The 52705-nt window shown below is 71.1% G+C and carries 44 protein-coding genes, 1 rRNA gene and 1 pseudogene; 22 read left to right on the plus strand and 24 right to left on the minus strand.

Translation table 11 applies throughout. From position 1 onward, the window contains the following. Nucleotides 1–102: ribosomal RNA gene (rrf, locus tag EF387_RS41025) — 5S ribosomal RNA — on the plus strand; the annotation flags it as partial. A 116-nt stretch (nt 103–218) separates the two neighbouring features. Here the strand turns inward: rrf and EF387_RS41030 are convergent. Genes EF387_RS41030 through EF387_RS41045 form a run of 4 tightly spaced genes read right to left on the minus strand, consistent with a single transcriptional unit; the run spans nt 219 to nt 4091 of the window. Further along, nucleotides 219–914 carry a response regulator gene (locus tag EF387_RS41030; protein WP_128381707.1) on the minus strand — a complete coding sequence of 232 codons (696 nt, stop codon included), beginning with the start codon at nt 912–914 and terminating at the stop codon, nt 219–221. Then, nucleotides 911–2341, minus strand: coding sequence for a sensor histidine kinase (locus tag EF387_RS41035; RefSeq protein WP_128381708.1), 1431 nt, complete (start codon nt 2339–2341; stop codon nt 911–913). The genes EF387_RS41030 and EF387_RS41035 overlap by 4 nt, the downstream gene beginning before the upstream one ends. 17 nt (nt 2342–2358) lie before the next feature. Continuing rightward, complete coding sequence (locus EF387_RS41040) at nt 2359–3174, minus strand: ABC transporter permease (protein WP_238431984.1); 816 nt, start codon at nt 3172–3174, stop codon at nt 2359–2361. Continuing rightward, nucleotides 3171–4091, minus strand: coding sequence for an ATP-binding cassette domain-containing protein (locus EF387_RS41045; protein ID WP_128381709.1), 921 nt, complete (start codon nt 4089–4091; stop codon nt 3171–3173). Before EF387_RS41045 ends, EF387_RS41040 begins: the two co-directional genes overlap by 4 nt. 95 nt (nt 4092–4186) lie before the next feature. On the opposite strand from EF387_RS41045, the gene EF387_RS41050 reads away from it, so the two are divergent. Beyond that, nucleotides 4187–4735, plus strand: coding sequence for a GNAT family N-acetyltransferase (locus tag EF387_RS41050; RefSeq protein ID WP_128381710.1), 549 nt, complete (start codon nt 4187–4189; stop codon nt 4733–4735). 188 nt (nt 4736–4923) lie between these two features. Here the strand turns inward: EF387_RS41050 and EF387_RS41055 are convergent, their stop codons facing one another. The 12 genes from EF387_RS41055 to EF387_RS41105 form a co-directional block, all read right to left on the minus strand. Further along, nucleotides 4924–6534 (minus strand): type IV secretory system conjugative DNA transfer family protein, encoded by a 1611-nt coding sequence (locus EF387_RS41055; protein WP_128381711.1) that lies wholly within the window; start codon nt 6532–6534, stop codon nt 4924–4926. A 2-nt stretch (nt 6535–6536) separates the two neighbouring features. Then, on the minus strand, nt 6537–7961 hold the full coding sequence (locus tag EF387_RS41060; protein WP_128381712.1) for an ATP-binding protein: 1425 nt from the start codon (nt 7959–7961) through the stop codon (nt 6537–6539). A gap of 18 nt (nt 7962–7979) precedes the next feature. Next, nucleotides 7980–9539, minus strand: coding sequence for an SCO6880 family protein (locus tag EF387_RS41065; RefSeq protein ID WP_128381713.1), 1560 nt, complete (start codon nt 9537–9539; stop codon nt 7980–7982). Beyond that, complete coding sequence (locus EF387_RS41070) at nt 9536–10852, minus strand: energy-coupling factor transporter transmembrane component T family protein (protein WP_128381714.1); 1317 nt, start codon at nt 10850–10852, stop codon at nt 9536–9538. Before EF387_RS41070 ends, EF387_RS41065 begins: the two co-directional genes overlap by 4 nt. Then, nucleotides 10842–11681, minus strand: coding sequence for a DUF8175 domain-containg protein (locus tag EF387_RS41075; protein ID WP_128381743.1), 840 nt, complete (start codon nt 11679–11681; stop codon nt 10842–10844). The genes EF387_RS41070 and EF387_RS41075 overlap by 11 nt, the downstream gene beginning before the upstream one ends. Before the next feature lie 194 nt (nt 11682–11875). Beyond that, nucleotides 11876–12184: a hypothetical protein gene (locus tag EF387_RS41080; RefSeq protein WP_128381715.1), complete on the minus strand. Its 309-nt coding sequence runs from the start codon at nt 12182–12184 to the stop codon at nt 11876–11878. Between the two features lie 194 nt (nt 12185–12378). After that, on the minus strand, nt 12379–12708 hold the full coding sequence (locus EF387_RS48915) for a hypothetical protein (RefSeq protein WP_238431985.1): 330 nt from the start codon (nt 12706–12708) through the stop codon (nt 12379–12381). Next, a complete protein-coding gene (locus EF387_RS48920; protein ID WP_238431986.1) occupies nt 12699–14774 on the minus strand; it encodes a hypothetical protein in 2076 nt (691 codons plus the stop codon). The genes EF387_RS48915 and EF387_RS48920 overlap by 10 nt, the downstream gene beginning before the upstream one ends. 124 nt (nt 14775–14898) lie before the next feature. Further along, nucleotides 14899–16467 carry a PstS family phosphate ABC transporter substrate-binding protein gene (locus tag EF387_RS41090; protein ID WP_128381716.1) on the minus strand — a complete coding sequence of 523 codons (1569 nt, stop codon included), beginning with the start codon at nt 16465–16467 and terminating at the stop codon, nt 14899–14901. Nucleotides 16468–16659: 192 nt separating this feature from the next. Then, nucleotides 16660–19026, minus strand: coding sequence for a serine/threonine-protein kinase (locus tag EF387_RS41095; protein ID WP_128381717.1), 2367 nt, complete (start codon nt 19024–19026; stop codon nt 16660–16662). Between the two features lie 98 nt (nt 19027–19124). Further along, entirely contained in the window at nt 19125–19634 is a 510-nt protein-coding gene (locus EF387_RS41100) for a MarR family winged helix-turn-helix transcriptional regulator (protein WP_238431987.1), read from the minus strand. Nucleotides 19635–19717: 83 nt separating this feature from the next. Next, on the minus strand, nt 19718–20326 hold the full coding sequence (locus EF387_RS41105; RefSeq protein WP_128381719.1) for a DJ-1/PfpI family protein: 609 nt from the start codon (nt 20324–20326) through the stop codon (nt 19718–19720). Between the two features lie 171 nt (nt 20327–20497). Here EF387_RS41105 and EF387_RS41110 point away from each other — a divergent pair, with 171 nt between their 5' ends. The 3 genes from EF387_RS41110 (at nt 20498) to EF387_RS41120 (ending at nt 23989) form a co-directional block, all read left to right on the plus strand. After that, a complete protein-coding gene (locus tag EF387_RS41110; protein ID WP_420802692.1) occupies nt 20498–21850 on the plus strand; it encodes an aspartate aminotransferase family protein in 1353 nt (450 codons plus the stop codon). Between the two features lie 70 nt (nt 21851–21920). Then, entirely contained in the window at nt 21921–22850 is a 930-nt protein-coding gene (locus EF387_RS41115) for a GntR family transcriptional regulator (RefSeq protein WP_128381721.1), read from the plus strand. A 488-nt stretch (nt 22851–23338) separates the two neighbouring features. Continuing rightward, nucleotides 23339–23989, plus strand: coding sequence for a hypothetical protein (locus tag EF387_RS41120; RefSeq protein ID WP_128381722.1), 651 nt, complete (start codon nt 23339–23341; stop codon nt 23987–23989). Between the two features lie 78 nt (nt 23990–24067). Here EF387_RS41120 and EF387_RS41125 read toward each other — a convergent pair whose 3' ends face one another. Continuing rightward, complete coding sequence (locus EF387_RS41125) at nt 24068–24796, minus strand: SLATT domain-containing protein (RefSeq protein WP_128381723.1); 729 nt, start codon at nt 24794–24796, stop codon at nt 24068–24070. 260 nt (nt 24797–25056) lie between these two features. Between EF387_RS41125 and EF387_RS41130 the strand changes: the two genes are divergently transcribed. The 3 genes from EF387_RS41130 (at nt 25057) to EF387_RS41140 (ending at nt 26944) form a co-directional block, all read left to right on the plus strand. Further along, nucleotides 25057–25395 (plus strand): YbaB/EbfC family nucleoid-associated protein, encoded by a 339-nt coding sequence (locus EF387_RS41130; protein WP_128381724.1) that lies wholly within the window; start codon nt 25057–25059, stop codon nt 25393–25395. Between the two features lie 255 nt (nt 25396–25650). Beyond that, entirely contained in the window at nt 25651–26250 is a 600-nt protein-coding gene (recR, locus tag EF387_RS41135) for a recombination mediator RecR (RefSeq protein WP_128381725.1), read from the plus strand. Nucleotides 26251–26281: 31 nt separating this feature from the next. Continuing rightward, on the plus strand, nt 26282–26944 hold the full coding sequence (locus EF387_RS41140; protein WP_128381744.1) for a DUF5063 domain-containing protein: 663 nt from the start codon (nt 26282–26284) through the stop codon (nt 26942–26944). Between the two features lie 229 nt (nt 26945–27173). Here EF387_RS41140 and EF387_RS41145 read toward each other — a convergent pair. Beyond that, a pseudogene (locus EF387_RS41145) lies at nt 27174–27881 on the minus strand (TSUP family transporter). A 348-nt stretch (nt 27882–28229) separates the two neighbouring features. On the opposite strand from EF387_RS41145, the gene EF387_RS41150 reads away from it, so the two are divergent. Next, nucleotides 28230–28739: an SgcJ/EcaC family oxidoreductase gene (locus tag EF387_RS41150; RefSeq protein ID WP_128381726.1), complete on the plus strand. Its 510-nt coding sequence runs from the start codon at nt 28230–28232 to the stop codon at nt 28737–28739. On the opposite strand, the gene EF387_RS41155 is transcribed toward EF387_RS41150, so the two are convergent. Together EF387_RS41155 and EF387_RS41160 are read right to left on the minus strand one after the other, a co-directional pair. Then, nucleotides 28702–30096: a sensor histidine kinase gene (locus EF387_RS41155; protein WP_128381727.1), complete on the minus strand. Its 1395-nt coding sequence runs from the start codon at nt 30094–30096 to the stop codon at nt 28702–28704. The genes EF387_RS41150 and EF387_RS41155 overlap by 38 nt on opposite strands. Then, nucleotides 30093–30929: a response regulator transcription factor gene (locus tag EF387_RS41160; RefSeq protein ID WP_128381728.1), complete on the minus strand. Its 837-nt coding sequence runs from the start codon at nt 30927–30929 to the stop codon at nt 30093–30095. Before EF387_RS41160 ends, EF387_RS41155 begins: the two co-directional genes overlap by 4 nt. A 391-nt stretch (nt 30930–31320) precedes the next feature. Here EF387_RS41160 and EF387_RS41170 point away from each other — a divergent pair, with 391 nt between their 5' ends. The 4 genes from EF387_RS41170 to EF387_RS41185 all read left to right on the plus strand — a co-directional run bounded on the left by EF387_RS41170 (nt 31321) and on the right by EF387_RS41185 (nt 36588). After that, nucleotides 31321–32604 carry an aspartate kinase gene (locus tag EF387_RS41170; RefSeq protein WP_128381730.1) on the plus strand — a complete coding sequence of 428 codons (1284 nt, stop codon included), beginning with the start codon at nt 31321–31323 and terminating at the stop codon, nt 32602–32604. Nucleotides 32605–32635: 31 nt separating this feature from the next. Continuing rightward, nucleotides 32636–33706, plus strand: a complete 1071-nt coding sequence (locus tag EF387_RS41175; RefSeq protein WP_128381731.1) for an aspartate-semialdehyde dehydrogenase — start codon at nt 32636–32638, stop codon at nt 33704–33706. 597 nt (nt 33707–34303) lie between these two features. Beyond that, the gene (locus tag EF387_RS41180; protein ID WP_420802690.1) at nt 34304–35002 is read left to right on the plus strand and encodes a SigE family RNA polymerase sigma factor; all 699 of its coding nucleotides are present in this window, start codon (nt 34304–34306) and stop codon (nt 35000–35002) included. Nucleotides 35003–35517: 515 nt separating this feature from the next. Beyond that, nucleotides 35518–36588, plus strand: a complete 1071-nt coding sequence (locus EF387_RS41185) for a hypothetical protein (protein WP_128381733.1) — start codon at nt 35518–35520, stop codon at nt 36586–36588. A 93-nt stretch (nt 36589–36681) separates the two neighbouring features. Here EF387_RS41185 and EF387_RS41190 read toward each other — a convergent pair whose 3' ends face one another. Further along, nucleotides 36682–37638: an SURF1 family protein gene (locus EF387_RS41190; protein ID WP_128381734.1), complete on the minus strand. Its 957-nt coding sequence runs from the start codon at nt 37636–37638 to the stop codon at nt 36682–36684. 107 nt (nt 37639–37745) lie between these two features. After that, nucleotides 37746–39713, minus strand: a complete 1968-nt coding sequence (locus tag EF387_RS41195; RefSeq protein ID WP_420802691.1) for a S9 family peptidase — start codon at nt 39711–39713, stop codon at nt 37746–37748. A 139-nt stretch (nt 39714–39852) separates the two neighbouring features. Here EF387_RS41195 and EF387_RS41200 point away from each other — a divergent pair, with 139 nt between their 5' ends. After that, nucleotides 39853–40230, plus strand: coding sequence for a nuclear transport factor 2 family protein (locus tag EF387_RS41200; protein WP_128381735.1), 378 nt, complete (start codon nt 39853–39855; stop codon nt 40228–40230). 162 nt (nt 40231–40392) lie between these two features. Here EF387_RS41200 and EF387_RS41205 read toward each other — a convergent pair whose 3' ends face one another. Continuing rightward, the gene (locus EF387_RS41205; RefSeq protein WP_128381746.1) at nt 40393–42306 is read right to left on the minus strand and encodes an NAD-binding protein; all 1914 of its coding nucleotides are present in this window, start codon (nt 42304–42306) and stop codon (nt 40393–40395) included. 295 nt (nt 42307–42601) lie between these two features. On the opposite strand from EF387_RS41205, the gene EF387_RS41210 reads away from it, so the two are divergent. Then, on the plus strand, nt 42602–43135 hold the full coding sequence (locus EF387_RS41210; protein WP_128381736.1) for a SigE family RNA polymerase sigma factor: 534 nt from the start codon (nt 42602–42604) through the stop codon (nt 43133–43135). Nucleotides 43136–43155: 20 nt separating this feature from the next. After that, nucleotides 43156–44019: a hypothetical protein gene (locus tag EF387_RS41215; RefSeq protein WP_128381737.1), complete on the plus strand. Its 864-nt coding sequence runs from the start codon at nt 43156–43158 to the stop codon at nt 44017–44019. Nucleotides 44020–44472: 453 nt separating this feature from the next. Here the strand turns inward: EF387_RS41215 and EF387_RS41225 are convergent, their stop codons facing one another. Then, nucleotides 44473–45675 (minus strand): L,D-transpeptidase, encoded by a 1203-nt coding sequence (locus EF387_RS41225; RefSeq protein WP_128381738.1) that lies wholly within the window; start codon nt 45673–45675, stop codon nt 44473–44475. 218 nt (nt 45676–45893) lie between these two features. On the opposite strand from EF387_RS41225, the gene EF387_RS41230 reads away from it, so the two are divergent. The 6 genes from EF387_RS41230 to EF387_RS41255 form a co-directional block, all read left to right on the plus strand. Then, nucleotides 45894–47090 (plus strand): lipid II:glycine glycyltransferase FemX, encoded by a 1197-nt coding sequence (locus tag EF387_RS41230; RefSeq protein WP_128381739.1) that lies wholly within the window; start codon nt 45894–45896, stop codon nt 47088–47090. Then, nucleotides 47087–48745, plus strand: coding sequence for a murein biosynthesis integral membrane protein MurJ (gene murJ / locus EF387_RS41235; RefSeq protein ID WP_274388984.1), 1659 nt, complete (start codon nt 47087–47089; stop codon nt 48743–48745). The genes EF387_RS41230 and murJ overlap by 4 nt, the downstream gene beginning before the upstream one ends. A gap of 23 nt (nt 48746–48768) precedes the next feature. Beyond that, the gene (locus EF387_RS41240; RefSeq protein ID WP_128381740.1) at nt 48769–49449 is read left to right on the plus strand and encodes a response regulator transcription factor; all 681 of its coding nucleotides are present in this window, start codon (nt 48769–48771) and stop codon (nt 49447–49449) included. 116 nt (nt 49450–49565) lie between these two features. Continuing rightward, a complete protein-coding gene (locus EF387_RS41245) occupies nt 49566–51086 on the plus strand; it encodes an ATP-binding protein (protein WP_128381748.1) in 1521 nt (506 codons plus the stop codon). Then, nucleotides 51083–51733 (plus strand): hypothetical protein, encoded by a 651-nt coding sequence (locus EF387_RS41250; RefSeq protein WP_128381741.1) that lies wholly within the window; start codon nt 51083–51085, stop codon nt 51731–51733. Before EF387_RS41245 ends, EF387_RS41250 begins: the two co-directional genes overlap by 4 nt. An 828-nt stretch (nt 51734–52561) precedes the next feature. Then, on the plus strand, nt 52562–52705 hold a 144-nt coding region (locus EF387_RS41255), incomplete at its 3' end, for a MerR family transcriptional regulator (RefSeq protein WP_155589818.1).

The following is a 52705-nucleotide window of genomic DNA, read 5'->3' on the forward strand; positions in this document are numbered from 1 at the left end:
GTGAGGGAAACGCCCGGTTACATTCCGAACCCGGAAGCTAAGCCTTACAGCGCCGATGGTACTGCAGGGGGGACCCTGTGGGAGAGTAGGACGCCGCCGAACAAATATTGAGAGAAAGCCCCACACCACACGGTGTGGGGCTTTCTTGCGTTCCCCGCCAGTTCCCCCCTTCCCTCGGTACTCTCCATTCCCTCCGTTTTTTCCGGTCCTTTTATTTCTCACTCCCGGGGTCGTACCAGGCCCGCGTCGTACGCCACTATCACCGCCTGGATGCGGTCCCTGGAGCCGGTTTTGGCGAGAATGCGGCCCACATGCGTCTTCACCGTCGATTCGGCGAGATGGAAGTGGGCGGATATCTCCGCGTTGGTCCAGCCCCGGCCGATGACCGTCAGGATCTCGCGTTCGCGGTCCGTCAGGGTGGTGACCCGGGGGTCCGGCTCCGGGGCCGGGGGCTCACCGTCGGGGGTTCCCTGGCAGATGGGGGAGGCCGGGAGATGTTGTACGTACGCGTCCAGCAGCCGGCGGGTCAGGCTTGGGGCCACCACCGCGTCGCCGGAAGCCACCGCGCGGATGCCCGACAGGAGGTCCTCGGGCTCGGCGTCCTTGATGAGGAATCCGGAGGCGCCCGCCCGCAGGCCCGCGTACGCGTATTCGTCCAGGTCGAAGGTGGTGAGGATGAGGACCCGTGTGCGGTCGCCGGCGGCGACGATCCGGCGCGTGGCCTCTATGCCGTCCAGGCCGGGCATACGGATGTCCATCAGGACGACATCGGGGTGGAGCTCGGCCGTCAGACGGACCGCTTCGGCGCCGTTGCCCGCTTCTCCGACGACGGCCAAGTCGTCCTGGCTCTCCAACAGCATGCGGAAGCCGAAGCGCTGTAAGGCGTGGTCGTCGACGATGAGCACGGTGGTCACTGGGGTCTTTCCTCCGGCAGGTGCTGAATGTGGGGAATCGGTTGGGGAGCTTTTTTGGGGGTTGGCTGGGGGGATTCCTCGGGCAGGTGCAGTCGGACGCGCCAACCCCGGTCCGGGGCGGGCAGGGGGCCGGCGTCGAGGGTGCCCCCGTAGAGGGCGGTCCGTTCGAGCATGCCGGGTAGACCCCGGCCGCCGGTCGCGGGCTTGTTGCTTCCCCCGCCGCTCCCTTTGCTTCCGCCGCTCCCTCTGCCTCCGGCTCCCACGCCGCCCTTCTCGTCCTCGTGGCCTGCGAAGCCTGTGGTGACTCCTCGGCCGGTGTCGGTCACCGTGAGCGTCACCGCGCCACCGCTCTCGTAGGAGAGTTCGATCTGCGATGTCGCCCCGGGGCCACCGTGTTTGAGGGTGTTGGTGAGTGCTTCCTGGATGACTCGGTAGACGGTGAGCTGGCGGCCGGGGGAGAGGGAGGGCCGGCCGTGGACGGTGGTGCGGACGGGGAGGCCGGCGGAGCGCACACCGTCGATGAGCTGGTCGAGGTCCGTGAGCGTGGGCTGCGGGCTCCTGTCGGCGGTGCGGCGGTCCTCCTCGCGCAGGACGTCCAGCAGTCGGCGCAGTTCGTCCAGGGCCTGGCGGCTGGTGGTGGCTATGGCGTGCAGGGCCTGGGCGGAGTGTTCGGGGGACTTGGCCGCCGCGTACCGGCCGCCGTCCGCCAGGCCCGTGATGACGGACAGGTTGTGGCCGATGATGTCGTGCATCTCGCGTGCGATACGGGCGCGCTCGGCCGCGGCGGCGAGCCGGGCCTGCTGGTCGCGTTCGACCTCGAGCTGGCGGGCGCGTTCCACGAGAGAGGCGAGGTACTCCTTGCGGGTGCGGACGGCGATGCCGCCCACGGCCGACAGGGCGAGGCTCATCGCGGCCGGGGCCACGTTCTGCCCCGCGCCGTATTCCGCGGGATAGCGGAACTCGGTCACCACGAACGGCGCCAGGATCAGGGCGTACGCCCACAGCAGGGGGCGCAGCCGGGCACGCAGGGCGATGTTGAACAGGACGACCAGGAGGATGAGGGACGCCTGGAGGACGGCGCCGGTCCAGGCGTTGACGAAGGCGAGGGGCACCATCGTCAGCAGCACCGCGAAGGGGTGGGTGCGGCGCCACCACAGGGGAACCGAGAAACCCAGCGAGAGGGCGAGGATCAGCCGGCCGGGCAGGGTCGGGTCCTCGGCGACGCTCTTCCAGCCGCCGCTCGTGTAGTCGACCAGCGCGGCCGTGACGAAGAAGCCGGTGACGAGTAAGTCCCACAGCATCGGCCGGCGGCGGTCGAGGGCGCGCGCCTGTTGGGTGATGCGCTGGAACAGGCGGGTGAGCGGCTGTTCGTGCGGCGGCCCTTGGTGGCTGCGCCGTCCTCTGCCGCCCCGAATCACGTGTCCCATCCTCCTACTGACGACCTTCATACGTCCCGGCGCTTCAGCAGCAAGGCCGCCGTGGCGAGCGTGGCCGCGGCCCACAGGACCAGGGAGAGCAGCGCGGAGCCGGGAGAGGCGATGTCCGGAGCGGGCTGGGCGTGGGTGAGGGACATCAGGGCCTGGGCGGGGAGGTGGCGGACGACGGCGTCGGTCACCTCGTACGGAAGGATCGCGAGGACTTCCGGGAGGATCATGACGGCGCCGATCAGGACGCCGATGCTGCCGGGGACCGAGCGGATCAGGGAGCCGATGCCGAGGGCGAGCACTCCCAGGAGCGCCAGGCCGGCCGCATTGCCGACGAGGGCACGGACGACGCCCGGGTCGCCCAGAGAGGCCGACTGGTCGGTGTCGGAGAGGAAGGCCTGGGCCAGCGGGAAGGTGACGAAGTTGGTGGCCAGGACGACCGTGAAGGCGACCGCGCCCAAAACCGCGGCCTTGGACCACAGCACGGGCAGCCGGCGCGGGACGACCGTCAGGCTGGACCGGATCATGCCGGTCGAGTACTCGCCCGCCGTGACCAGGATGCCCAGCACACCGATGGTGATCTGGGTGAACTGCATGCCCAGGAGGACCAGCAGGACGGCGTCCATGTCGCTGTCCCCGCCCCCTGACTCGTAGGTCGCGGTGATCGCCACTCCGACGCCGACCGTGAGGACGACGGTGAGGGCCAGGGTGATCCAGGTGGAGCGCAGGGTCCACAGCTTGTGCCATTCGGAGCGCAGGACGCGGCGCGGTGTGATGTCCGGGGTGGTCCGGTCGGCCGTGTTGGGCCTGGTGGGCGTGGTGGCCGTGGTGGTCACGCGGCGGCTCCTTCGACGGTGGCGGCGAACTCGACCGCGTCACGGGTGAGCTCCATGAAGGCCTCCTCGAGCGAGGCCGCGCTGGGGGTGAGTTCGAAGAGGGGGATGCCGTGGGTGGCGGCCGTGCGGCCGATGTGCTCGGCGTCCGTGCCGTGGATCAGGAGCGTTCCGGGGGTGTCGCGGGTGATGTCGACGCCGGGGCCGGAGAGGAGGCCGGCCAGAGTGGTCGCCTCAGGGGTGACGACCTTGACCGTGCCCGCGCCCGACTCCCGTATGAAGTCGGCGACCGTCGTGTCGGCGAGGAGCCGGCCGCGGCCGATGATGACCAGGTGCTCGGCGGTCAGTGCCATCTCGCTCATCAGGTGGGAGGAGACGAAGACGGTGCGGCCCTGTGCGGCCAGTGACTTCAGCAGGGTGCGGATCCAGAGGACACCCTCCGGGTCGAGGCCGTTGACCGGCTCGTCGAGGATGACCGTGGCCGGGTCGCCGAGCAACGCGGCGGCGATGCCGAGGCGCTGGCCCATGCCCAGGGAGAAGCCCTTGATCCTGCGGTGGGCCGCGTCGGTGAGGCCGGTGAGGTCCAGGACGTGCTCGACCCGGGAACGGGGGATGCCGTGGGTGTGCGCCAGGGTCATGAGGTGGTGGTACGCGGTGCGGCCCGGGTGGACCGAGCGGGCCTCCAGCAGTGCGCCGACCTCCCTCAGCGGCGCCGGGTGGGCCGCGTACGCGCGGTCGCCGATCGTGGCGCGGCCGCGGGTCGGGGAGTCCAGGCCGAGGATCATCCGCATCGTCGTCGACTTGCCCGCGCCGTTGGGGCCTAGGAATCCGGTGACGGTGCCCGGGCGGACCGTGAAGGAGAGGTCGCTGACGGCCGTCCTGTTGCCGTAACGCTTGGTCAGTTGCTGCGCGGTAATCATGGTTCCAGGCTCGGCCGCGCACGGGGTCCGGAGCGTCGGACGGGGGCGGGATATCCGGGTGCTGGGCGTCGTACCCGGGTACTACGGTGACCATCATGACCCATGTAATTCGGCCCATTCGTCCCGACGAGTGGCGGGCGGTGAAGGAGCTGAGGCTGGCCGCGCTGCGGGACCCGGTGGCGCATCTCGCGTTCCTGGAGACCTACGACGAGGCTGCGGCGAAGTCGGACGCCTACTGGCGGGAGCGGACCGCCGGGGCGGCGGAAGGGGTCACCGAGCGGCAGCAGTTCATCGCCGAGCGGGTGGACGGCGGCTGGGACGGGTCGGTGACCGTGCTGGTCGAGGAGGCCGGGTCGAAGGATCCGTTCGGGGACGTGGTCGAGCAGGACCAGGGGCACGTCGTGGGGGTCTTCGTACGGCCCGGGCAGCGGGGGCGCGGGGTGACCGAGGCCTTGTTCGCGGCCGCCCTGGAGTGGTCGTGGGAGGTGGCGGACGTCGAGCGGGTGCGGTTGTTCGTGCATGAGCGCAACGCCCGGGCCGAGGCGTTCTACCGCAAGGTGGGGTTCGTGCCGACGGGGGTGATGGTGCCCGTGCCGGGGGAACCCGATGCCCGGGAGGTGGAGTTCGCGGTCAAGCGGCCGTAGGCAACTCCAGGGCGGCTCAGTCCGGCCTGCGCGCCCTGCGCGTCTTACCTGGCCTGCGCGTTTTGTCCGGGCTGCGCGTCTTACCTGGCCTGCGCGTCTTGCCCGGGCTGCGCGTGTTGCCCGGCCTGCCCGGGCTGCCCGGTCGGTCGGTCCGATCGGTTCAGTCAAATTCAGTCGGTTCAGTCGGTTCAGCCGGTCCAGTTGGGCCACCGGCTGCGGGCCTGCTCCCGGGAGCGCAGGAGGGCCAGGACCGGCAGGCCGCGATCGGGGCCGGTGGTGAGCAGGTCGGGGAGCTGGGGCACCGGGGCCACCGCGGCGACGTCGTCGAGAACCAGGGTCAGTGGTGGGTCGAGGCGACCGGAGGATGACCGTTCGGCCATGCGCCGGCCGCGCTCGACCACGCTTGCGGCGAGAGCCGTCAGCAGCGGCATCGCGCCCGGGCTTGTCTTGGGGTCCTCGATGGATTCACCGACCACATAGAGCGTGCCCCCTTCGTGCACGAAGGAATCCAGGGCGAGGGTGTCGGCTCGGTTCGGTGTGCAGGATTCCCGTACGTTCACGGTGGACAGTGCGGACAGGGCACGGGCCGTCAACTCCTGGGCGATGTCCCGGCGTTCGGGATGGGAGGTGAGGGCCGCCTCGAGTTCGCCCGCCGCGCCGGAGGCCGCCTTGGGATGCGTACGCAGGGCCCGCACGGCTTCCTGGATGTGGTTGCCCTGGGCCCAGCGGTGCACATGGCGGATGGTGCGGCCGTCGACGGCGGCGGCGTGCAGATAGCTGCGCAGCAGGGTCTCGGCGGTGTCCGCGACGGCTGCGTCGATCTTCGCGGCCGGGCGTATGGGGGCGAGGACAGCGGCTGCCCGCGCCGCAGCGGTCGGCTTGTCCTCGCAGCCCGTGGTGGGCGACCAGTGCAGGCGGGCCGGGGTGTCGCACAGGTGCGAGGGGTCGTAGAGCAGGACCGGGCCCAGCTTGGCCCTGGCGTCCTTGGTCTCCGACCAGACGGCAGGGCTGGAGGTGATGACCAGCGCGGGGCCCACCGCGTCGAGCACGGCCTGGACGGCGCGGGGACGGCGGGTTTCGGCGGGGCCGAGGACGAGCGGGCCGGAGGGCGTGGACAGGGGGGAGCCGGGTGGCGGGGAGCCGGGCGGCGGGGAGGGCTCGTGTTCCGCGGGGAGCTGGGAGGGCTCGTGTTCCATGCGGGCGGATGCGGATGCGGGGGCCGGTGCTGGGGGTGCCTGTGCCACGGGGGTGGTGGCCACGGGCTCTCGGGCCGGTTCGCGGGCCGGTTCGCGTACTGCGTCCCGTACGTCGTTCCGTACGTCGTTCCGTACGTCGTCCCGCGCGGCGTCACGTGCATCGTCCCGTACCGGTTTGTGCGCGTGTTCCTCGGTGGGTACCTCGTGGGGTGCGGGGGCGAGCCGGGCCATGCGTCGTCCGCGGCGCCCCGCGCGCCAGCGTGCCACGACCCCCATCACGAACACCGTGAGGACGAGCAGCATCATCAGCTGGCCGATGAACAGGCCCCAGAAGAGGCCGTAGCCGGAGAGTTCGGCCCCGGGGGTCTCCGGCCAGGCGCCGGTGATGTCGTGGGGCTGGGCGATCAGGTGACGCATGGCCAGGGGGGTGCGGCCGAACGTCACCGCGGTGGGCCAGGCGCCCTTGGCGAACAGGCCGGCCAGACCCGTCGCCGACCACACCAGCAGGGTCATGCCGAGCAGGAACGCGAGCACGCCGATCAGCAGGCCGTCCGGGATGCCGCGTTCGCGGCCGTCCCCGCGCAGGTGATCGTCCGGTCTCATGGTCAGGCCACCGTGGATTCCGAGTCGCCGAGGTGGGCTTCCACGAAGGCCGCTGCTCGCTCTTCCGCCTCCAGTTCCGCGGCGTGCAGCGCGTCGTCGGTGAGGTGGTCGTGGTCGTGGTCGCTCGACGATTCGGTCATCGCGCGGTCGGTGAAGACGAGGGGGCGTTCGGATTCGGTGACGAGGTGTTTGACCACCTGGACGTTGCCGTTGACGTCCCAGACGGCGATGCCCGGTGTCAGGGAGGGGATGATTTCCACGGCCCAGCGGGGCAGGCCCAGTACGCGGCCGGTGGCGCGTGCCTCGTCGGCCTTCTGGGCGTAGATCGTCCGGGTCGAGGCCATCTTGAGGATCGCGGCGGCCTCCTTCGCCGCCGCTCCGTCGACGACGTCCGACAGATGGTGGACGACGGCCACGAAGGACAGACCGAGCCGGCGGCCGAACTTCAGCAGGCGCTGGAAGAGCTGGGCGACGAACGGGCTGTTGATGATGTGCCAGGCCTCCTCGACGAGGAAGATGCGTTTCTTCCGGTCGGGGCGGATCCAGGTGTGCTCCAGCCACACACCGACGATCGCCATCAGGATCGGCATGGCGATGGAGTTGCGGTCGATGTGGGAGAGGTCGAAGACGATGAGCGGGGCGTCGAGGTCGATGCCGACGGTCGTGGGGCCGTCGAACATGCCGCGCAGGTCACCGTCGACGAGCCGGTCGAGGACGAGGGCGACGTCGAGGCCCCAGGCGCGTACGTCGTCCAGGGCGACGTTCATCGCTTCCGCCGACTCCGGTTCGGGGTGGCGCAGTTGTTCGACGATGTCGGTCAGCACGGGCTGGCGGTCGACGATGGTCTCGTTGACGTAGGCGTGGGCGACCTTGAGGGCGAAGCCGGAGCGTTCGTCGAGGCCGTGGCCCATGGCGACTTCGATGATGGTGCGGAGCAGCGCGAGCTGGCCGGTCGTCGTGATCGCCGGGTCGAGCGGGTTGAGGCGGATGCCCATGTCCAGGGCGGCAGTCGGGTCCAGGCGGATGGGAGTTATCCCCAGCTCCTGCGCGATGAGGTTCCATTCGCCGACGCCGTCCTCGCCCTGGGCGTCGAGGACGACGACCTGGCGGTCGCGGAACCGGAGCTGGCGCAGGACGTACGTCTTCTCCAGCGCGGACTTGCCGTTTCCGGACTCGCCGAGCACCAGCCAGTGCGGTGCCGGGAGTTGCTGTCCGTAGAGCTGGAAGGGGTCGTAGATGTAGCCCTTTCCGGAGTAGACCTCGCGGCCGATGATGACGCCGGAGTCGCCGAGGCCGGGTGCGGCGGTCGGCAGGTAGACCGCTTGGGCCTGGCCCGTGGAGGTGCGCACGGGCAGCCGGGTCGTCTCCACCTTTCCGAAGAGGAAGGAGGTGAAGGCGTCGGTGAGGACGGACAGCGGATCCCGCATTCGGGCGGTCCTTCCTTACTAGCGTCGGATGCCGGTGGCGAACGGCAGTGTGTTCACGAAGGCGCGGTGGTGCTCGCGGTCGCACCACTCCAGCTTCAGATACGACTTGCCGGCCGAGGCCCGGATGGTCCGCTTGTCGCGGGCCAGGGCCTCCGGGGAGCGGGAGGAGACCGTGATGTAGCCGACCAGGTTGACGCCGGCGGCGCCGCTGGCGAGATCCTCGCCGCGCTGGTCGAGGCGGGAGTGGGCGGCGATGTCTCGGGGGTCCACGGTCCGGTTCATCTTGGCGGCGCGGCTGGCCTCGGCCTCGTCGTTGGTCTTCTCGGTGAGCATCCGTTCGATGGCGACCTCGGTGGGTTCGAGGTCCATGGTCACGGCGACGGTCCGGATGACGTCCGGGGTGTGGACGAGCAGCGGGGCGAGGAAGTTGACGCCGACGGGGGTCATCGGCCACTCCTTCACCCAGGCGGTGGCGTGGCACCAGGGGGCGCGGGTGCTGGACTCACGGGTCTTGGCCTGGAGGAACGTGGGCTCGGTGGCGTCGAGCTCGGCCGGCCAGGCGTTGCGCTGGGTCATCGCCTGGATGTGGTCGATGGGGTGGTCCGGGTCGTACATGGAGTGCACGAGGGAGGCGAGCCGGCCCTGGCCGAGGGGCTGGCGGACGCGGATGTCGGCCTCCTGGAGCCGGGAGCAGATGTCCGTCAGCTCACGGGCCATCACCACCGCGAGCCCGGCGTCCTTGTCGAGCTTCTTCCCGCCCTGGGGGCGGGCGGCGCGGGCCATGGCCTGGGCCTCGGCGGCGAGTTCGCGGGAGTACTGCATGCAGGCCACCAGGTAGGCCCGGTGCTGTTCGCTGCTGGTGGACACCATGGACTGCAGTTGGTCGTAGGAGTGCTGCAGCCAGCCCGGTGACCTGTCGTCGCCGCGCTGGGCGACGTCCTTGGCGTGGGCGTCGGGATCGGCGGGGAGGGTGCGGGCCAGCATCTGGATGCGGGTGACGAACCCGTCGCCGTTCGCGACGTGCTTCAGCAGGGTGCCGAAGCGGTCGACGAGGGCCTCTTGGTCCTCGGAGTCGCGCAGGCCGACGCCGGGGCCCTCGATCTCGATGGCGGCGGTGACGGTGCGCCGGTCGGCGTGCAGCAGCACGGCGATCTCGTCCGGGCCGAACGGGGCGGCCAGCCAGGTGATACGGCCGATGCCCGGCGGCGGGCCGACCTCGACCTCGCGGCCGTCGAGCCGGGTGCCGGCCTCCATGGCGCCGGACCGGTAGACGGCGCCGTGCTTGACGGTGCGCTTGAAACTGCGGTTGATCTCGAACCACTTGTAGAACGTGCGGCGCTTGTACGGGACGTAGACCGCGGCGAGCGCCAGCATCGGGAAGCCCGTCAGCAGCACGATGCGCAGCGACAGCACCGGTACGAGGAGTCCGCACATCATGCCGAGGAACGCGCCTGCGACGATCAGCGCGATCTCACCGGACTCGCGGTTGCGGCCGATGATCGCGTTCGGCCGGGCGCGGCCGATCAGATACGTCCGGCGGGGCGTGACCGGGTGGGCCACGTGCGAGTCGGTCGTCAACGCCCTTCACCTCCCGTGCGGTTGCTGGTGTTGCGGTTGGTTGCGGCATGGGGGGTGTTGGCCGGGCTGGTGCGCGGCGGAGGGGCGGAGGCGCCGCCCTGGGGTTGCGGAGCGCGCGTGCTGTGCGCGGCGATGCCGCCGGAGGTGGGGTTGGCGGGCCGGGGGCCTGTGCCGGAGCCGTTGCCGCTCGCGCTGCCGTTGCTGTCGGCCCGGGCGCTGTGGGTGCGGATGCCCTGGGCGACGAGGGTGGCGGGCGAGCTGATGACGGCGGCGGCCTTGCCTTCCGCGCCCCGCATGATGCGGTTGTTGCGGGAGTTCGCGATCTCGTCGCCGAAGCCCGGGACGAAGCGGTAGATCATGGCGCTTGCGAAGATGGCCAGCAGGATGATGGCGAGGCCGGAGACCACGGCGGCGAGGGAGTCCGGGCCGCCGTCGGAGGAGAGGGCTCCGGCGAGGCCGAGGACGATCACGATGACCGGTTTGACCAGGATGACCGCGATCATCACTCCCGCCCAACGGCGGACGTGGCCCCAGAGGTTCTTGTCGACGAGTCCGGAGTAGACGACGACACCGAGGAGGGCGCCGACGTAGAGGAGCACCGCCCGGAGGTAGAGCTCCAGGTAGAGGATGCCGGCCGCGAGGATGGAGATCAGCGAGACCAGGATCAGCATGATCGGGCCGCCGCCGATGTCGTTGCCCTTGTTGAGGGCTTCGGAGAACGTGCCGAAGAACGCGTCGGTCTGATTGCCCGTCGTTTTGGCGAGGACCTCGCTGACGCCGTCGGTCGCGGAGACGACGGTGTAGAGGATCAGCGGGGTGAAGGCGGAGGCGAGGACGGTGAGCCAGAGGAAGCCGACCGCCTCGGAGAGGGCGGTGGTCAGGGGTACGCCCCGGACGGCCCGCTTGGCCACGGCGAGGAGCCAGAGGAGGAGGGTGAGGATCGTGGAGGCGGCGAAGACCACCGCGTACTGCTGGAGGAACTTGGGGTTGGTGAAGTCGACGTTGGCGGTCTCGTTCACGGCCTCGGAGAGCTTGTCGACGGTCCAGGAGGCGGCGTCGGCGCAGCCTTTCGCGAGGGAGGAGAGGGGGTCGAGGGTGTTTGTGACGCTGGGGGTGGAGGTGTCGCCTTTTTCGCCGCTGCCGCGTTCGCAGTATTTCTTGGCCTCGCCGACGATGAGGTCGCAGGGGTCGTCCGAGGGGGTCGGCGTCGGGGTCGGCGCCGCGTAGGCGCGTGAGGCCAGCAGCACGGCAGAGGTTTGTACGGCCGTGACGGCGGCGGCGAGCTTGAGTACGCGGTGCGCGCTACCGGGCATACGTGAACCCTCCGAACTCGTCGATGGCCTTGCTGATCTCGTCGGAGGTGGCGGCTCTGTCGTCACCGGGCACCGGGGCGGGGCCGTCTTTCTGCGAGTCCGTGACGATCTTCCAGTCGCCGTCGGACCACTGCAGGTCGAAGGTCCATGTCTTCCACGAGGAGGCGACGGGGTCGGTGGAGCTCTGTCCGGACATGCCGATCAGCCCCATGTACCAGACCGCGACCTTGGCTGTGGTGTCGCTGTACTGCTGCACCTTGGCGCCCACCGGGACCACGCGTGATACAAACGTGCTTCCCTCGGGCGGGTTGCCGTCGGCGTCCAGGCCCAGCTTGCTGAGGAAGCTCGTCGAGTACGCCTCGTCCATGGGGCCCTGGAGCTTGTCGGCTGCGGCCGGTGTGTACAGGGCGTCGACGATTTCGTGTCGGCTGTCCTTCTTGAACATGCCGGTCGAGCCCAGCGCCACGGCGTAGTTGGTCGCAGCGCTCTGCGCCCCCTCTTCATCGTGGGTGAAACCGGCCGGAATACCGCCGGACTTCTGTTTCACCGGCTGCTTCCCGGATGCCGCCGTGGACGACGAACCCGGGGTGTCCGCTCCGTCGTCCGAAGAAGAGGAATCGCCGCCTCCACGGTTCGCGAAAGCGATCGCCGCGATCAGCAGGACCACCACGCCGACTACGGTGACCAGGCTGCGGGAGGACGAGCGGGTGCGGCGGGCGCCGCCGTAGACGTCGCCCTCGCCCTCGGGGAGGCGGGTCCGGGTCTGGCCGCCGCCCCCGTAGGAACCCTCGCCGCGTCCCGCTCCGTCGTAGTCGTCACCCAGGCTCATTCCGCGCACGCCCCCTCGGCTCCTCGCGAAAACGCACAGTACGAAGGTAGCCGTGCTGGAAGCCGCGCGGGCGCGGTGTGGTGACTCGACATCAGGGAAACGCAACCTCAGCCGGTGGGCACGACGGACGGATGGGCAGGAGGGGGCCGGGTGTGCCCGGCGTGGGACTGAGGGAGCGCCGGGCGGCCGCGCGGCTACACGGCCATTCCGTACACGATGGTGAACAGCGTGCCGAGTGAGCCGATGATGAAGACCCCGGTCAGACCGGCGATGATGAGGCCCTTGCCCTGTTCGGCGCTGAATGTGTCGCGCAGGGCCGTCGCACCGATGCGCTGCTTGGCGGCGCCCCAGATGGCGATGCCGAGGCAGAGCAGGATGGCGACGGCCATGACGACCTCGATCATCACACGCGCCTCGTTGCCCAGGCTGCCGAAGGGTCCCCAGTCAGGGGCGATCCCGCCGATGATGGTGTTGATGTCGCCCTTTTCGGCTGCAAGGAACATGTAAAGTCACCGCCCCTAGTGGGTAGTTTGCACCCCTGCCATGGTGCAGGGCCACGCTCATTCTCGCCGACAATGCCGCTGTCGTATGTCGACTTGGCGTCATTGATTGGCGGGTTTCGTACGGTTCCCTTGACGCCGTCCCACGGTACGAGACGCGGGTCCGTGCACGAGGGATCGTATGGTCACTCTGTGTATCACAGGTCGAGGCCCAGTCCGGACACCGAGTAGGTGCAGTCCGTGTAGACGTAGCCCGGCTGGATCCTGATGCCGTTGGAGTGGACCCGGGCGGTGCTCAGGCCGCTGGTGTCGACCGGCTTGTACAGGAAGTGGTATTCGCCGGCGGGCAGGCGGAGGGTCTTCCTCGGGTACGACTTGTCGGCCTTGCAGGCGAGGCTGCGGCCGATCGCTTCGCTGCTGTAGCTGATGCAGCTGCCGCACTTGGCGAGGGAGAGCCTGCCGGTGACGGGGCCGGTGTAGAGGATCTCCACGGCGTCGGGGCCGTCGTTGCTGATCGTCAGGTCCATCCGGGAGCCGCCCGGGTGCCGTTGGACGGCAGTCGCCTGCCCGCGGCAGGTCGGTCCTCGGCGATCTCGGCGGCGATGGCGATCTTCTGGGCGCGGGAACGGTTCCTGTCGTTCTTGTAGGTGTCGGCGAACTCGGTGAGCGTCTTACGGGCCTCGGCGAAGTCGCCGTCCTTGAACTGGTCGACACCGCAGGCGTACGTGCCCGACTCGACGGCCTTGCCGGTGCGTCCGGTGATCCGGGCCGAGACGTCGCCGGGCAGGTTGTCGGCGGTTTCGCCGATGGCCCGCAGCTCGTCGGTGGCGGCGCAGGGTTCGGCGCCGCCCAGTGCCTTCACCCGGGTGTCGATCGCGGCCGTGAGTGCCGGTTCCACCTTCGCGGCCTGTCCGGAGTCCGGGAAGGTGCTGAGGAGTTGGCCGAGCATGCCGCCCTCGTCGCCGGTGCCGAGCCTGCCGGTGCCGCACTCCAGGAGCGAGGTGGCGAGGCGGTCGTCGGGCCAGGCGGCGAGTTCGCCGAGGCGGTCCTCGCCGACGGTGTCGGGGAGGGTGCGCAGGTAGGTGAGGGGCTCGACGGAGCCGCAGTAGTCCTTGGCGTCGTACGGGGCCGCGACCGTTTCGTAGAACGTCTCCAGCCGCTCGGGGACGAGCCCCGCCGCCCGTGAGCCGGGGTGGTCCTCGACGAGGTCGTCGTAGCGGGCCAGGGCGGTCTTGTACTCGTCCTCGGCGGCGCTGAAGGGCTTGCCTTCCTGGGCCTCGACGAGTTCGTCGGTGTCCGTGAGCCGGTCCAGGAGCATCTGTTCGATGGCTTCGTCGCGGGCTCCGTCGTAGGCGACGGTGCCGGCGGCCGGTACGAGGAGCAGCGCGAGGCCCAGCGCCAGGGCGAGCGGGGCGCGGGAGGGCCGGGCGAGCGGCGTCCGCAGTCCGCGGCGAGCCCCGTCGACGGCCGCGAGCACCAGCAGTACGAGGTACCCGATGAGCGCGCCGCGCGGTACCCCGTCGACGTCGGCGGGCAGCGCGACGAGCAGCAGTACGGCGGTGGCCGCCCAGCACACGGCGGCCTCCGCCCAGCGCCGCAGCAGCGCGTACCCGATTCCGAGCCCGCTGAGGTTGAGCAGCCCGGCGGCGAGTGCGCGCAGCGGGTCGGCGGGGGTGCCGACGGTCGGGGGGCGGGACGGGGGCGGAGGGAAGAGGAGCGGGGCGGTGGGGGCCGGGGGTGCCGGTGGTGGCAGGTAGTAGGAGGTGGCCGTGGCCGGGGCCGGCCCCGGGGCCGCGGTGGGGGGCGGCGTCGGCGCCGGGGCTCCGAAGCCCGGAGCCGGGGGCTGGGGTGCGGGCAGGGTGCCGAAGCCCGGAGCTGGGGGTGGGGACGGGGACAACGGGGGTGCGGACGGGGAATGGGACGGGGACGGGGGTGGGGTGCCGAGGGCCAGGGTGGTGGTTACGGGGTCGGTACGCGGCGCGGCCGGGGCCAGGGCCGGAGCGTTGTCCGGTGCGCTGTCGGGAGCGCTGTTCGGAGCGTTGTCCGGTGCGGGGGGCTGTGTCGCTGCCGGGTCCGGTGGTGTCTTCTGAGCGGGGTCGGGTGCGGTGCTCTGGGCAGGATCCGGTGCGGTCTCCTGCGTCGTGGCGGGTGCGGGGTTCGGGGCTGTCTCGGCGGGTGCCGGGTTCGGGGCTGTCTCGGCGGGTGCCGGGTTCGGGGCAGTCTCCTGCTCCGGGCGGGGTGCGGTTTCCGGTGCGGCGCTCGGCGCTGGAGCCGGGACTGCGAGGGCCGGTGGAGCGGTGTCTTCCGCGGAGGGGACGGCATCCGTCGGGCTCGGGATCGCGTCTGTCGGTTCGGGTGTGGTGTCGGTCGGGCTCGGGATCGCGTCTGTCGGTTCGGGTGTGGTGTCGGTCGGGCTCGGGATCGCGTCCGTCGGTTGCGGTGGGGTGGCCGGGACGGGCGCCGCGGCCGTCGGTTCAGGTGTGTCGGAGGGTTTCGGGGCGGGGCCCTTCGTGAGGTCGAGGCGGTCGCCTCCGGGGGCGGACTCGGCGCGTTCCTCGTTGCCGTTCTCCGGCATGCGGTCCGATACGCCCATGGCGGCTCCCCCCGATGCGCGGGCGCGTACAGAGCGCCCATCCCCCAACACATCACCGAAAGCCTTACGGTCCGGGAAGCTTCGGGCAACGTCAAGAGCGTGCCGGTGTCCGGGCGCCGACACGTCAGGACCGGGGCAAGGGTGCCTCCGCGCACGGCGGCACATCCGGCCGCGAACAGGGCAGATGGCCGTGGTCCCGGATCACCCGCCGACTGGTGCCCAGGTCGATGTACGCGAGGAAGCTGCCGGTGAGGGAGCCGGCGGAGGGGCGGCCGTAGGTGTAGGCGTACTCCACGCCGTAGTACGGGTAGTCGCTCGTGCCGTTCTCCAGGCCCTCGATGGAGGGCTCGTCGTCGCCGAGCGCGACCCGGCTGAGGCCCTCGCGGTCGTTCGCGAGGGAGAGTTCGCTGTAGCCGAGGGCCCCGGGAAGCTCGGCCACCGTGTTCAGGACCTGTTCGGTCGAGTCGAGTTCGCACCGCATGACGGCTGCCGTGCTGTCGTCCTTGGAGACGCAGTTCAGCGATGTGCTGGGCACCCGCTCCCACGTCCCCAGCACCCGCCGCTGGAAGATCTGCCGCGTGCCGGAGTCGGCGTCCCGGCTGACGAGGACGACGGGCACATGGGGCAGCTTGCCGTAGCGCCGGGGGTCGAGGTCGTCCCAGTGGCCGACCCTGCCGCTGTAGATGCGGCGTACGTCCTCGACGGTGAGGCCCCGCTTGAGGTTGATGCCGTCGTTGACGACCAGCGTGAAGACGGACACCCCGACGCGCGTCTTGTCCAGCCCGCCGCGGTCGCCGGCCATGTCGCCGTCGGAGAACGCGATCACCGGCGGGGAGCCCTTCTTCCACCGGGCACCCAGTGCGGTGAGCTCGTTGACCCCGGCGGCGCTGCCGCGCGCGTCCACGGTGATGTCGGAACCCGCGCAGCGCTTCTCGTACTCCTTCGCCAGCGTCTCGATCACGGGCTTGAAGGCGGTCGATCCGGTCACCGTCAGACTGCCGCTCGCACAACCGAGCGGCGGCCGGGTGTCGTCGCGGGCGACGATGATCGTCGAGAGGGTGACGACGGAGACGGTGAGCATGATGGTGATCAGCCGGGCGGCCCGGCTGAACAGCGGGGGCTTGTCGTCCGGTGTGGCACTGCGGTTGGGGTGCACCTCGCCGTCGCGGATGCCGCCGTACAGCCGGATCGGGCAGCCGACGTCACCGCCCGATAGCAGCACGAGCAGTTTGAAGTGGTCGCCCCGGTTGAGCGGTACGCGCGGGATGCGCAGGGTGTCACCCTCGTAGGTGAACCCGTAGGCCGTCGTGAAGTGATCCATCAGATGGTCAGTGCCGGGCGGTTGGGTGACCGAGACCCCGCGGACCGTGCGGTCGGTGAACTTCGCTGTCAGACCGTGCAGTTCACGGCCCGTGTAGTCCATGTCCGCGATGCTCTGCGAGCCGTCGTTCTCGATGCGCAGCAGGACGAGTGTCGCGTCGGCCATCTCGGGCGCCTCGCGGAACAGGCCCAACCGGACGTTGATCCGCCCGGATCTGATGTCGTCCCCTATCGGGTTGTCCATCTGGACGCGGTAGCCGATTCGTTTGCGCCGTGGCACCCGGCGCTCGTACCACACCATCCCGGCCGAGGCGACGATGCCCACGACGGCGGTTCCGACGGCCACGAGGTTCTCGGCGCTCAGCCACTGCATTTCGGGTGCCCCCCACACTCCCGAAGACCCGCGGTTCGGAAGACCGGAGGTCCGATGGTGCGGACACGGTACGGGGGCCCGGAGGGACATTCCGGGTGCGACGGCTGAAGTTCAACTGGAGTTCAGGGACCGGCCGCGGCTCTTCGTGTGTGTCAGCCATTCGTCGTGTGCGTCAGCCGCTCGTCGTGTGCGTCAGCCGCCCTTCGTGTACGTCAGTGACTCGCCGTTGCTGGTGTTCACCCGGCGGAGGGTGCCGTCCGGGAGGAGCGTGATCTCCGAGGCGGCGCCGGGGGTGCAGGACGTGGCCGGCCGGCCGACAGTGACCGTGGAGGGGCCGATCGACAGCGGGCCGTTCGCCGTGGGCGCCGCGCTCAGTCGGGCCTCGAAGACACAGTGGTAGGTGCCGCCGCCCGACGGGCCGTCCGCGGCCAGGGTGAGCACCGTTTCGCCCACCTCGCCCTGGCGGATGACGAGTTGGCGGGTGTTGTGGCCGGTCGCGTTGTCGATGCTGCCGTTCCAGGTGCCGAGGAAGCCCTCGGGGATCACTCCGCCGGCCACCTGGGTCGTGGGCGGCGCGGTCGACGGGGCGGGCGGCGTCGACGGTGTGGGGGAGGGCCCGGAAGCGTCCGAGCCCGTCGGCCCGGGGGTCGCCGGGGCGCTGGTCGCGGGGTTCTTTGTGTCGTCGTTCGTCGTGCCGTCGCCCTTCATCAGCGCGTACACCGAACCGCCCGCACCCAGCGCGACGACCAGGGCGACCACGATCAGCGCGGCGGTGGAGCGGCCGCTCCTGCGCTGAGGCTCCTGAGGCCCGTCCTGGCCCCCGGTGCCCGGCGGGCCGTACGGAGCGGTCGGCCCGTACGGGGGCGTGGGGCCGAGGGGCGGGCCGTACCCGGGTGCGGGGCCCCAGCCCGCGGAGTGGCCTGGCTGCGGGTGTTGTTGGGCGTGCTGCTGCGGGTGTTGTTGCCCGTACTGCGGTGGGTGCTGGTGCGGGTTCTGTTGGGGGTGCTGCGGCGGACAGCCGTACGCGGGCAGGGAGTTCGGCGGGGGTGTCGGGCCCGCCACCTGGGTGGGGAGGCGGTCGAAGGGGGCGGCACCCGGGACGCCCGGTGGGGGCGGTGCGCTGGTCCCGACGGCGTCGGGGGTGGGGGAGTGCTCGGGGGACGCCTCGGGGATCGGACGGGAGGACGGTGTGACAGCGTTGGGTGCGCCCTGGGGCGTGGGCGCGCTCGCGTGGGCGGCGGGCTTCGTCTCCGCCACCGTATTCCCGTCGCCGGCGGGTCGGGCGTCCCCTGCTGGTTCGGCGTCCGTCGCCGGCTTCGCGTTCTCAGCCGCGTTCGCGCCGGCCACTGGCTTCCCGCCCGATACCGGCTTCGCGTCCGCCACCGGCTTCGCGTCCGCCACCGGTTTCGCGTCCGCCATCGGCTCGGCGTGCCCTTGCGCGGGTCCGCCTTGGCCGGAAGCCAATTGGCCGGGAGTCCCTGGCCCGGAAGCCCCCGGCCCGGAAGCCCCCGGCCCGGAAGCCCCCGGCCCGGAAACTCCTGGCCCGGGAGTTGCTGGCCCGGGAGCCGTCGCCACCGGGGACTCGGACAGGGGCCTCACGGGGGACTGCGCGGCCGGGGCCCCGTGCGGGTTGCCGTCCTCCGGATCCTCCGTGTCCAGCAAGGCCACCGCGTGCCGCCCCAGTTGGGCCACCAGGGAACCCGGGAGCCAGGGGTCGAGGGCCCGGCCGTCGAGGACCGTGTCCTCGGCACCCGTGCGGGCGAGGATGTCGTCGAGGGTCGGGCGCGCCTCCGGGGACTTGCGCAGACAGTCGCGGACCAGGTCGGCGAGACCCTCCGGGAGGGGCTCCAGATTGGGCTCCTCCTGGGCGATCCGGAACATGAGCGCGTGCACCCCGCTGCTCGCCGTCCCGAACGGGAGCGTGCCCGACGCCGCGTACGCCAGCACCGACCCGAGGCAGAAGACGTCGCACGCCGGTGTGATCCGGTCCCCGCGCACCTGCTCCGGCGCCATGAACCCGGGCGAGCCGACCAGCGCGCCCGTCCGTGTGAGTCCGCCGTCGGTGACGGTCTCCAGGGCGCGAGCGATGCCGAAGTCGATGACGCGCGGACCGTCGATGGTCACCAGCACGTTGGAGGGCTTGAGGTCACGGTGGATGAGGCCCGCCGCGTGGATGTCCTTGAGCGCGTGGGCGAGCCCGGCCGCGAGGATGCGCACCGAACGCTCCGGCAACGCCCCGTGGTCCTGGCCCACTACGGACTGCAGTGTCGGCCCGGCGACGTAGCCGGTGGCCACCCAGGGGATCTCGGCCTCGGTGTCCGCGTCGAGCACCGGCGCCGTCCACAGTCCGCCGACCCGCCGCGCGGCCTGCACCTCTTGCCGGAACCGCGCCCGGAACTCCTCCTCCAGGGCGAGTTCCTGCCGGACGAGCTTGACGGCGACCGTGCGTCCGCGGTCCGACCGCGCCAGATAGACGTGGCCCATGCCGCCCGCGCCGAGCCGGCCGAGCAGCCGATAGGCGCCGATACGCTGCGGATCACCAGGCCCCAGCTGCTCCATCGCCGCCACGTCCTTCCCCCGTACCCGTGCACCCGCTCGTTCCCGTGCAGCAGAACTGAGAATAATGCGGGGGTACGGGCGGGCACGCCGAGTGGCCTCTACGGTTCCGTAACAGCGGAGACGGTGTCCGTCGCCGGCGTGGGTGCTGTCGGTGCCGTCGGTGCCGTCGGTGTCGTCGGCGCCGGGTCCCCGGCGAGGCCGTCGAGTACGGCCGACAGTCGTTCCAGCACCCGTACGGCCTCCGCGAGTTCGGCCTCGCCGAACGCTTCGGCGAGCTGTTCGGCGAAGGCCGCGTGCCCGGGGCCGATCCGGGCGATCGCCGCGCGGCCCTCCCGCGTGGGGGCCAGCAGTTTGGCCCGCCGGTGGGCTGGATTCGGTTCGTACGAGGCGAGCCCGCGCTCCACGAGCAGATCCGCGATCCGCTGCACGCTCTGCCGGGTGATCCCCATGACCCGCGCGATCCCCGACACCGGCAACGGCTCGCGCAGCACCGCCCCGAGCACCTGCCACCATGCGGCGGTGATCCCGGCGGGCCGGGCCAACTCCTCGGCGACGCCGAGGAACTGGCCGTTCAGCCGGAAGCTCGTCAGTGCGGCGCGGCTGAGCAGGTCCTGCCGCTCGCGGCCCTTGGAGTCGTTCTCCGAGCTGTTCTCCGGCCCGTTCTGCTGCTGCGAGCCGTTCTGTGAGCTGGTCACTGGACCGCCTTCTCCAATACGGCGTAGGCCTCCGCGTCGGAGTCGTGGAACAGCCGGTACCAGGCGTCCAGCACCTCGCCCTCGTACACCCCGAGCAGTCCGAACACCTCGCGGGCGAAGGCGACGGGCTCGGTGGGGCCGGCGGTGACGAGGCCCCGGTCGGTGACGGCGTCCGCGTCGACGTACCGGTCGCCGCCCCGGTAGCCGGTCGCGGCCAGGTAGAAGGAGACGGCGCTGGTGTGCGCCCGGTCGTCGAGCAGGCCTTCCCTGGCCAGTCCGGCGGTGGCCCCGCAGATGGCGGCGACGGGTACGCCGGCGTCGAGGAACTCGCGTGCCTTGCGGGCGAAGGGGGCGAGGTCGTCACCGGTCTCCCAGAGGCCGGCGCCCGGGAGGACGAGCAGGGCGCTGTCCTCGGGGCGGAGGCCGTCCAGTGCGTCCGAGGGCTGGACCCGCATCCCTCCGATGCTCACGACCGGGTCCTTGGCGGCGGACGGCCCCACGGTACGGACCTCGTACCCGGCCCGGGCCAGCCAGGCGGTGGTGTGACCGGTCTCCCAGTCGGCGAAGGTGTCGTAGACGGCGAGGTGGACGGGCTTGCGGCTCATGGTTCCTCCTCCGGGAATCAGCTTCTTGTTAGCATGCTGTCAATTAGACAGCATGCTGTCAAGAGTCGCAGTGCTAGCCCGACACACTGTCGCGATCCCGCCCGGACCCGCAGACAGGACGTCGATGTCGGGCGCCCGTGCCCGCCCCCTACGCTCCCCGCCATGACCCCGATGCCTCAGCCCAATCCCCAGGCCGGTGCTGCCGTGCGTGCCGCCGACCGTGCGCATGTGTTCCACTCCTGGTCGGCGCAGGAGCTGATCGACCCGCTCGCCGTGGCCGGTGCCGAAGGGTCGTACTTCTGGGACTACGACGGCCGCCGCTATCTGGACTTCACCAGCGGGCTCGTCTTCACCAACATCGGCCACCAGCACCCGAAGGTCGTCGCCGCGATCCAGGAGCAGGCCGGGCGGCTCGCCGCGTTCGCGCCCGCGTTCGCCGTCGAGGCACGGTCGGAGGCGGCCCGGCTGATCGCCGAGCGCACCCCGGGCGACCTGGACCGGATCTTCTTCACCAACGGTGGCGCGGACGCCGTGGAGCACGCCGTACGCATGGCGCGGCTGCACACCGGGCGGTCGAAGGTGCTCTCGGCGTACCGCTCGTACCACGGTGGTACGCACCAGGCCGTCAACATCACCGGAGACCCGCGCCGCTGGCCCTCCGACAGCGGCACGGCGGGCGTCGTGCGCTTCTGGGCCCCGTTCCCGTACCGCTCCCCCTTCCACGCCGCAACCGAGCAGGAGGAGTGCGAGCGCGCGCTCGAGCACCTGGAGACGACCATCGCCTTCGAGGGGCCGGGGACCATCGCCGCGATCATCCTGGAGACGATCCCGGGCACGGCCGGGATCATGGTGCCGCCGCCCGGCTACCTCGCGGGTGTGCGCGCACTGTGCGACAGGTACGGCATCGTCTTCGTCCTGGACGAGGTCATGGCCGGGTTCGGGCGGACCGGCGAATGGTTCGCCGCGGACCATTTCGGGGTCACACCGGACCTGATGACTTTCGCGAAGGGCGTGAACTCGGGATACGTGCCGCTCGGCGGGGTCGCGATCTCCGGGGCGATCGCCGAGACCTTCGCCCGCAGGCCGTACCCGGGCGGGCTCACGTACTCCGGACATCCACTGGCCTGCGCGGCGGCCGTCGCCACGATCAACGTCATGGCGGAGGAGAGGATCGTGGAGCGGGCGGCCCGGACGGGCGAGAGCGTGCTCGGTCCGGGGCTGCGCGAGCTGGCCGAGCGCCACCCGTGCGTCGGCGACGTCCGGGGAACGGGCGTCTTCTGGGCGCTGGAGCTGGTGCGCGACCGGACGACCCGTGAGCCCCTCGTCCCGTACAACGCGACGGGCGAGGCGAACGCCCCCATGGCCGCGTTCGCCGCGGCGGCGAAGGCCCAGGGGCTGTGGCCCTTCGTGAACATGAACCGCACCCATGTGGTGCCGCCGTGCACCATCTCGGAGGCGGAGGCCAAGGAGGGCCTCGCGGCGCTGGACGTGGCGCTGTCAGTGGCTGACGAGTACACGGTGTGAGCGCTCTCGACCGCGTAAGGTGGCGTGTTCCGGAGGAACGCACACCCGACGATGGGGGACCGAGAACACCATGCCCGGCAATGGCGCCGTCACCCGCAGCACCCTGCGCCAGCAGCTGGCGGACGCGCTCCGCGACGAGGTGCTGGCCGGCCGTCTGCAGCCGGGCCAGGAGTTCACGGTGAAGGAGATAGCCGAGCAGTACGGGGTCTCCGCGACACCGGTGCGTGAGGCCCTGGTGGACCTGTCGGCCCAGGGGTTGCTCGAAGCGGACCAGCACCGGGGCTTCCGCGTCCACGAGTACTCGCTCGCCGACTACCGGGGCATGATCGAGGCCCGGATCCTGGTCACGGACGGCCTCTTCCGAAGTCTGACCGGGCGCGCGGTGGAACTCGAACAGGCCGGGCTCGGCCGGGCCCCGATGGCGGCACCTGCGGCGGGGAGCCCTGTGGTGGGTACCCCTGCGGGGGGTGATCCGGCCGTCGGGGCCGGGGATGGGGCGTCTGCTGCCGGGGCTGGGGCCGGGTCTGGGTCCGGGGCGTCTGCCGGCGGAACCGGCGGGTCCGGAACTGGCGGGTCCGGGGCCGGGGAGTCTGCCGGCAGGGAATCCGCCGTCGTTGGTTCCCTCGGCCACAGTGTCGAATCCCCGCGCATCGCCGCAGCCCTCGCCGCTGTACGCCGCCGAGGCGCGGAGGCCCAGCGCGCCGCGGACGCCGGTGAACTCGACATCCTCATCGGCTACGACATCCGCTTCTGGCGCGAGTTGAGCGTCTGCTACGGCAACCCCTACCTCACCGACTTCCTGCACCGGTTGCGCGTCCAGTGCTGGGTCTGCGTGGTCCAGCACCTGCGCCGGGTCCCCGATCTGCGGGGGAGGCTGTGGGCGGGCCACACCGAACTCGTGGACGCGCTCGCCCGGCGGGACGCGGCCGAGGCCCAGGCGATCATCACCGCCTACAACGTCCATTCCCTGGCCCTGGTCGAAGGACTCGCCACCCGGTGACAGGCCGACCGGCCTTTCAGGGACCCGCCTGCTCGGGGACCCGCTGCCTGGCCGGCTGTCCCGACCGCTCCTTCTGACCTGCGGTCCCGACTGGTCTTTCCTGATCGCCTGCCTGGCCGGCTGTCCCGATCGCTCCTTCTGACCGGCCGGCCTGAACCCGGCTTCTGAGCGGTCCCCCGGCCCTGTCCTGTCCCGAACCCGGTCCTCCTGGCCCGCACTCCCTGACCGGTCTCCCGGCAGCACGCCGCCTGGACCGTGGCGTCCGACCGGTCCGGTCCCTGAGCGGTCCGTCCCTCTGACCGGTCCCCTTGAGCGGTCTCTCTGACCGCCATCCCCCTGGTCGAGCGCCATCCGTCCCACCATGCGCCGGGCGCTCAGGCGTCGCACGGTCCGTACCGATATCGGCCGGGCGTGCGTAGCGGGGCGGGCGAGCTGGGTACAGGGGCACTACTCTGCCCTGAGTTCCGTGCTACGCGAGGAGATCTCTGTTGGCCTGTGACCTCTGGCTGGTCCCGCTCGTCGATGTGTTGTGCCACACGCCCGACAACCCGTTCGCCGACGAACTCGCGCTCTACAACAAGGCACTCGGCGAGGCCGGACTCCCGCCGGTGCCGGTCTACGCGTACATGCCGGGGCTGTCCGGGGACGTCGCGCCGGTCGCGGGCTTCGACTACGACGCGCTGCACTTCCTGCGCCGGGCGTATCTGCTGCTCGTACGTGGTCTGGAAGTGACTCCGGTGGACGAACTCGGCGGTGACTACGAGCAGTTGCTGGAGATGTTCGAGTCGACGGCCCAGCAGTCGCACCTGGTCTGGCACTACGACCACGCGGGGGCGTACGTCCCGGTGGACTTCCCCAATCCCCTGTCCAACGACGAGCTGTTGGCGGGCGGGGGCCCGCTGGGCTCCTCCCAGACGCTGCTGCGCGAGCTGGAGTTCGTGGCCCCGTCGATCGGCATCGACCCCACGAACCCGCCCCCGGCCCCGGCGGCGCCCCTGATCCCGACCTCTCTGGAGGAACCGGCGGCAGCGGCCCCGTTCGACGCGAGCCCCTTCGCGAGGGAACGCCACGTGTGGCTGGGCCTCCACGCGGCGGCGACGAGGAGCCTGGCGCAAGGTTCGATGATCTTGTTCAGCTGACCTGCCAGCGGCCCCCACCATCGGCAGGGCCCACACACCATCGGCAGGGCCCCACATCCTCGGCAGGGCCTGGGCCTGTCAGCGCGGCTCAGGGGGCCGTTGCCGGGGCATGTTGGGGCGGGCCGGAGGCAGGGCCATCCGCCCGGGCTGGGCGCCCTCCGGGCGGGGCGAGCCCGCGGACTGGACGGCCAGTGGGGCGGGCCCCGTCCGGAACTCCACCATCCAGTCCGCCGTCTCGGACCGCACCAGCTCCGTCACGTCCTCGGTGAACCGCCGCAGCACCCCCAGGCACCGCTCCGCGGCCTCCGCCGCCGTCCCCTCCGTGGGGCCCAGCACCTCGCGCACGCTCTCCGACGCCCAGTCGAACTGCAGCACCTGCAGCCTGCGCTGTACGGCCTGCGCGGTGGCCACGTCACGCATCCACCCGGACGTCAACCCGAAGAACCGGTCACAGACCGCGCAGGCCGCCCCGAGCAGCAACGACAGATACCCCCACAGAGCCACCCCGCTCACCACCCGGGTGAGCTCCAGCAGCGGCAGTGACGCCCCCAGCACGACCCCCACGGCGGTCCCGACGCGCAGCGCCCGCGCACTGCGGCGCTTCCACACCCGGTCCGCCAGATACCAGTCGGCCACGGCCAGCGCCCCGCTCTCCACCCAGCGGTAAAGCTCCTCCAACTGCTCCGCCGGCTCCCCCCAGTCCCCGCGCGGGAACGCCCGCCCGGTGAGGTCTCCCGGCCGCAACCCCGCGCGCTCGATCCGCCCGTCCTGAGGCGTCCCTTCGGGCTGCATCTCCGGCTGGCTCACCCGCGCGCTCCCTCAATCATGACGTTGAGTGACAGTACCGTGACGCACATGACTGCTGCGCCCGCCCCTTATTACCTCCCATTGGGTGGCGATAGCCCAGTTATCGCAGTTTTTCCGCCTGAAGGTGGTCCACGATCAGGTATAGGAAACGTCTCCGTCTCACCCGAAAGAGTGCTGGGGCGACAGCCGCGTGGACCACGTAGGCTCGTGCCAGACGGGAAACCCCCCGCCAGAAGCCGTACCCGACGCAGGAGCTGATCGTGATTCCCGGTGGTGGCCAGCCCAATATGCAGCAGCTGCTTCAGCAGGCACAGAAGATGCAGCAGGACCTCGCCAACGCCCAGGAGGAACTCGCCCGCACCGAGGTCGACGGCCAGGCCGGCGGCGGCCTGGTGAAGGCGACCGTGACCGGCTCCGGTGAACTGCGGGCACTGCGGATCGACCCCAAGGCGGTGGACCCGGAGGACACCGAGACCCTCGCCGACCTGATCGTCGCGGCCGTCCAGGCGGCCAACGAGAACGCGCAGACACTCCAGCAGCAGAAGCTCGGCCCGCTGGCCCAGGGCCTCGGCGGCGGCATCCCCGGCCTGCCGTTCTGACCCGGGTTCCGGGCCGTCGACCTGGTTTCCGGGCCGCCGACCCGGGTTCCGGCGCCCCCGGTGACCCGGTGGCGGTGAGACGGTGATCCGGTGCCGGTAACACGGAGATCCGGTGGCGGTGACACGGTGATCCGGTGACACCGTGGTCCGGTGACACGGTGGTCTCCCTCGAGCTCGGCCGGGTCGCCCCTGGTAAGGCGGTCGGGCGCCAACTACCGTACGTGCGAACGTGCAAAGCAGTGGAAAGGCAGTCCGTTGTACGAAGGCGTGGTCCAGGACCTCATCGACGAGCTGGGTCGCCTGCCCGGCGTCGGGCCCAAGAGCGCGCAGCGGATCGCCTTCCACATCCTGCAGGCCGAGCAGGCCGACGTGCGTCGGCTCGCCCAGGCCCTGATGGAGGTCAAGGCGAAGGTCCGCTTCTGCGCGACCTGCGGCAACGTGGCACAGGAGGAGCTGTGCAACATCTGCCGCGACGCGCGCCGCGACTCCTCGGTGATCTGTGTGGTCGAGGAGCCCAAGGACGTCGTCGCGATCGAGCGGACGCGTGAGTTCCGGGGCCGTTACCACGTGCTCGGCGGAGCGATCAGCCCGATCGAGGGCGTGGGCCCGGACGACCTGCGGATCCGGGAACTGCTGGCCAGGCTGGCCGACGGCACGGTCACCGAGCTGATCCTCGCCACGGACCCCAATCTGGAGGGGGAGGCCACGGCCACGTATCTGGCGCGCATGATCAAGCCCATGGGCCTCAAGGTCACCCGCCTGGCCAGCGGACTCCCGGTGGGAGGCGATCTGGAATACGCGGACGAGGTCACTTTGGGCCGCGCCTTCGAGGGGAGACGACTCCTAGATGTCTGACACCACCATGCCTTCGAACCTGGGGACTGTGATGCCCGACGCCACGCTGCACGCGACCGGTCAGGACCCGGACGACTTCGCGGTCCAGATCGCCGACCAGGTGGAGAGCTTCCTCGTCGCCGTGACCGAGGTCGCCCGTGGGGACGAGCCGGACTCGGCCATCCCCTTCCTGCTCCTGGAGGTCTCCCAGCTGCTGCTGGCGGGCGGCCGGCTGGGCGCGCACGAGGACATCGTGCCCGACGAGCGCTACGAGCCCGACCTGGGCCCCGAGGGGGACGTCGACGAACTCCGCGAACGCCTCGCGCGGCTCCTGGACCCGGTGGACGTCTACTCCGAGGTCTTCGACCCGTACGAGCCGCGCCGGGCCCCGGTGGCCTGCCGCATCTCCGACGACCTGGCGGACGTGGTCACCGACCTGCGCCACGGCATGGCCCACTACCGTGCGGGCCGCACCGTCGAGGCCCTGTGGTGGTGGCAGTTCTCGTACTTCTCGAACTGGGGCTCCACCGCCTCCGGTGCGCTGCGCGCCCTGCAGTCCCTGGTCGCCCATGTCCGTCTGAACCAGCCCCTGGAGGAACTGGACGGCCTCGACACCGACCAGGACCTCGGCGAGGAGAACCTCGCGGAGGAGGCGGGCCGTGTGATGGCGGAGGAGATCGCGGCACCGCTGGGGCTGCGCCGGGCCAAGCAGTAGGTCCCCCGGGCCAAGCAGGGGACCGCCGGGCTCGGCCGGGCCGGGGATTGCGGGGCGTGGCCGAACGCCGGGGCCTGCGCGGCGTGCAGGAGCTTGGACGACCGGGGTTGCACGTCGGGCGCGCGGCCTGGCTTGCATGGCCAAGGGCTGCAGGGGCAAGAGCCTGCACGGTCTACGGCCTGCACGGTCAAGGGCCTGCACGGTCAAGGGCCTGCGGCCGCGGCGGGGATCAACCCGCCGCGGCCGCAAGCCCCTTGACCAGGGTGATCACCCCTCCTGCGAGCGCGAGCAGCAGGACGAGCATCCTGGCCCGCCCCTCGGGAACGCGCGCCGCGAGAACCCTGCCGATCAGGGCGCCTACGGCCATCGCGCCGCCGGCGAGGAGCCAGAGCGGGGCCGGGAGCCGCGGCGCCCCGTTGGACGCCACGGAGAAGGCGTTGACGACGACGCCGTAGAACTGCGCGTGGGTACGAATTCCCGTACCGGACATCCCGCGTTGACCGCGTACAGGGACACGGGCGGTCCGCCCACCCCGGCCGCCGAGTTCATGAACCCGCCCGCCGCACCGGCCACCACCGCACCCTTCGTGCCGTTCAGCGCGGGCACCCGGGCGCTTCGCATGACGAGCACCACGGCCACCGTCACCAGAGCCCCCATGACAGCGAGCAGCGCCGGTTCCGGCAGCCGCCGGGCCGGCCAGGTCCCGGCGGGCACTGTGCACGCCGCGGCGACGCACAGCGGCACCATGGCCGCCGGTCGCACCCGCCGCCATCCACCGACCAGTCCCACGACGCTGATCGCCCCGGCGGCACAGTTGGCCAGCGCCACTGCCTCGGCTGGCCCCAGCACCAGTACCAGCGCGGGTACGGCGACGAGCGCGAAAGCCATCCCGGTGAGCCACTGGGACGCAGGAGCCGAGCAGGACGATCGCCGCCAGTAGCACGTCCGCCCGCACGTCCCCGCCCACTCAGCCCGCCTGCCTGGTCAGTCCGCTTGCCCAGTCAGTCCGCCTGCCCAGCCAGTCCGCCCCGGGCACCTCAGCCCGCCCCGCCCACTCAGTCCGCCGCGGCCGTCCGGCGGCCCTGGTGGCCCCAACCGTTGTGGCAGTTGTGGCCGGGCGTGGCCGTCGTGGCGTGGTGGGCGTCACGGCCGTAACTCTCCGTACTTTGGACGCTTGTTGTCCACCCCCTGTACGTCCCCTGCACGGGCCTTAACCCGTTTCCCGCGAGTCTGGAACCACTCCCCGACAGGGAGCAACCGACAACCCAGACACAGGAGTTGCCGCATGACGCGCAAGACCCGTACAGCGACCGTGGCCATCGCCGCTCTCGTGGTGGCAGGCACTCTCACTGCCGGGGTCAGCATCGCCACCCCGGAGCAGAGCGCACCGGCCGTCGCAGCCAAGCCCACCAAGAAGCAGATCACCGCCCTCTTCGACGGCTGGAACGCCGCGTTGAAGAGCGGCGACCCGCAGAAGGTGGCCGCCCGCTACGCCAAGGACGCGGTGCTGCTCCCCACCGCCTCGCCGAAGATCCGCACCAACCACGCCGAGATAGTCGACTACTTCGAGCACTTCCTGGCGAACAAGCCGCAGGGCAAGAAGATCAGAACGATCGTCAACGTCCTGGACTCCAACTCGGCCATCGACACGGGGCTGTACGAGTTCACGCTCACCGACCCGAAGACCGGCGAGAAGCGCAAGGTCGAGGCCCGCTACACCTACGAGTACGAGAAGCGCGGCGGCAAGTGGCTCATCGTCAACCACCACTCCTCGGTACTCCCGCCCGCAAGCTGATCCGCACGCACAGCCCGGCCGTTCCGTCCGGCCTGGGCCTGCCGTCCCGCAGGGTCACGGTGCCGCCGTCGTCCGTCACCAACTGGCGGACGATGGCGAGCCCGAGCCCCGAGCCGGACCGGCCGGTCAGTCCCTGGCCCCGCCAGAACCGGTCGAAGGCGCGCGCCTTCTCGGCATCCGACATACCGGGACCCTGGTCCTCCACCTCCAGGACCACCTCACGACTGCCCGCGCCCGCCACCCGCACGGTGATCGTCGAACCGTCGGGAGACACCTCCAGGGCGTTGGAGAGCACGTTGTCCAGCACCTGCTCCAAGTGACCGGGGCTGGACAACACCAGCGGCCGGCCGCCGGCCTCTCCCCTGAGCGCGACGGCGACTCCGCGCTCGTCGGCGGCCGGTCTCCACACCGCGAGCCGTTCCTCCACCAGATCCCGCAGCGGCACCGGTTCGGCGGCCGTCACCTTCGCCTCCGCCCGCGCCAGCACGAGCAGCCCGTTGACCAGCCGGCTCATCCGGACCACCTCGGCGGTGGCCTGCTCCACGTCCTCCCGTACGAACTCGTCGTCCACGCCGTCCGCGATGTTGTCCAGCGACAGCCTGAGCGCCGTGAGCGGGGTGCGGAGTTGGTGCGAGGCGTCGGCGACGAAGATGCGCTGGGAGCCGATCAGCGTGTCCAGGCGTTCCGCGCCCGTGTTCAGGGTGCGCGCCAACTGCTGGGTCTCCGGTGGGCCCGTCACCGGCGAACGGGCCGTCAGATCCCCGTCCCCGAACTTGCTCGCCATGTCGTTGAGCTGGCGCAACGGCCGGGTCAGCCGACGGGCGACGATCGCACCGAGGCCGGCGGCGACGGCCAGCACCCCGACGGCGAGCGCGGCCCGGAAGCCCCAGATCGTCCACAGCCGCTTGCTCAGGTCGGACGTCGAGTACCTGATCCGGACCGCCCCAACGATCTGCGGGCCTTCCTCGGCGGGGACGGTGATCACGAGGTGGGAGCCCCAGACGAAGGGGGCGCCCCAGTCGGTCGTGACCCGACCGGACCGCAGGGCCGCCCGCACGGCCTCGTCGCGGGACGCGAGCGGCAGTCCGGCGATCTTCGTCCCGTCGGAGGAGACGACCTGCACCACCGTGCCGGTCTGTTCCTCCTCGTTGTACGCGGACGCCATCCGCACCAGCGCCTCGCGTGACTCCGGATCCTCGTCGCCCAGCAGCACGGCCATGATCGTGGCCTCCCGCCGCAGAGACGCCTCCGTGTCGTCGCGGAGCTGCTCGGTCAGCGTGAACGCCACGGGCACGGTGAAGGCCGCGAGCGCTACGGCGACCAGCAGGACGTAGCTGACGATCAGCTGGCGGATCACGGCGCGCCACCGGATCCGCTGGATGTGCCGGGCCCGCTGGACGTACCTGGCCGGCCGGAAGTGCCGGGCCCGTCCGGTGTGCCGGTCCCGGCCGATGTGCCGGGCCCGCCCGGCGTGCCCGGCTCACCGGGAGCGCTGCCTGCTGCTATCTCCAGCCGGAACCCGACCCCGCGCACCGCCTCGATGGTGATCGCCCCCGCCAGCTTCCGGCGCAGCGCCGCCACGTGCACGTCCAGTGTCTTCGTGGGTCCGAACCAGTTCGCGTCCCAGACCGCCTCCATGATCTGCTCGCGCGACATCAGTGCGCCGGGTTCCTCGGTGAGGAAGGCGAGCAGGTCGTACTCCTTGGGGGCGAGCGCCACCTCCGCGCCGTCCAGCCGGACGCGGGCCGCCTTGCGGTCGATGGTGAGCCGGGCGCCGTACTGGTCGGGGCCGCTGCGGCCGCCCGATCCGCCGGGTCCGCTCTCGGTGGCGCCCCGCGGCTGCACGCGCCGCATCACCGCCCGGATGCGGGCGATGACCTCGCGGACGCCGAAGGGTTTGGATACGTAGTCGTCGGCGCCTATCTCCAGGCCCACCACCCGGTCGGTCTCGTCGCTGCGTGCGCTGATCACGATGATCGGTACGTCGCCGCGCTCGCGCAGGACCTTGCAGACGTCCAGCCCGTCGGTGTCGGGCAGGCCGAGGTCGAGGAGCACGACGTCGTAGGGACTTTCGTGAGCCAGGGCCGCCGCGCCCGTGGTCACCCACTCCACCTCGAACCCGTAGCGCAGCAGGCCACGCCGGAGCGACTCGGCGACCGGTTCGTCGTCTTCCACCAGCAGTACGCGCACGAGGCGAACGATAGTCCTTGAACTCTCAGGGACTTATGGGAGTACCGGCGGTAAGAGAGGCTGCTGGGCAGAGAGGCTGCTGGGCCGCTGGGGTGTGGCATTCGGTGACGACGGGAAGGGGGCCGGTGTGATGCCGGGCACTTTCCGAGTGCCGGGCGGTCTGGCGGGCATGCGCCGTCCTGGAGCGGCCGGACGCTGCCGTACCGGAGCGGCCGGACACGGAAGGACCGGAGCGGCCGGACACGGACGTCCTGGAACGCCGACCACCCGGATGATCACACAGTGAGCGGGACATCTCACGATCCGATACTCCCGGGGCCGGATCCGGCCGCTCGTTAAACTGAGTCGACCGCAGTCGTGCGGTACGAGACGGACTGAGCGAGGAGCGCACGTGGGCCTTGTCGTGCAGAAGTACGGAGGCTCATCCGTAGCCGATGCCGAGGGCATCAAGCGCGTCGCCAAGCGGATCGTGGAAGCGAAGAAGAACGGCAACCAGGTGGTTGTCGTGGTTTCCGCGATGGGCGACACGACGGACGAGCTGATCGATCTCGCCGAGCAGGTATCCCCGATGCCGGCCGGGCGGGAGTTCGACATGCTGCTGACCGCCGGAGAGCGGATCTCCATGGCCCTGCTGGCGATGGCGATCAAAAACCTGGGCCACGAGGCCCAGTCGTTCACCGGCAGCCAGGCGGGCGTCATCACCGACTCCGTCCACAACAAAGCCCGGATCATCGACGTAACCCCGGGGCGCATCCGCACGGCGCTGGACGAGGGCAACATCGCCATCGTCGCCGGTTTCCAGGGTGTCTCGCAGGACAAGAAGGACATCACCACGCTCGGTCGGGGCGGCTCCGACACCACCGCGGTCGCGCTCGCCGCGGCGCTGGACGCCGAGGTGTGCGAGATCTACACCGATGTGGACGGCGTCTTCACCGCCGACCCGCGCGTGGTGAAGAAGGCCCGGAAGATCGACTGGATCTCCTTCGAGGACATGCTGGAGCTCGCCAGCTCCGGCTCCAAGGTGCTGCTCCACCGCTGTGTGGAGTACGCCCGCCGTTACAACATCCCGATTCATGTGCGCTCGTCCTTCAGCGGACTGCAGGGCACCTGGGTCAGCAGTGAGCCGATTCAGCAAGGGCAAGGGGACCAGAAGGTGGAGCAGGCCATCATCTCCGGTGTCGCGCACGACACCTCCGAGGCCAAGATCACGGTCGTCGGCGTGCCGGACAAGCCGGGCGAGGCCGCCGTGATCTTCCGCGCCATCGCCAATGCCGAAATCAACATCGACATGGTCGTGCAGAACGTGTCCGCGGTCACGACCGGCCTCACGGACATCTCCTTCACCCTGCCGAAGGCCGAGGGCCGCAAGGCGATCGACGCCCTGGAGAAGGCGAAGACGGCGATCGGTTTCGAATCGCTGCGCTACGACGACCAGATCGGCAAGATCTCCCTGGTCGGCGCCGGTATGAAGACCAACCCGGGAGTCACCGCCTCGTTCTTCGAGGCGCTCAGCGACGCGGGCGTGAACATCGAGCTGATCTCGACCTCCGAGATCCGTATCTCGGTCGTCACGCGCGCCGACGACGTCAACGAGGCGGTCCGTGCCGTGCACACCGCCTTCGGACTCGACTCCGACTCCGACGAGGCCGTGGTCTACGGAGGCACCGGGCGGTGACCGAGTTCTACGACGGAGGCGCGGGCCGCTGATGGCTCAGGCCCGCAGCGGGCGGCCGACGCTCGCGGTCGTGGGTGCGACCGGAGCCGTCGGCACCGTCATGCTCCAGATCCTGTCCCAGCACGCGGACATCTGGGGCGAGATCCGTCTGATCGCCTCGCCGCGTTCGGTCGGCCGCAAGCTGACCGTTCGCGGTGAGGAGGTCGAGGTCGTCGCGCTCGCCGAGGCGGCCTTCGACGGAATCGACGTCGCGATGTTCGACGTCCCCGACGAGGTCGCCCTGAAGTGGGCGCCCGTCGCCGCCGGACGCGGCGCGGTCGTGATCGACAACTCCGGAGCCTTCCGGATGGACCCGGACGTGCCGCTCGTGGTGCCCGAGGTCAATCCGCACCGGGCCCGGGTCCGGCCGCGTGGGATCGTCGCCAGCCCCAACTGCACCACCCTGTCCATGATCGTGGCGCTGGGTGCGCTGCACGCCGAGTTCGGGCTGCGTGAGCTGGTCGTCACCGCTTTCCAGGCGGTGAGCGGCGCCGGGCACGCGGGCGTGATCGCGTTGCGCCGGCAGCTGTCGCTGGTCGCGGGCACTGAGCTGGGGACCAGCCCCGGGGATCTGCGGCGGGCCGTCGGCGACGACACCGGGCCGTTCCCGGAGCCGGTGGCCCTGAACGTCGTCCCGTGGGCCGGCTCGCTGCATGAGAACGGCTGGTCGTCGGAGGAGATGAAGGTGCGGGACGAGTCCCGCAAGATCCTCGGCCTGCCCCACCTGCCGGTCGCGGCCACCTGCGTGCGGGTGCCGGTCGTCACCACCCACTCCCTGACCGTCCACGCCCGCTTCGAGGGCGACGTCTCGGTCGACGGGGCGCGCGAGATCCTCGCCACAGCGCCCGGGGTCGTCCTGTTCGACGACCCGGCCGCCGGTGAGTTCCCCACCCCGGCGGACGCGGTGGGCACGGACCCCACCTGGGTCGGCCGGGTCCGCCGCGCCCTCGACGATCCGACCGCGCTCGAACTCTTCGTCTGCGGCGACAACCTGCGCAAGGGCGCGGCCCTGAACACCGCGCAGATCGCGGAGCTGGTGGCGGAGGAATTGACCGGACGGTGAGCGCGGTGCGCGCGGCCACGGGCGAGGAGCGTGCGGACGTTCACCGATCCGCCGGAGACGGGTGGTGGGCCCCGCCTGGGGGCGGCCGGGTGCGGGGTGGTGCGCCCTCGCTTGGGGTCGGGGTTTGCGAGCCCTCACTCGGCGTTGCGGCGTGAGTCATTGCCCGGGGCCGGCGCTGTGGTGAGACCAGCCCGGGGCCTTCGCCTCGACGATGGGCCGAGGAGCATTTGTGCAGGGGAGCGCTCTCATGCGCAACTTCTGCGCATGCGGCGTCCGCCAGCCGGAATCCCCCTGGCTGCGGCAGAAAACGTTTGTAGGATCTCTGTCTGCGAGGTTGATGACTGAAGCGACGGTCCGGATCACTTGAACGGGCCGGCCGAAGCTCGAAGATTTTCCTCCCCGTTCTCCGCAACCGCGCGGAGGGCGGGGAGCGTCTTTGCGGACGCCGTTCAGGGGCGTCCGGACGCCTCGGTACTAGGGGCATAGGGGAAGAGCCGGTCACATGAGGGCATTTGGTGCAGCGTCGGTCGTGCTGCCTGACGTGAAAGTGATGCCTGTCGCGTACAACCCTGACGGGGGGAAGCGTGTCCAACTGGCGTGGCAGAGGTTCTCGAATTCTCCCCCGCGCTCGGGACCGCTCGAGTGGGGGGACAGCCGTCGACGAGGGGCACCGCCCTGCGTCCACCCCGCCGACCCCGTATGCCCGGAACGTCCGGCGGCATGCCGGTGATCGCCCCCATGCCCGCAGCGCGGCCCGCCCGCGTTCCGAATCAGCGCGACGGCGCTGAAGAGATCATGGCCGCGGGGACGACGGTCGACCATCTCACCGAGACCTACCGCGCCCACTACCGCTCACTGCTCGGCCTCGCAGCCCTCCTCCTCGACGACACCGCCTCCTGCGAGGATGTCGTCCAGGAGGCGTTCATCCGAGTGCACTCCGCCCGCAAACGCGTGCGCGACCCCGAGAAGACGCTCGCCTATCTGCGCCAGACGGTGGTGAACCTCTCCCGTTCCGCGCTGCGCCGCCGCATCCTCGGGCTGAAGCTGCTGTCCAAGCCGATGCCCGACATGGCCAGCGCCGAGGAGGGCGCGTACGACCAGTTGGAGCGCGACTCCCTCATCAAGGCGATGAAGGGCCTGCAGCGCAGACAGCGCGAGGTGCTGGTGCTCCGCTACTTCGCGGACATGACGGAAGCGCAGGTCGCCGAGGCCCTGGGGATATCGCTGGGCTCGGTGAAGGCCTACGGATCCCGGGGCATCGCGGCGCTACGCGTCGCGATGGAGGCACCGGCATGAGCGAGCGCGACGACAAGTCCTACAACGAGTCCCACGAGGACGCGCCCCGTAAGGACGCGCCCCGCCAGGATGCATCCCGCGAGGACGCGCCCCGCGACGGGACGGCCGGTCGCGGTTCGGCCGGCGGTGGCACGGCCGGTGACGGACGATCGCGTGATGGGCGACCGCAGGGCCGAGGGCCCTCGTGGGCGGCCTCGACCCCTTCCTGGGCGACCGGCAGGAAGTGCGGCGACGAGCGCCCCGACCACCCCGACGAAGACACGCAGCACGCTGGGAACGGAACAGTGAACCACGGCCCCGAAAGCCCGCCCGACGGGACCTTCGGCGAATCCGGGAACGATACGAACCGCCCGAACGACGCCAAGGAAATCAGACAAGACGGGGACATCAGGCGTATCGGTGCTTGGCCGACCCTCAGGGAGCTGGGGGAGACCCGGAAGCTCGGGATGCCTGGGGGAACCGGCAGCAGTGGCGGCGCCGGAAGTCTTGACGGTGCCGGGAGCCCCGGCGGAACCGTGACCCCCCTGGGAGACGCGAATCATGGGGGGCCCGGTAGCTCCGGGGAACCCGCCGATGGTCCGCTCTCCGGCCTCGGCCCCGACGAACTGGCGCTGCGCAGGATGCTGCACCAGGCCGTTCAGGAGCTGGAGCCGAGCGACCGCACACTCGAGCACCTGCGCCGGGCGGTTCCGGCCCGCCGGGCCCGCAAGCGTCAGGCCTCGGTCGGCATGGCCGCCGCCGCGCTGCTCATCGGCACCGCGATCCCGGCGCTGGTCCACGTCTCGAACGCCACCGACTCCGACACCAACCCGTCCATCGCCGCCAACAGCGAGCAGACCAAGGGCAGCGACCCCCAGGGCAAGGACCCCTCAGGTGGCTCAGCGGGTGGCGACACCTCCACGGACAAGACGGATGACAGCGGCAAAGCGGACCGGAGAAACGAGCCGAGCGAGCCGGAGAAGGGCGCAGACGGCGGTGGGACCGGCGGTCCCGAAGTCACCGCCTCGGCGGCCACCGAACGGGCGTGCGAAGCCGTCGACCTCGGCGGCGCCGCCGCGACCGCCGGCACTCCCGACTCCGCGGGGGCGGTCTACGGCTCATTCACCGTCTCCAACGTCTCCACCTCAGCCTGTACCGTCTTCGGCTCCGGCACGGTCAGCTTCACCCCGCAGGGCGCGGCCGACTCCTCGAAGATCACGGTGTCTTCGCACACGGCGGGTGACAAGGCCACCGGTCTGCCGGACCCCTCGCTGAACGCCACCGGGCTGGTCCTGCAGCCAGGCACCTCGTACGAGGTCAAGTTCGCCTGGGTGCCGTCGGAGACCTGTCCCACCACGAGCGGTGGGGGGAGCGGCGGCACCGACCCCTCCACCGGGCCGTCACCCACCGATGGCACCACCGACAGCAGCGGCGCCGGTGAGACGGACGGCGTCGCGGCGCAACTGGTCACCGCGGACGGCGTGGCCGACGGCAGTGTGACGGTCTCCTACACGGCGGAGGTCGAATCCCCCAGCACCGGGACGACCATCTCCAACGCCTGCGCCGGGACGATCTACCGCACGGGGCTGCTGGCAGCAGGTTCATAGCCGGCACGGACAGGGCTCGCCGGTGCCGATTTACGGTTCCCGCGGTCCCGGTCCACATGGCCCGGGTCCGTCGTGCGTCCGTGGCCCGGGGGCTCAGTCGTTCGAGGACGTACCCTTGGCGGCGCCCGCCTCGACGGGCTCCTTGGCACCGGCTCGGTCCGTACCGGCTCCGTCCGCACCGGTCCGCGCTGTCCCGTCCTGGCCCGAGGCGGGGTCAGCAGACTCACCGCAGGACGACTCACCGCCGGACGACTCACCGTCGGTCGACCCATCGTCGGCGGACTCCATCCCATCAGGGACGAGGCCGAGCTGCGCATCCCGTACGAACTCCGCCTCGCGGCGCAACAGCCGGAACCACATGAACACCACGAAGCCCGCGAAGACGAACCACTCGCCGGTGTAGCCCAGGTTCTGGAACGCCTTGAGATCCAGCCCGGTGCCGTCAGGCGCGGAGGCCGGCACCGCCTTCATCCCGCCGTCGCCCTCGGCGAGCGTCACCCAGGCGTCGTACAGCTCATACGGCACGAGGTTCACCAGCGACGCCGCACTGATGGCCGCGGTCTGCCCAGGGGGCAGCCCACCCGCGCTGCTGACCCCGTTGGACCCGGGAGTCTCGGAGGCCTGCAGCGCTCCGGTGACGGTGACCTCCCCGGTGGGCGCGGCCGGAGCCTTCGCCGGGTCGGCTGCGCCGGGCAGCCACCCCCGGACCACGGGCAGCGCCTTGCCGGCGTCGGTCCGCAGCAGGGTCAGCACATAGAACCCGCGCTCGCCGTCCAGCTCCCGGTCCGGCACGAGCAACTGCTCCCCGTACCGCCCGGTCGCGGTGGCCTGCTTACCGGAGGTCGCCTTGTTCACGGGCAGCAGCTCGGCAAGCGGCCGGGCGGCCTCGCGCTTGCCGGCCGAGGCCTGCTCGCTCGCGTCCCGGTGGTCCTGCACCCGGTCCTCGAACCGGCTCAGCTGCCACGACCCCATGAAGACGCAGAACGGGATGGCCAGCAGCACGAAGACGTTGATGCCCCACCACCGCGGGGTCAGCAGGAACCGGTACACGTCTCCAACGGTACGGTGCCACCGCGCGGGGCCGACCGCTGGGGTTCGGCTCCGCGATGGCCCGTCCCGAAACCGGCCCCCGCCATCGGCTGTTTTCGGTCAGCTCTTCATACGCCGCTCCCCTTCACGTGCCGCTCCGCGAAGTCGAGCTCCAGGCGGACCTGTTTGATCCGCTCGTCCACCACCAACGAGCCGTGCCCGGCGTCATAGCGGTAGACCTCGTGGACCGCCCCCCGCGCGGCGAGCCTGTCGACGTAGTTCTCCACCTGCTGGATCGGACAGCGCGGGTCGTTGACACCCGCGGAGATGTAGACCGGTGCCTTGACCTCGTCCACATAGGTCAGCGGTGACGAGGCCTGGAACCGCTCCGGCACCTCCTCCGGCGTACCCCCGAGCAGCGTCCGGTCCATCGCCTTGAGCGTCTCCATCTCGTCGTGGTAGGCGGTGACGTAGTCGGCGACGGGGACCGCCGCGATCCCCAGCGTCCACGCCTCGGTCTGCATGCCCAGCCCGAGCAGGGTGAGATAGCCGCCCCACGAACCCCCGGTGAGGATCAGCCGCTCCGGGTCCGCGAGCCCGGAGCTCACCGCCCACTCCCGCACCGCGGCGATGTCCTCCAGCTCGATCAGGCCGACCCGGTGCTTCAGCGCGTCCGTCCACTCCCTCCCATAGCCGGTGGAGCCGCGGTAGTTGACCCTGACGACCGCGTACCCGTGATCCACCCAGGCCGCGGGGCCCGCCGCGAACGCGTCGCTGTCGTGCCACGTCGGTCCGCCGTGGATGTCGAAGACGGTCGGCAGAGGACCGGTGGCGCCCGCCGGACGCTGAACGAGGGCGTGGATACGGCCGCCCGGCCCGGTCACCCACACGTCCTCCACCGGTACCGACCCCGGCGACTTCATCCCGGGCGGGTCCAGGACGACCTTGCCCGAGGTCGAGCGCACCACCGGCGGTTCGGCCGCCGACGACCACAGGTACTCCACGGTGCCGTCCGGACGGGCCGTCGCCCCCGACACCGTGCCCCGGGGGGTCTCCACCCGGTCCAACTGCCGTGTCGCGAGGTCATAGCGCCACAGTTCGCTACGCGCCTCGAAGCTGTGCACCACCAGCAGCGCCGAGCCGTCCGGGTACCACTCGGCGGTCAGATCGCCCGCCAGCCGGGCGGCCAGTCCCAGATCCGTCTCCTCGCCGGACGCCACGTCCCACACCAGCGGCTCCCAGCGACCATGCCGCTGATGACCGATGAGCAGCCGGGTGTCGCCGTCGACGGGCGCGAAGCCCAGGACTTCGAGGCCCAGTTCGACCGTGCCGCCCTTGGTGTCGTCCAGTTCGGTGACGGCCGTGCCCTTGAGGTCGACCACCCGTAGGGCGGAGTGCATGGCATCGCCGTGCTCGGTGTGCTCGATGGCGATCAGCGTTCCGTCGTGCGAGATGTCGCCGACCGCGGCGGACTCCCGGTGCCGGTAGATCTCCACCGGCGCTTGTCCCTCCCGTACCAGGTGAATGGTCGAGCCGTCCTCGTCGGTGGACCGTCCGATGACCGCGGTCCGGCCGTCCCGTCCGATGGCGAGGCCGGCGGGGTAGGAGGGGGCCAACCCGGGAGCGGCCGGTTCGTCGAGCCGGCCGGGCGTGGCGGCACCCGCATCGCTCCTGGCCTGCTCGCCGCTCCCGCCATCGGCACGCCCGTCACCGTCCACACCGCTGTCGTCGCGGGAAGTGACGGGGCCGGTGAACGGCTGTCGGCGCCAGATTCCGAACTCGTCACCGTCCTTGTCGTCGAACCACCAGATCCAGTCGCCGTCGGGGGACAGTACCCCGTCCGTCGTGCCGTTCGGCCGGTCCGTGACCTGGCGCTGCACGCCAGTGGATCGGTCCCATGCGTACAACTCGTACGTACCCGTCACATTGGATACGAACAGTGAGCGGTCCGGCGCCTCCTCTGCCCAGTCGGGCAGGGACACGCGCGGCGCCCGGAAGCGCTTTTCCCAGTCGGGCATGTCCCTCTGCCGACTGGATTCCCCGTGCTGATCAGGGATGTCGTCGTGGTGTGGGGTGGGCCCGTTGCTCTCAGTCATGGCCCCATACTGCCCGTCCGTGAGGACATTGCGCCGACGAGGCCCTCAGCCTGTGGAAAACCTCCCGGCCATGCCCCCGTCCGCTCCACATGTGCGCAGGTCAGAACGGGTTGTCAGTGGCGGGGTGTTCACTCTTGGCATGACGACCGAACTGCACAGGACAGTCGAGAGCTACTGGCTCGCGGCCGAGTCCCGCGACTGGCCTGCCTTCGAGGCGACGCTGGCGAAGGACGTGCTCTACACCCTGCCCCAGACCCGCGAGCGCATCCGGGGGCGGGACCGTTACGTCCAGTTCAACCGCGAGTATCCCGGCGACTGGCATGTGCGCATAGAACGGATCGTCGCCGAGCCCACCCAGGCCGTCAGCTGGACCCACTTCGCGGTGGGCCCGGAGGAGATGCACGCCGTCTCGTTCTTCACTGCGGACGAGGACGGCCGCATAGCCTCCGTCACCGACTTCTGGCCGGAGCCGTACGAGCCACCGGCGGGGCGGGAACACCTCGTGGAGCGGTTCTAGAGGTTCTGAGGTTCCAGAGGTTCCAGGTGATCTGGGTACTCGGGAGGTACTGCGGGTACTGGCGGTACTCCGGTACTAGCGGGACTCCCGCTGGGTATCAGCGGTACTCGCGGTAGTGGGGTACCGACCGTCCTGGGATACCCGCGGTATCGGTTCTCGTGCTCATGCGCTCGTGTTCGTACGGTGCGGCCTTCGTCCCAGCAGTTCCGCCAGCCCTCGTCGGGTGGCGGCCAGTACGACGCGGTCCCCGGCGCCCAGAACGTATCCGGGCGGCAGGTCCCAGACGAGACCCTGCTGTTCGCCGGGCGCCCCCGTGTCCAGCGCCAGCACCCGCCAGGCCCCGGGCCGGAACGCGTCGGCGACGGTGCGCCCCTCCAACCGGGGGCACTCACCCACGTCCACGGCCGCGAACAGCAGCACCTTGCGCTCCACCGGGATGGCCCCCAGGATCTGCCGCCCCATCATGGCTCCCGCGAAGGCGGGTGCCGCGAGGTGGGACACGCTCCGGCTGCGGGTGAGCGCCTGGGGGTGCGCTGCGCGCAGCGTCCGGTAGACGGCGGTGGCGAAGTCGTCGTCGTACAGCCGCATGACGACCCGCAGGTCGGGCCGCAGTGACCTGGCGTACAGGGCCGCCTCGAGGTTGGTGGTGTCCACGCTGGTCAGCGCCAGCAGGGCGTGTGCCCGGTGGATCTTGGCGGCTTCCAGGACTCCTTCGTGGGTCACGTCGCCGAGCACCACCGGCACGCGCAGCCGGCGCGCCACGGCGAGCCCGCGTGCCTCGGGCCCGGCCTCCACGCAGACCACCGGAATGTCCAGCTCCCGCAGTCGTGCCAGGACGCGGGTACCGATCTTGCCCAGTCCGAGGAGGACGACATGACCCGACAGTCCGCGCGGCACTCGTCGTACCGCCGTCCCGCTGCGAAAGGTGCCGAGCGCCTCCAGCACGGCGGCCAGCAGTACCGGGAGCAGCAGCAGTCCCATCAGCCCGGAGAGAAGCTGCAGGATCTGCCGGCCCAACGGCTCGCCTATCGCGGGGTCGTTGATGGCGAACAGGTCGAGCAGCGTGAGGTACGTGGCCCGCAGCGGATGCTCCCCGGTGACCACCATCGACGCCACGGCCAGCGCGATCACGCACCCGACCAGCCCGGCAAGGGACCACCGCAGCCGCCGCGAGAACAGCGATGCGAACGGCGGGACACTGCGTCCGGCCGGCAGGGCGGACCCCGTGTACTGCACGGTCTCCAGGACGACGGTCCCGCGCCCGCCCGCCGCGGCCACGGACGCCTCGTCGGGCAGCAGTTGGGGTCCGTGCGCCCCGCTGCCCTCGGCCCCCTCGGTACCGGCCGGGTTGGTGGTGGTCGCCGAGAGCAGGGCCAGAGTGCACAGTCCGGTGTCGCCGTTCTGCCCTGGCGGGCGCTCCACCGCGCGCAGCAGCAGCCCGTCGGTCTGGACGACTTTGCTGGTGCCGGCCACGGCTGTCGCGGCGAGCGCGGGGGCCGCGGTGTCGGCGTCGGACAGGACGGTGGTGGAGGCGTCGAATCCCGCGCTCCGCGTGCCGCTGCGCTCGTCGCCGTCCACATCTCCGTCGACGCCCGTCCGGCCGGCGCGGCCCTCGATCGCCAACGCCGAGGCCTGGTCGAGGAGTTCCTCCATGCGCTGGCCGAGCCGGCGGTTGTAGAGGCGGAGCACCAGCCGCAGCCGCGGATTGAGGCGGCGCGCGGTCAGCGCCGCGCGGATGTTCGTCTCGTCGTCGTCATAGACCAGCGCGAGTGCTGCCGCTCGTTCCACACCGGCCTCGGCCAGGATGGCTTCGTCGGCGTCGGCGGCTTCCAACAGCCGTACGCCGACAGGGCCGTTGGCGGGCGACCGGACCGCGGTCGGCTCACCGTTTCCGGCAGCCCGGTTCACCGCTGCCGACACCCGGTCGAACAGCGCGGACGCCCGGGCCATGCCGACCACCGGCTGCCGCACGTCCCGCGCTGCGGGCGGCACGACCAGCGTCACCCGTTCTCCGTAGACGGCGCGCAGCTCTCCGGCCAGCCGGTGGGCCAGACCGTCGTCTCCGCACACGACCATGTGCGCATCGACGTCACGTACCGCGTTCCGCTCGGAAAGGCTCGCCACGCGGTCAAAGACTGCCCTACGGAGACGGGTGGTTCCACTGTGGAGCGGAGCGAGCGCAGGCTCCATGCCCACCCTGTGCCGCGGCCGGAGTCCGCCTCCCCTCGTGCCGCGTCCCTGGCCGGCCCTGCCCGGTGTCCGGGGCGCGGGACGCCCGCGGTGAATTCGGTTTCAACCTTTAGGGTGCGGCAGCGCTCTGAAGTCGGGTGACAGGACAGGGTCCTCGACAGGGCCCGGAAAGGGGGAGCAGATGCCGGAGAACGGCCAGGGCTCCGAAGCGGCGGAGGGCCTTGAGGCCCCCGACAGCTTCGAAGCCTTCGCCCGGGCGAGCCAGAGACGGCTGTACCGGACCGCGTACCTGCTGTGCGGGGACCCGGACACGGCCCGGGACCTGACTCAGACCACGCTTGCCAAGCTGTTCCAGCACTGGCGGAGGGCGAGCGCCGCCGACCACATCGAGGCCTATGCCAGGACCGTGCTCACCCGCACCTACCTGGCCGAGCGGCGGCGCCGGCTGCGGGACCTGCTGGCGCACTCCCGCCCCGATCCGCGGCCCGCACCCGACCACACCGATCTGCGCGTGACGCTGATGACGGCACTGGCCGGACTGCCGCCCAGGGCGCGGGCCATGGTCGTGCTGCGGTACTGGGAGGACCAGAGCGTCGAGTCCGTGGCCGAGCTGCTGAAGTGCAGTGAGTCCACGGTCAAGAGCCAGTGCTCACGCTCCCTGGTGAAGCTGCGCGCGCAACTGGGCGAGGCCCACATCTACGCCACGGGGAGCTGAGGAACGTCATGGGAGACCACATGCCCGAAGAGGACCGCCAGACCGCCCTGCTGGTCAGGGACGCGATGGAACGGACGGTGGCGGTGCTGCCGTCGGTCGACGACCTGGTGCCCACCGCGGTCGTCCAGGGCCGACGCCGCAGGGCCCGTGCCCGTCTCGCGATCGCCGCCGGTATCAGCGTGGTGGTCGGGGCCGTGGCGTTCGGCGCCGCGACACTGCCCGTCGGGGGAAACGGCGACACGACGGTCCTCCCCGCCGCGAGCACCACCCCCGAGCCCCGCGAGTCGCTCGCCCCGGTGGAGAAGCCGGAGCCGTACCGGACGCCGGTCCACATCGAACCCACGAACGACGAGGAACGGAGCATGACCGACCTGCCGCCTGCCGAGCGGGAACGGCGGGAAGAGTTCCAGCAGCGGGCGGCCCGTCTCCTCGACGAGCTGCTGCCGGCCACGGTCGGCCTGATCCGGCCGGTCGACCTGGAGGTACGGCGCTACCAGGGCGAAACCGAAGACGGCAAGGTGTTCCCCATCATCTTCTCCGTGCGGCCGTCCGACGACGGCTCCGGCCCGAAGCCGTGCCCCGGCGAGCCGGGCGCCCTCAAGGGCGGAAGCTGCGAGCGGGCCACTCTGCCGGGCGACATCGAGGCGACCTCCTACCGCTTGCTCACCGACTCGCCGGAAACCACGGCCACCCTGGTGTATTTCTCCTACGGGGACAGTGCTGTCTCACTCACCGTCAACCCGGACGCCGACGCCACGCTCTCGGCCCCGGTCACCAGCAGGGAACTGATGACGGCCGTCGCCGACTCACGCTTCCTCGACCTGGTGCGGTACGCCGCGGAGAACCCGATGCAGCAGACGGGGACCGCCATCGCCGGCGGCTGAAGGACGGCCGTCGCAGGGCACCCGTTCCTCCAAGGCGGTCGGTGGTCCCTTCACCCCCTGTTCGGTCGGGCGGCGCCCGGCTGTTTCGAAGTTCGAACAGCCGGGCGCCCAGCGCGTACGGGCCGCCGCCCGGCCCAAGCGCGTCACCGTCGGCTACACACCGGGCATCATCGTCACTCCGGCGGTACGCGAAATGCGCCACCGGCACCCCGACGCCGACGTGCGGACCCTCCACCTACCGGGGACCAACCGCGCCCGGCGCTGCTGGATCACCGCGTGGACGCCGTCGTCGCCCGGCTGCGACCTCACCACGGTCCCGCTGAGAGGCGTCGAGCCCAGCCAGGTAGTGCTGGCGACCCGCACCCGTGACCGCAACGGCCTCGCGGCGGCGGTTGCGCCTGCGTCGTTGCGCGGGCCTGGTCACCCTGGAGTTGCCCGGACCGCTTCCGCTTCCTAGCGCAGCGCGCTTTTCTGCCGCCACTCGGTCCACGAGAGGTTCCACGCGCCGAAGCCGTTCCCTGGCGCGACCACACCCTTGGTGTCCTTGCCGGTTATCTCGAACGGGTCGCCCGGCCGCACCTGCCCGTAGAACCAGGCCGCGTCCGCGTCGCTCATTCCTATGCATCCGGAACTCTGGTTGGCCTTGCCGAAGTAGCGGGCGTTCCACGGGGCGGCGTGTGCGTACATGCCCGACCAGGTCAGCCGCATCGAGTGGTCGACCATCTTGTCGTAGGCGTCGCCCAGGCCCACCGTCTCGGAGTTCATGTTGATGGTGCCCTCCTTGGCCATGAGCACGGCGGTTCCGCGCCAGGAGCGCTTGTCACCACCGGGCGTTCCGCCGGAGACCGGTATGCGCCGGACTGTCTCGCCGTCGCGTACGAGTGTGAGCCGATAGCGGTCGAGGTCGACCTTGACGATCTGTCGGGCGCCGATGGTGAAGGTGGTCGTGTAGTCGCGTACGAACCAGCCGCCGTCCGCGCCGGAGTCGGTGCCGTTCAACGCCGCGTTCAGCGTGACCTTGGTTCCGGGCTTCCAGTACTTCCTGGGCCGCCAGTCCACCCGGTCCCTGCCCGACCAGTCGCTTATCCAGCCCCAGGAGCCCTCGGTGCCGTTCGAGGTGGTGATCTTGAGCTGCTTCTCGACCTCGGCCCGGTTCTTGACCGGATGGTCGAAGACCAGGGAGATCGGCTGGGCGATGCCGACGTTGGTGCCGGCGCCCGGTCGCCAGTCGACCTTGTTGACCTTGTCCGCCGGAGCCGTGGTGAAGGTGGCCCTGGTGCTCTTGACGGTTCCGCCCTCGGTCCGAGTCGCCGCCGTCACCGTGTACGCCGCGCCGGGTACGGCCTTGCGGTCGGAGACCCACGACCGGCCGTCGGCGGCGACCTTGCCGGTGAGCCGGTGGCCCTCGGCGTCGGTGACGGTCACCGAGGTTAGCCTGCCGCCCGCGGCCGTGACCCTCACCGGCTCGCCGGCCGGGACCTGTTGTCCCGTGGGCGTGACGGTGACCGTGACAGGGCGGTCGTCGGCGCTCGGCGTCACCTTGGACTCCGGGGCGTCAGGGGATGCGCTCGACGAGCAGGCGGCGAGCGGCGCCAGCAGGGCGGCCACGGCAGCGGCCCGGACGCGGGCATGGGCGAGTACGCGTGTGCGGGGCAACAGGACCTCCGGGAAGGACGAGAACGGGGTGGGCGATTCGCCGATGCCGTGACTGTAGAGCTGAAAAACCCGAGGTCAGCCGCTGTGCGGCAATGTGACGGCGACTGGTGGGGAACGGTCATCGTCCGGTCACATTCGCCGCGCGGAGCGGTCATGGGCCGCTGTGAACATCCTGTCCGACCCCGCGACAGGCCCGGGGAGAAGGAGAGGCTCAGACTGTGTCAGCGCTGCTTGTGCCGCCCAGCCGCGTGCCCCAGCCACGGAACCGGGACGTGGCCCTGCGAACCATCACCGCGGAGACATACCGCCACTTCCTCGCGTCCCCCGACGGCGCGGCCCTCGGTGCCGGTTTCCTGCAGTGCCCCTCCTGGGCCGACGTCAAGGAGGGCTGGCGCGCCCAGCTGCTCGGCTGGGGTCCGGATCCGGAGGCAGGCGAACTGACGGGCGTGGCCCTGGTGTTGCTGCGGCAGTTCCCCGGCACCCGCAAGTACTTCGCCTACCTTCCCGAAGGGCCCGTCGCCGACTGGAGGGACCCCGACGTCGACGGCTGGCTCGGCCCGCTGCTCGAACACCTGCGCCGCGCGGGCGCTTTCGCCGTGCGCATCGGTCCGTCGCCCGCCTACCGGCGCTGGGACGCCGCCCTGCTCAAGCCGCTCACCGGCCCGGGCCGACGCCTGGGCGACGTCCTCGCCAGTGAGGTCGACCCGCTCGGCACCGCCGTCGCCGAGCGGCTGCGGGCCCGCGGCTGGCGCCGCTGCGGTGGGGACGGGACCGGAGGCGACGGGGACGCCCAGCCCCGGCACGTCTTCCATGTGCCGCTCGCCGGACGCACCACCGAGGACCTGTGGTCCGGCCTCAACCAGGAGTGGCGACGCAACGTGCGCCGAGCCCGGAAGGAGGGCGTGGCGGTGGTGGTGGGCAGTGCGGCGGAACTCCCCGAGTTCCACCGGCTGCTCGGCATCACCGAGCGACGCGACGGGTTCCGGCTCGGCCGCTCGCTCGCCTACTACGAGCGTCAGTACGCGGCGCTCAACACCGAGGAACCGGGGCGGATGAAGCTGTACCTCGCCCGTCACCGAGGAGAGATCCTGGCCGCCCACACGATGATCACGGTGGGCCGCCGGGCCTGGTACCAGACCGGCGCATCGGCCGACCACCGTCGCGAGGTCCGGCCCTCCAACGCCCTGCAATGGCGCATGCTGCTGGACGCCCACGCCCTCGGCGCCGACGTCTACGACATGCGCGGGGTACCCTCCACTCTCGATCCTGGGGAACGTGCGTACGGACTGCTGCGGTGGAAGCTCGGCACCGGAGGACAGGTCGTCGAGACGTTGGGGGAGTGGGAGAGGCCATTGGGCGGCAGCGCCAACCACGCCCTTCACCGCGCCTTCCAGGCGTATCTGAACCGCCGATGAAGCAGACGACGCCGACGACACCAGCCGGCGCGGACGGCGCGGACGGCGCGGACGGGGCGGAAGCGACGAAGGCGGCCTCCACGGCCCGCGGCAGTGCCGTCATGGCCGCCGGATCCATCGTCTCCCGGGCCACCGGTTTCGCCCGGTCCGCCGTGGTCGCGGCAGCGCTCGGCACCATCGGGCCGATCGCCGACGGCTACGCGGTCGGCAACGCCCTGCCCACCATCGTCTACATGCTGCTCCTCGGCGGCGCGCTCAACGCCGTCTTCGTGCCCGAACTGGTCAAGGCCGCCAAGGAGCACGAGGACGGGGGTGTCGCATACACCGACCGGCTCGTCACCGTCTGCGTCGTCGCCCTGCTGGCGATCACCGCGACCGCGGTATGGGCGGCTCCCGCGATCGTCGGCGCGTACACCGACTACACCGGCCGACAGGCGGCCATGACCATCGCGCTCGCCCGCTACTGCCTGCCCCAGATCTTCTTCCTCGGACTGTTCACGCTGCTCGGGCAGGTACTCAACGCACGGGGCCGGTTCGGCGCGATGATGTGGGCGCCGGTCCTGAACAACGTCGTCGTCATGACCGTCTTCGGTCTGTACCTGGCCCTGGCCATGGGGCGCGGGGGCACGCTCACCGCGACCGAGACCGCCGTGCTCGGCTGGGGCACGACCGCCGGTATCGCCGTCCAGGCACTCGCCCTCGTACCCGCGCTGCGCGCGGCCCGCTTCCGCTGGCGGCCCCGCTTCGACTGGCGCGGCAGCGGACTGGCCCGCCCACTGCGATCGGCCGGCTGGCTGGTGCTGCTGGTCCTGGCCAACCAGGCCGCCTACTGGGTCACCACCCGGCTGGCCACCACCGCGGGCCTCGACGGCGGCCCCGGATACGGCGCGTACAACAACGCCTATGCCCTGTGGGTCGTACCGCACGGCATCATCACGGTCTCCGTGGTGACCGCGCTGATGCCCCGGATGAGCGCGGCCGCCGCCGACGGGGACACCGCCGCCGTGCGGCGCGACGTCTCCCACGCCCTGCGCGTCTGCGCCTCGGCCGTCGTACCCGCCGGCTGCGCGCTGTTCGCCCTCGCGCAGCCGGTGATGGCCCTCGTCTTCGGGTACGGCAGGACCAGCGCCGACGACACGGCCGCCATGGCGGGGATCCTGATGGCCTTCGCGCCGGGACTCGTCGCCCTGTCGGGCCAGTACGTCCTGTCCCGCGCCTTCTACGCGCTCTCCGACACCCGTACGCCGTTCCTGCTCAACCTCGTGATCGTCGCCCTCAACGCGGGACTGTCCCTGGCCGCCGCACACCTGCTGCCGGCTCGCTGGGCCGTGACGGGCATGGCGGCGGCGCACTCACTGGCGCTGTGCGCGGGCTGGGCGGTGACCGGCCGGGTGCTGAGTCACCGGCTCGCCGTCGCACGCCCCCTGCGTTCGTCCGCCGTCGGCACTCACGCGCGGCTGGTGCTCGCCGCAGTCCCCGCCACCGCGCTGGGCCACTTCGCGGCCCTGGGAACCGCACCGGCGGGGACGGTGGTCTCCACGGTTGCCGGCGCGGCGGTCGTCGTCCTCACCTTCGCCCTGCTCGCACGTCCGCTGCGACTCGCCGAACTCGCCGCGCTGCTCTCCGGCGTACGCCGTAGACGGATCCGGACCTGACCACCACCGAGGGAGAACTGCCGATGCCCCGCGTGCTCCTCATCGAGGACGACCCTTTCGTACGCGAGGGGGTCGAAATCGGTCTGCGCCGCCGCGGCCACGACGTACGGGCGGCCGCGACCGGTGAGGCCGGCCTCGCCGCGCTCGCCGAGTTCCGCCCCGATCTGCTGCTGTTGGACCTGATGCTGCCCGGAATGAACGGCGTACAGGTCTGCCGCCAGGTCCGCGAGCACAGCCAGCTGCCGATCATCATGCTCACCGCGCGCGGCGACGACTTCGACGTGGTCGTCGGCCTGGAAGCCGGCGCCGACGACTACATCGTCAAGCCCGCCCGTCCCGACGTGATCGAGGCCCGCATCCGTGCCGTACTGCGCCGCTTGGACGCCGGCGCGGGCCGCCCGGCCATCGAGGTCCACGGCGAACTCACCGTCGACCGGGTCGGGCTGACGGTCACCAAGGCCGGCCGGCCGCTCGCGCTCGCTCCCTCGGAACTCAAGCTCCTGCTGCACCTCTGCGCGGCTCCTGAGCAGGTGTTCAGCAGACAGCAACTGCTGGAGCACGTCTGGGAGCACAGCTACCACGCCGACGCCCGACTGGTGGACGCATGCGTCCGCCGTCTGCGCGGCAAGATCGAGGACGAGGCCGGCAGCCCCCGCTACGTCCAGACGCTGCGGGGCTTCGGCTACCGCTTCGGGCCGCTGTGACCACCGGCCCTCATCCCGGTCGGTTGCGCCGCGACGAGGACACCGGTCGGTTGCGCCGCGACGAGGACACCGGTCGGTTGCGCCGCCACGAGGCCACCGGTCGGCAGCGCCGCGACGTGGCCACCGGTCGGCAGCGCCGCGGAAAGGACGAAGGGCAGGGCGGTACGGCCACCGACGAACAACGGCCGCGGGTCAGGGCGTTCGGGCTGCGCACGCGGCTGTTGCTCGCCTTCCTGCTGGTCGCCGCCGTCAGCGCCGGTACGACGGCCGCGCTGACCTACCGTGAGGCCCGCACCGCGGTGCTGAGGACCGCCCAGGACACGGCGGTCTCGTCGTTCCGCGACCACGTCCAGCAGACGGGCTTCTCCCTGCCCGTGCGGAAGGAGGGCATGGAGGAGGTCCTGCGTGACCTCGCCCGCAAGGGCAAGCCGCGGCCCTGGGTGGTGTTCGCCGAGTACGGTTCGCTCCGCGCCTCGTCGGGCGAGAACCCCGTCTCCACCGTCATCACACCCGAACTGCGCCGCGCCGCGCGGGCCAACCCCCGCGGCGCCTTCGAGCGGGTCGTCAAGGACGGCGTTCCCTACCTGACCATCGCCATGCCCACAGTCTTCAAGACAAGCCCCGGCAGCGTGCTGCCCACCGGACTCGTCCTGTACGCCGTCATGCGGATGGCCGACGAGCAGGTCAACGTCGACGCCCTCCTCATGGCCGCCCGGGACGGTGCCCTGCCCGGCCTCGCCGTCGCGCTGATACCCGGCCTGATCGCCGCGCGTAGTGTGCTGCGCCCGGTGAGGGAACTGCGCCAGGCGGCCCGGAGCATGGGCAGCGGCAGACTCGACACCCGGATCCGGGTGCGCGGCAGCGACGAACTGGCGGACCTGGCCCGCACCTTCAACGAGTCGGCGGGCCAACTGGAGGGGTCCGTGCGTGAACTGCGTGAGGCCGAGGAGCGTGCCCGCCGCTTCGCCTCCGACGTCTCGCACGAACTGCGCACCCCCCTCGCCGGAATGCTTGCCGTCACAGAGGTTCTCGAAGAGGACGCGGAGGGCCTGGGCGCCGACACCGCCCGCGCGCTCCGGCTGGTCAGCGCGGAGACCGGAAAGCTCGCCGTGCTCGTCGAGGACCTGATGGAGATGTCCCGCTTCGACGCCCGCGCGGCCGAGCTGAATGACGACGAGGTCGATGTCGCCGAGGCCATCCGCAAGACCCTGCAGAACCGGTACTGGACCGACGACCGGGTCGGTGTGCAACTGCCCGACGGCATCCGGGCCCGGCTCGACCCGCGCCGCTTCGACGTCGTGATCGCCAACCTCGTCGGCAACGCCCTGAAGCACGGCGGCGCGCCCGTCACGGTACGCCTGTGCACCGAGGTACGGTCCCCGGGCACGCCCGTGCTGATCACCGAGGTCATGGACAGCGGACCCGGCATTCAGCCCGAGGTGCTCCCGCACATCTTCGACCGCTTCTACAAGGCCGATGCGGCCCGCACCCGCTCGGCGGGCAGCGGCCTGGGGCTGGCGATCACCCTGGAGAACGTGAAGCTGCACGGCGGAACGATCCGTGCGGGGAACCGGCCCGGGGGCGGTGCCGTCTTCACCGTCGAGATACCGCTGCACGCGGAGGAGGCCGGCGGATGAGGCGTGCGCGGACGCGTCGGCGTGCGGCAGCCGTCGCCGTCGTGGCCGCCGTACCGCTGCTCGGTGGCTGCGGTATCCAGGAGACCGACGTCATCGAGGCGGGCGGTCCCGCCTCCGTCCAGGCCTTCCTCAACCGTGAGTACGACATACTGCTCTTCTTCCGTTCCCCCGACGGAGGGCTGGCCCCTGTGATCCGGACGCCCGCGAGCTCGTCCGTGTTCGACGGGTACGTCGAGGAAGGCTCCGGAGACCAGAACCCCGGCGAAACGGCCGGGCGGGTGCCGACCGAGAAGGTCGTCCTGGCGTTGCTCGGCGGTCCGCAGGAGGAAGACCTGGCCGTCGGCCTGGGCACCTCCCTTCCCGCCGCCCACCCCGGCGGGACCGTCGAGGTCGAGCGCTCCCCGGGCGGCAGGGTCACGACCCGCCTGCCCTTCGCCCTGGGGGGACTGGACAGCACTGCTCTACGTCAGCTGACCTGCACGATCGCCTACAGCCAGGACGCCGACGGCCAGGTCGTCGTGGAGCTGAGGGGACAGGACGGGGTATCGAGGTCCGGCACCTGCGGACTCGCCCCCGGCAACACCGGGAAGGCAACCGCGGAGACCGGAACCCGGGCACGGACCACGCCGCCCGGCACGACCGGCTGAGAACGCGTCGCAGGGGGCGGCTGACCGGGGTTCGACGGGGGTACGCCCGTCCCCTCGCCGCCATGCTCACCCAGAGCAGCCGATACTGCGCGACCTGGACCGTGAAGACGAGACGGCCGGGCTCCCAGCAACGACAAGCCCGCTACCAGCGGAGAAAGCGCTGGTAGCGGGCTGGGAGCGGAAGAGCAAGAAGGACCGCCCTTCGGGGGCGGGCGTCCTTGGGGCGCCATCGCGGGTGGGAGTTCCGGCGCTGCGGGCGGCTACTGGGTAGTGGGTAGCTGGGTAGTGGGGGTGTCCGCCCCACTAGCCAGTAGCACGGGTGCAGGGGCACGGCATTTGGGCGCCGGGCGTCCGTCGGCCGGGTACGAGCCGGTAGGTGACGGCGCCCCCCGCGTTCCTGACACCCTCTGACAGTCAGGCACCGCGTGTGCCTAGGGCATGCGATCTGACACCCGGCCTGCCCCTCCCAGTGACGTTGGCTGACACCGAGCCTGACACCGCTCCCCCGTGTGGGACTCAGGACGGCAGTCCAGGCGGGCGCACCGCCGCTCCCGCCTGGACTGCCGTCCTCAAATTGCCTTCCAAGGGGCAGATGGCCGCCGCCGACACCAAGAAGAGCACGCGGCGCCGGGTGCTCTTCTTGCTTGTGCGGGCGGTGACGGGGCTCCATGAAAATCCTCAACCCCTGCTCGGGGTGCCATGACGGGACACCAAGGGCGAGGGACCGTCCGATAGCCCGTCAGGGTCCCCGGGTGGTGGGTAGTTGCACATGCCGTAGCGGCATGTGGTGTCGTCGAGGGCACCACAGTACGAAAGGCCCTGTCTGAGATGTACCCCTTCGTCACGCCTCCCCGCGACGTCAAGATCGGCGATGCCGCCGCCTTCGCCGGAACCACCCCGCGCGCCATTCGTCACTACCACCAGATCGGTCTGCTGCCGGAGCCCGAGCGAGGCGGAGACGGACGCCGCCGC

The organism is Streptomyces cavernae, from assembly GCF_004023625.1.
Taxonomy (GTDB): domain Bacteria; phylum Actinomycetota; class Actinomycetes; order Streptomycetales; family Streptomycetaceae; genus Streptomyces; species Streptomyces cavernae.

Bases quoted from the DNA above. Each gene is read 5' to 3' on its own strand.
- EF387_RS41035 (WP_128381708.1), bottom strand. From the start codon at position 2,341: ATGGGACACGTGATTCGGGGCGGCAGAGGACGGCGCAGCCACCAAGGG.
- EF387_RS41045 (WP_128381709.1), bottom strand. From the start codon at position 4,091: ATGATTACCGCGCAGCAACTGACCAAGCGTTACGGCAACAGGACGGCC.
- EF387_RS41050 (WP_128381710.1), top strand. From the start codon at position 4,187: ATGACCCATGTAATTCGGCCCATTCGTCCCGACGAGTGGCGGGCGGTG.
- EF387_RS41055 (WP_128381711.1), bottom strand. From the start codon at position 6,534: ATGAGACCGGACGATCACCTGCGCGGGGACGGCCGCGAACGCGGCATC.
- EF387_RS41060 (WP_128381712.1), bottom strand. From the start codon at position 7,961: ATGCGGGATCCGCTGTCCGTCCTCACCGACGCCTTCACCTCCTTCCTC.
- EF387_RS41070 (WP_128381714.1), bottom strand. From the start codon at position 10,852: ATGCCCGGTAGCGCGCACCGCGTACTCAAGCTCGCCGCCGCCGTCACG.
- EF387_RS41075 (WP_128381743.1), bottom strand. From the start codon at position 11,681: ATGAGCCTGGGTGACGACTACGACGGAGCGGGACGCGGCGAGGGTTCC.
- EF387_RS41080 (WP_128381715.1), bottom strand. From the start codon at position 12,184: ATGTTCCTTGCAGCCGAAAAGGGCGACATCAACACCATCATCGGCGGG.
- EF387_RS48915 (WP_238431985.1), bottom strand. From the start codon at position 12,708: ATGGACCTGACGATCAGCAACGACGGCCCCGACGCCGTGGAGATCCTC.
- EF387_RS48920 (WP_238431986.1), bottom strand. From the start codon at position 14,774: ATGGGCGTATCGGACCGCATGCCGGAGAACGGCAACGAGGAACGCGCC.
- EF387_RS41090 (WP_128381716.1), bottom strand. From the start codon at position 16,467: ATGCAGTGGCTGAGCGCCGAGAACCTCGTGGCCGTCGGAACCGCCGTC.
- EF387_RS41095 (WP_128381717.1), bottom strand. From the start codon at position 19,026: ATGGAGCAGCTGGGGCCTGGTGATCCGCAGCGTATCGGCGCCTATCGG.
- EF387_RS41105 (WP_128381719.1), bottom strand. From the start codon at position 20,326: ATGAGCCGCAAGCCCGTCCACCTCGCCGTCTACGACACCTTCGCCGAC.
- EF387_RS41110 (WP_420802692.1), top strand. From the start codon at position 20,498: ATGCCTCAGCCCAATCCCCAGGCCGGTGCTGCCGTGCGTGCCGCCGAC.
- EF387_RS41115 (WP_128381721.1), top strand. From the start codon at position 21,921: ATGCCCGGCAATGGCGCCGTCACCCGCAGCACCCTGCGCCAGCAGCTG.
- EF387_RS41140 (WP_128381744.1), top strand. From the start codon at position 26,282: ATGCCCGACGCCACGCTGCACGCGACCGGTCAGGACCCGGACGACTTC.
- EF387_RS41150 (WP_128381726.1), top strand. From the start codon at position 28,230: ATGACGCGCAAGACCCGTACAGCGACCGTGGCCATCGCCGCTCTCGTG.
- EF387_RS41175 (WP_128381731.1), top strand. From the start codon at position 32,636: ATGGCTCAGGCCCGCAGCGGGCGGCCGACGCTCGCGGTCGTGGGTGCG.
- EF387_RS41195 (WP_420802691.1), bottom strand. From the start codon at position 39,713: ATGACTGAGAGCAACGGGCCCACCCCACACCACGACGACATCCCTGAT.
- EF387_RS41200 (WP_128381735.1), top strand. From the start codon at position 39,853: ATGACGACCGAACTGCACAGGACAGTCGAGAGCTACTGGCTCGCGGCC.
- EF387_RS41205 (WP_128381746.1), bottom strand. From the start codon at position 42,306: ATGGTCGTGTGCGGAGACGACGGTCTGGCCCACCGGCTGGCCGGAGAG.
- EF387_RS41210 (WP_128381736.1), top strand. From the start codon at position 42,602: ATGCCGGAGAACGGCCAGGGCTCCGAAGCGGCGGAGGGCCTTGAGGCC.
- EF387_RS41215 (WP_128381737.1), top strand. From the start codon at position 43,156: ATGCCCGAAGAGGACCGCCAGACCGCCCTGCTGGTCAGGGACGCGATG.
- murJ (WP_274388984.1), top strand. From the start codon at position 47,087: ATGAAGCAGACGACGCCGACGACACCAGCCGGCGCGGACGGCGCGGAC.
- EF387_RS41240 (WP_128381740.1), top strand. From the start codon at position 48,769: ATGCCCCGCGTGCTCCTCATCGAGGACGACCCTTTCGTACGCGAGGGG.
- EF387_RS41250 (WP_128381741.1), top strand. From the start codon at position 51,083: ATGAGGCGTGCGCGGACGCGTCGGCGTGCGGCAGCCGTCGCCGTCGTG.